This is a genomic window from Collinsella sp. AF20-14LB, from assembly GCF_003459505.1.
GTDB lineage: Bacteria > Actinomycetota > Coriobacteriia > Coriobacteriales > Coriobacteriaceae > Collinsella.
The window spans coordinates 48602-106272 of the sequence record NZ_QRWD01000005.1 but is presented as its reverse complement, the minus strand read 5'-3'; the positions used below and the strand labels follow the sequence as shown (position 1 = coordinate 106272).

The 57671-nt window shown below is 58.6% G+C and carries 56 protein-coding genes (1 of these 56 cut by a window edge); 17 read left to right on the top strand and 39 right to left on the bottom strand.

Features of this window, described 5'->3' with window-relative positions; translation table 11 throughout:
- Both DWX63_RS03925 and DWX63_RS03920 read right to left on the bottom strand, forming a co-directional pair.
- Positions 1-371: the start of a pyridoxal phosphate-dependent aminotransferase gene (locus DWX63_RS03925; protein WP_117745888.1), read on the bottom strand. The gene continues 793 nt to the left of window position 1, outside the view; only the first 371 of its 1164 coding nucleotides appear in the window; it begins with the start codon at positions 369-371; the stop codon falls past the left edge of the window.
- A gap of 118 nt (positions 372-489) precedes the next feature.
- Positions 490-2469 (bottom strand): NAD(+) synthase, encoded by a 1980-nt coding sequence (locus DWX63_RS03920; RefSeq protein ID WP_233514458.1) that lies wholly within the window; start codon positions 2467-2469, stop codon positions 490-492.
- Between the two features lie 203 nt (positions 2470-2672).
- On the opposite strand from DWX63_RS03920, the gene DWX63_RS03915 reads away from it, so the two are divergent.
- Together DWX63_RS03915 and DWX63_RS03910 are read left to right on the top strand one after the other, a co-directional pair.
- Complete coding sequence (locus DWX63_RS03915; RefSeq protein ID WP_117842872.1) at positions 2673-3626, top strand: hypothetical protein; 954 nt, start codon at positions 2673-2675, stop codon at positions 3624-3626.
- Between the two features lie 136 nt (positions 3627-3762).
- Entirely contained in the window at positions 3763-5058 is a 1296-nt protein-coding gene (locus DWX63_RS03910; protein WP_117842871.1) for a hypothetical protein, read from the top strand.
- A gap of 237 nt (positions 5059-5295) precedes the next feature.
- Here the strand turns inward: DWX63_RS03910 and ettA are convergent, their stop codons facing one another.
- From ettA to DWX63_RS03895, 3 genes are all read right to left on the bottom strand, one after another.
- A complete protein-coding gene (ettA, locus tag DWX63_RS03905; protein WP_117842870.1) occupies positions 5296-6975 on the bottom strand; it encodes an energy-dependent translational throttle protein EttA in 1680 nt (559 codons plus the stop codon).
- Positions 6976-7159: 184 nt separating this feature from the next.
- Entirely contained in the window at positions 7160-7864 is a 705-nt protein-coding gene (locus DWX63_RS03900) for an SdpI family protein (protein WP_117842869.1), read from the bottom strand.
- Entirely contained in the window at positions 7857-8135 is a 279-nt protein-coding gene (locus DWX63_RS03895; RefSeq protein ID WP_117842868.1) for an autorepressor SdpR family transcription factor, read from the bottom strand. Before DWX63_RS03895 ends, DWX63_RS03900 begins: the two co-directional genes overlap by 8 nt.
- Positions 8136-8596: 461 nt before the next feature.
- On the opposite strand from DWX63_RS03895, the gene DWX63_RS03890 reads away from it, so the two are divergent.
- Both DWX63_RS03890 and DWX63_RS03885 read left to right on the top strand, forming a co-directional pair.
- The gene (locus tag DWX63_RS03890) at positions 8597-9394 is read left to right on the top strand and encodes a ThiF family adenylyltransferase (RefSeq protein WP_117842867.1); all 798 of its coding nucleotides are present in this window, start codon (positions 8597-8599) and stop codon (positions 9392-9394) included.
- A gap of 13 nt (positions 9395-9407) precedes the next feature.
- Positions 9408-10190, top strand: a complete 783-nt coding sequence (locus DWX63_RS03885; protein WP_117786630.1) for a TatD family hydrolase — start codon at positions 9408-9410, stop codon at positions 10188-10190.
- A 79-nt stretch (positions 10191-10269) separates the two neighbouring features.
- Here DWX63_RS03885 and DWX63_RS03880 read toward each other — a convergent pair whose 3' ends face one another.
- From DWX63_RS03880 to DWX63_RS03810, 15 genes are all read right to left on the bottom strand, one after another.
- Positions 10270-11787, bottom strand: coding sequence for an FGGY-family carbohydrate kinase (locus DWX63_RS03880; RefSeq protein ID WP_117786629.1), 1518 nt, complete (start codon positions 11785-11787; stop codon positions 10270-10272).
- 6 nt (positions 11788-11793) lie between these two features.
- Entirely contained in the window at positions 11794-12603 is an 810-nt protein-coding gene (locus DWX63_RS03875; RefSeq protein WP_117786628.1) for a BtpA/SgcQ family protein, read from the bottom strand.
- Positions 12604-12636: 33 nt separating this feature from the next.
- Positions 12637-13065 (bottom strand): secondary thiamine-phosphate synthase enzyme YjbQ, encoded by a 429-nt coding sequence (locus tag DWX63_RS03870; protein WP_117786627.1) that lies wholly within the window; start codon positions 13063-13065, stop codon positions 12637-12639.
- A 2-nt stretch (positions 13066-13067) separates the two neighbouring features.
- Positions 13068-13928, bottom strand: coding sequence for an amidohydrolase family protein (locus tag DWX63_RS03865; RefSeq protein ID WP_233508867.1), 861 nt, complete (start codon positions 13926-13928; stop codon positions 13068-13070).
- Positions 13929-13955: 27 nt separating this feature from the next.
- Entirely contained in the window at positions 13956-14756 is an 801-nt protein-coding gene (frlD, locus tag DWX63_RS03860) for a fructoselysine 6-kinase (protein WP_117637477.1), read from the bottom strand.
- Between the two features lie 121 nt (positions 14757-14877).
- Positions 14878-15741 (bottom strand): PfkB family carbohydrate kinase, encoded by an 864-nt coding sequence (locus DWX63_RS03855; protein WP_035138847.1) that lies wholly within the window; start codon positions 15739-15741, stop codon positions 14878-14880.
- Positions 15742-15754: 13 nt separating this feature from the next.
- On the bottom strand, positions 15755-16723 hold the full coding sequence (locus DWX63_RS03850) for an SIS domain-containing protein (protein WP_117786626.1): 969 nt from the start codon (positions 16721-16723) through the stop codon (positions 15755-15757).
- Positions 16724-16785: 62 nt separating this feature from the next.
- Positions 16786-17637, bottom strand: a complete 852-nt coding sequence (locus DWX63_RS03845) for a sugar phosphate isomerase/epimerase (protein WP_117786625.1) — start codon at positions 17635-17637, stop codon at positions 16786-16788.
- 1 nt (position 17638) lies between these two features.
- On the bottom strand, positions 17639-19222 hold the full coding sequence (locus DWX63_RS03840) for an amidohydrolase (protein ID WP_117842865.1): 1584 nt from the start codon (positions 19220-19222) through the stop codon (positions 17639-17641).
- Positions 19223-19231: 9 nt separating this feature from the next.
- Entirely contained in the window at positions 19232-20695 is a 1464-nt protein-coding gene (locus DWX63_RS03835; RefSeq protein WP_117786623.1) for a YfcC family protein, read from the bottom strand.
- A 218-nt stretch (positions 20696-20913) separates the two neighbouring features.
- Complete coding sequence (locus DWX63_RS03830; RefSeq protein WP_117786622.1) at positions 20914-21657, bottom strand: GntR family transcriptional regulator; 744 nt, start codon at positions 21655-21657, stop codon at positions 20914-20916.
- A 150-nt stretch (positions 21658-21807) separates the two neighbouring features.
- Complete coding sequence (locus DWX63_RS03825; protein WP_370215648.1) at positions 21808-22467, bottom strand: HAD family hydrolase; 660 nt, start codon at positions 22465-22467, stop codon at positions 21808-21810.
- Between the two features lie 63 nt (positions 22468-22530).
- A complete protein-coding gene (locus tag DWX63_RS03820; RefSeq protein ID WP_199411081.1) occupies positions 22531-23373 on the bottom strand; it encodes a Cof-type HAD-IIB family hydrolase in 843 nt (280 codons plus the stop codon).
- Positions 23374-23608: 235 nt separating this feature from the next.
- Positions 23609-25303, bottom strand: a complete 1695-nt coding sequence (pgi, locus tag DWX63_RS03815; RefSeq protein WP_117773785.1) for a glucose-6-phosphate isomerase — start codon at positions 25301-25303, stop codon at positions 23609-23611.
- A gap of 201 nt (positions 25304-25504) precedes the next feature.
- Positions 25505-26080 (bottom strand): iron-containing alcohol dehydrogenase, encoded by a 576-nt coding sequence (locus DWX63_RS03810; protein ID WP_117842862.1) that lies wholly within the window; start codon positions 26078-26080, stop codon positions 25505-25507.
- Between the two features lie 172 nt (positions 26081-26252).
- On the opposite strand from DWX63_RS03810, the gene DWX63_RS03805 reads away from it, so the two are divergent.
- On the top strand, positions 26253-27770 hold the full coding sequence (locus DWX63_RS03805; protein WP_233514457.1) for a DNA repair protein: 1518 nt from the start codon (positions 26253-26255) through the stop codon (positions 27768-27770).
- The gene (locus DWX63_RS03800; protein WP_233514456.1) at positions 27763-28188 is read left to right on the top strand and encodes a hypothetical protein; all 426 of its coding nucleotides are present in this window, start codon (positions 27763-27765) and stop codon (positions 28186-28188) included. The genes DWX63_RS03805 and DWX63_RS03800 overlap by 8 nt, the downstream gene beginning before the upstream one ends.
- Here the strand turns inward: DWX63_RS03800 and DWX63_RS03795 are convergent.
- Complete coding sequence (locus tag DWX63_RS03795; RefSeq protein ID WP_117842859.1) at positions 28185-30551, bottom strand: hypothetical protein; 2367 nt, start codon at positions 30549-30551, stop codon at positions 28185-28187. The genes DWX63_RS03800 and DWX63_RS03795 overlap by 4 nt on opposite strands.
- A 440-nt stretch (positions 30552-30991) precedes the next feature.
- Entirely contained in the window at positions 30992-31375 is a 384-nt protein-coding gene (locus DWX63_RS03790; RefSeq protein WP_117842858.1) for a heavy-metal-associated domain-containing protein, read from the bottom strand.
- A 174-nt stretch (positions 31376-31549) separates the two neighbouring features.
- Here DWX63_RS03790 and DWX63_RS03785 point away from each other — a divergent pair, with 174 nt between their 5' ends.
- Both DWX63_RS03785 and DWX63_RS03780 read left to right on the top strand, forming a co-directional pair.
- Complete coding sequence (locus DWX63_RS03785) at positions 31550-32254, top strand: DUF3793 family protein (RefSeq protein ID WP_117842857.1); 705 nt, start codon at positions 31550-31552, stop codon at positions 32252-32254.
- Positions 32255-32299: 45 nt separating this feature from the next.
- The gene (locus tag DWX63_RS03780) at positions 32300-32719 is read left to right on the top strand and encodes a flavodoxin (RefSeq protein WP_117564429.1); all 420 of its coding nucleotides are present in this window, start codon (positions 32300-32302) and stop codon (positions 32717-32719) included.
- 116 nt (positions 32720-32835) lie between these two features.
- Here the strand turns inward: DWX63_RS03780 and DWX63_RS03775 are convergent, their stop codons facing one another.
- The 6 genes from DWX63_RS03775 to DWX63_RS03750 all read right to left on the bottom strand — a co-directional run bounded on the left by DWX63_RS03775 (position 32836) and on the right by DWX63_RS03750 (position 39399).
- Entirely contained in the window at positions 32836-33588 is a 753-nt protein-coding gene (locus tag DWX63_RS03775) for an amino acid ABC transporter ATP-binding protein (RefSeq protein WP_117842856.1), read from the bottom strand.
- 12 nt (positions 33589-33600) lie between these two features.
- A complete protein-coding gene (locus DWX63_RS03770; protein ID WP_233514455.1) occupies positions 33601-34962 on the bottom strand; it encodes an ABC transporter permease subunit in 1362 nt (453 codons plus the stop codon).
- 117 nt (positions 34963-35079) lie between these two features.
- Positions 35080-35940: an ABC transporter substrate-binding protein gene (locus DWX63_RS03765; RefSeq protein WP_117842855.1), complete on the bottom strand. Its 861-nt coding sequence runs from the start codon at positions 35938-35940 to the stop codon at positions 35080-35082.
- 147 nt (positions 35941-36087) lie between these two features.
- Complete coding sequence (locus tag DWX63_RS03760; protein WP_117842854.1) at positions 36088-36954, bottom strand: deoxyribonuclease IV; 867 nt, start codon at positions 36952-36954, stop codon at positions 36088-36090.
- Between the two features lie 144 nt (positions 36955-37098).
- Positions 37099-38118: a Gfo/Idh/MocA family protein gene (locus DWX63_RS03755; RefSeq protein WP_233514454.1), complete on the bottom strand. Its 1020-nt coding sequence runs from the start codon at positions 38116-38118 to the stop codon at positions 37099-37101.
- Between the two features lie 90 nt (positions 38119-38208).
- Positions 38209-39399 (bottom strand): aldo/keto reductase, encoded by a 1191-nt coding sequence (locus DWX63_RS03750; RefSeq protein ID WP_117564433.1) that lies wholly within the window; start codon positions 39397-39399, stop codon positions 38209-38211.
- A 163-nt stretch (positions 39400-39562) separates the two neighbouring features.
- On the opposite strand from DWX63_RS03750, the gene DWX63_RS03745 reads away from it, so the two are divergent.
- The gene (locus DWX63_RS03745; protein WP_089572994.1) at positions 39563-40333 is read left to right on the top strand and encodes a cyclase family protein; all 771 of its coding nucleotides are present in this window, start codon (positions 39563-39565) and stop codon (positions 40331-40333) included.
- A gap of 117 nt (positions 40334-40450) precedes the next feature.
- Positions 40451-41365, top strand: a complete 915-nt coding sequence (locus DWX63_RS03740) for a ketopantoate reductase family protein (protein ID WP_233514453.1) — start codon at positions 40451-40453, stop codon at positions 41363-41365.
- A gap of 108 nt (positions 41366-41473) precedes the next feature.
- Here the strand turns inward: DWX63_RS03740 and DWX63_RS03735 are convergent, their stop codons facing one another.
- From DWX63_RS03735 to DWX63_RS03725, 3 genes are all read right to left on the bottom strand, one after another.
- Positions 41474-41680 carry a hypothetical protein gene (locus DWX63_RS03735; RefSeq protein WP_117564436.1) on the bottom strand — a complete coding sequence of 69 codons (207 nt, stop codon included), beginning with the start codon at positions 41678-41680 and terminating at the stop codon, positions 41474-41476.
- Positions 41681-41869: 189 nt separating this feature from the next.
- Positions 41870-42646, bottom strand: coding sequence for a hypothetical protein (locus DWX63_RS03730; RefSeq protein WP_117842851.1), 777 nt, complete (start codon positions 42644-42646; stop codon positions 41870-41872).
- A 312-nt stretch (positions 42647-42958) separates the two neighbouring features.
- A complete protein-coding gene (locus DWX63_RS03725; protein WP_117564438.1) occupies positions 42959-44269 on the bottom strand; it encodes an O-acetylhomoserine aminocarboxypropyltransferase/cysteine synthase family protein in 1311 nt (436 codons plus the stop codon).
- 272 nt (positions 44270-44541) lie between these two features.
- Here DWX63_RS03725 and DWX63_RS03720 point away from each other — a divergent pair, with 272 nt between their 5' ends.
- From DWX63_RS03720 to DWX63_RS03700, 5 genes are all read left to right on the top strand, one after another.
- Positions 44542-45444 (top strand): LysR family transcriptional regulator, encoded by a 903-nt coding sequence (locus tag DWX63_RS03720; RefSeq protein ID WP_117842850.1) that lies wholly within the window; start codon positions 44542-44544, stop codon positions 45442-45444.
- Between the two features lie 48 nt (positions 45445-45492).
- Positions 45493-46029 (top strand): ribonuclease HI, encoded by a 537-nt coding sequence (gene rnhA, locus DWX63_RS03715; RefSeq protein WP_117842849.1) that lies wholly within the window; start codon positions 45493-45495, stop codon positions 46027-46029.
- Between the two features lie 73 nt (positions 46030-46102).
- On the top strand, positions 46103-47209 hold the full coding sequence (locus DWX63_RS03710; protein ID WP_117842848.1) for a Gfo/Idh/MocA family protein: 1107 nt from the start codon (positions 46103-46105) through the stop codon (positions 47207-47209).
- 2 nt (positions 47210-47211) lie between these two features.
- Positions 47212-47622, top strand: a complete 411-nt coding sequence (locus tag DWX63_RS03705) for an acylphosphatase (RefSeq protein ID WP_117637457.1) — start codon at positions 47212-47214, stop codon at positions 47620-47622.
- A gap of 61 nt (positions 47623-47683) precedes the next feature.
- Positions 47684-48064, top strand: coding sequence for a Fur family transcriptional regulator (locus DWX63_RS03700; RefSeq protein WP_172677978.1), 381 nt, complete (start codon positions 47684-47686; stop codon positions 48062-48064).
- A 77-nt stretch (positions 48065-48141) separates the two neighbouring features.
- Here the strand turns inward: DWX63_RS03700 and DWX63_RS03695 are convergent, their stop codons facing one another.
- The 3 genes from DWX63_RS03695 to DWX63_RS03685 form a co-directional block, all read right to left on the bottom strand.
- A complete protein-coding gene (locus DWX63_RS03695; protein ID WP_158559606.1) occupies positions 48142-48939 on the bottom strand; it encodes an HAD-IIB family hydrolase in 798 nt (265 codons plus the stop codon).
- Positions 48940-49022: 83 nt separating this feature from the next.
- Entirely contained in the window at positions 49023-49601 is a 579-nt protein-coding gene (locus DWX63_RS03690; RefSeq protein WP_117842846.1) for an urease accessory protein UreE, read from the bottom strand.
- 3 nt (positions 49602-49604) lie between these two features.
- On the bottom strand, positions 49605-50033 hold the full coding sequence (locus DWX63_RS03685) for a peptidylprolyl isomerase (protein WP_035138874.1): 429 nt from the start codon (positions 50031-50033) through the stop codon (positions 49605-49607).
- 120 nt (positions 50034-50153) lie between these two features.
- Here DWX63_RS03685 and DWX63_RS03680 point away from each other — a divergent pair, with 120 nt between their 5' ends.
- Both DWX63_RS03680 and DWX63_RS03675 read left to right on the top strand, forming a co-directional pair.
- The gene (locus DWX63_RS03680; RefSeq protein ID WP_089572972.1) at positions 50154-51167 is read left to right on the top strand and encodes a dipeptidase; all 1014 of its coding nucleotides are present in this window, start codon (positions 50154-50156) and stop codon (positions 51165-51167) included.
- 74 nt (positions 51168-51241) lie between these two features.
- Complete coding sequence (locus DWX63_RS03675) at positions 51242-52018, top strand: M48 family metallopeptidase (RefSeq protein WP_158559605.1); 777 nt, start codon at positions 51242-51244, stop codon at positions 52016-52018.
- Between the two features lie 6 nt (positions 52019-52024).
- Here the strand turns inward: DWX63_RS03675 and folB are convergent, their stop codons facing one another.
- From folB to nrdD, 5 genes are all read right to left on the bottom strand, one after another.
- The gene (folB, locus tag DWX63_RS03670; RefSeq protein WP_199411080.1) at positions 52025-52510 is read right to left on the bottom strand and encodes a dihydroneopterin aldolase; all 486 of its coding nucleotides are present in this window, start codon (positions 52508-52510) and stop codon (positions 52025-52027) included.
- Positions 52511-52553: 43 nt separating this feature from the next.
- A complete protein-coding gene (locus tag DWX63_RS03665) occupies positions 52554-53135 on the bottom strand; it encodes an HD domain-containing protein (RefSeq protein WP_199411079.1) in 582 nt (193 codons plus the stop codon).
- A 2-nt stretch (positions 53136-53137) separates the two neighbouring features.
- Positions 53138-53695: a GTP cyclohydrolase I FolE gene (gene folE, locus DWX63_RS03660; RefSeq protein ID WP_055309734.1), complete on the bottom strand. Its 558-nt coding sequence runs from the start codon at positions 53693-53695 to the stop codon at positions 53138-53140.
- A 66-nt stretch (positions 53696-53761) separates the two neighbouring features.
- The gene (gene nrdG, locus DWX63_RS03655) at positions 53762-54343 is read right to left on the bottom strand and encodes an anaerobic ribonucleoside-triphosphate reductase activating protein (protein WP_117842844.1); all 582 of its coding nucleotides are present in this window, start codon (positions 54341-54343) and stop codon (positions 53762-53764) included.
- A 427-nt stretch (positions 54344-54770) separates the two neighbouring features.
- Entirely contained in the window at positions 54771-56993 is a 2223-nt protein-coding gene (gene nrdD, locus DWX63_RS03650; protein ID WP_117842843.1) for an anaerobic ribonucleoside-triphosphate reductase, read from the bottom strand.
- Positions 56994-57671 lie beyond the last annotated feature (678 nt).

Below are 57671 nucleotides of genomic sequence, written 5' to 3'. Positions count from 1 at the left end.
CACGGATCGGGAACCAGAATGGTGTCACCCGGATCGAGCAGGGCCAAGCCCAAATGGCCCACGCCCTCCTGCGTGCCGTTGCACGACTGCACCATGGACGGCGTAATGCCCGAAACGCCAAAGCGACGCTCGTAGTAATCGCATACGGCTTGCTTGAGCTCGGGCAGGTCGCGCAGGGCATACTTCCACATCTCGGGATCTTGGGCTGCTTGCGTAAGTGCCTCGACCACGTGGTCGTACGGCTTAAAGTCGGGCGTTCCCACGCTCATGTTGTAAATGGTCTTACCCTGAGCCTTCAGCGCGAGCAGCTTGTTGTTGAGCGAGGCGAAGACCTCCGCGCCAAAGCGGTCGAGACGCTGCGATGCCTGCATGGTGCCACCTTTCGATATAAAAAACGCGGCGCTCCGACAAGAGCGCCGCGCGATACGGGCCATCAGATTGCAAAAGTGTAACGCTTGCAAACCCCGTATTGGTTCAATTTAGCCAACCTTAGTCAATTGGATTGAGCGCGTCGATCTGCGCAAGCCACAGATGCGAGCTGGCGTCACTCGGCATACGCCAATCGCCGCGCGGGCTGAGCGTCACCGAGCCCACCTTGGGACCATCGGGCAGGCAGCTGCGCTTAAACTGCTGGGCAAAGAAGCGACGATAGAACGTACGCAGCCACGTGTGGACGGTCTTGGCGTCGTAGGCGCCCTCGAAGCTCTTGAGCGCCATGCGGTAGATCTTGCCGGGCTCAAAGCCAAAACGCAGCAAGTAGTAGAGGAAGTAGTCGTGCAACTCGTACGGGCCCACCAAATCCTCAGTCTTCTGCGCAATCTCGCCGTCGCCCGTGGGCGGCAGAAGCTCGGGGGACACCGGCGTGTCGAGGATATCGAGCAAAACCTCGGCAATACGCCCGCCAAAGACATCAGCCGCATAACGCACCAAGTGACGCACGAGTGTCTTGGGCACGCTCGCGTTGACGGCGTACATGCTCATGTGGTCGCCGTTATAGGTAGCCCAGCCGAGTGCCAACTCCGACAGGTCGCCCGTGCCGATGACAAAACCGCCAGCCTGGTTGGCCAGATCCATCAGAATCTGCGTACGCTCGCGGGCCTGGCTGTTCTCGTAGGTCACGTCCTGCACGGTCGGATCGTGCTCAATGTCCTTGAAGTGCTGCTCCACAGCCGCGTGGATCGAAACCTCGCGGAAGCTCACGCCCAGGTCGCGAGCGAGCGACTCGGCATTCGACTTAGTGCGATGCGTCGTGCCAAAGCCAGGCATGGAAACCGCCGTGATACCCGTGCGCGGCAGCCCCAGCGCATCGAAGGCACGCACGGTCACAAGCAGCGCCAGCGTGGAGTCCAGACCGCCTGAAAGACCGATGACAGCCGCCTTGGTACCCGTATGGGCAAGACGGGTCTTGAGGCCCGCGGTCTGCAGGTCGAGGATGGTCTCGCAACGCTCGGCCAGGTCACCATGGTCGGCCGGAACAAAGGGTGCGCGGGGGAAGACACGGTCGATGCCGAGTGCATCGCGCAGGACAGGCTCTTCGGCCAACACGCCCTCAAACGAAAACTCAACGGTCGTGGCCTCCGGCGCATCGTCCGCGCGCGTCCACGTCGTCGAGCGACGGCGCTCGGCAACCAGACGGTCAAGGTCAACGTCGACGATGGCCATATCGCAGGTAAGCAGTTTGGTCGCGGCGAGCTTCGAGCCGTTTTCGTAGACGAGGTTCTCGCCCGCAAAGACCATGTCGGTCGTGGACTCGCCCTCACTCGCATCCGCGTAGGCATAGGCACAGTACAGGCGCGCGCTTTGGTTAGAGATAAGGCTGCGGCGGTAATCTGCCTTACCGATGATTTCGTCAGAAGCCGACGGGTTGAGAATCACCGTCGCACCGGCAAGCGCCATCTCGGTCGAAGGGGGCGCCGGCACCCACAGGTCCTCACAGACCTCAACGCCCAGCACCAGGTCCTCGGCGCCCTCATCACAGCAGCGGTAGACAAGCCCCGAGCCAAGCGGCACCGGACCCTGACCGGCAAATTCAACCCACACGGGATCGGCAGGCGCCGGGGCAAACCAGCGGCGCTCGTAGAACTCGCCATAGTTGGGCAGATACTTCTTGACCGTGAGGCCCAAAAGCTCGCCCGCGCAGCACACGGCGGCGCAGTTGTAGATATTCTCGGCAACTGCAACGGGAAGACCGATGGTAAAGACAATCGGCAGCTCGCGAGTTTCATCGAGAATATGTGCCAGTGCGGTCTCGCAGGCATGCAGTAATGTGCGGTTATGGAACAGATCAGCCGCGGTATAGCCGCACAGATTAAGCTCGGGCAACACCAACGCGCGAACGCCGCGCTCGGCAGCCTCCCGAACAGCCCCCAGCGCAACCTCGGCATTGCCCTCGACATCGGCCACGCGAATCCGCGGCGACGCCGCCGCGACCCGCAGAAAGCCGTCAGACTGAGAAAGGTGAAGATTCATAAGAATGCTCCCGTGCGTAGACGCCATTCACAACAATTAGCAAGCCCTATTGTAGTTCAACCGCCGGGTGTAACCGCATCCCACCAACTTGGTGAGCTATTGATGAGTTGATGGTATCTGTTAAATGTCACGTACGATTCACATCTGGTGGGTACCCTGATGGCTACACGAAACGAAGTAGATTTACACCGGGAGGACCCCGTATGACAACCAAGTACACCGACGCGCCGCGCACGCGCGTCATGACGCCGGCATCGCTCAACAACGGCGTGCACGAGAACCATTCCATCGGACAGACCATGGCCATCGCGCCCAAAAAGGGCCTGTTCGACGACATTTCCATTCCCCAGATCGTCGCCGGCGCCGCTGCTGCCGCAACGAGCGTCGCGCTTGCTTCAAAGATCGGCATTGCCGGCTCGGTGATTGGTGCCGCTGTGAGCTCAGTCATCACTGTTGTGTCCTCGCAGGTCTATCGCCACTTTATCTCCGCCAGCGCCGAAGCAATCAAGGGCACGCATGCCGCTGTCGACTACCCTACCGGCGCCTACGAGCCCGTTGAGCCCAATGTCGAGGAGCACCTAGGTGGCGCCGCAACCACGCAGGAGATGCGCCAGGTTGCGGGACGCGCGACCACGGCGCGCGTCGCTCCCAACAGCCTGCGCGCCAAGGCGGCGGCTGAGCGCAGCCAGACGCAAAAGAAGGTCATCGTCTTCTCGATCGCTATCGCCATCGTCGCGGTCATCGCCTGCGCCGGCGCCATCCTTATCACCACTGCCGGTGAGGGTCTGGGCGAGCGTCCCGAGCCAATCCTGTCGTCGCGCACGACCGAGAGCGATGCAAATGGCAACACCCAGTCGCAGGATCAGCAGGCACAGACGGACGATACGCAAGACAGTTCTACCTCTGCCAATTCGTCCTCGAACACCCAAAACCAATCGCAGGGCGTCGATTCCTCTGCGAACAACAGCGGCACGCAATCCGGCACGACTGACTCAAGCCAAACGACTGACGGCTCTCAACCGAGCACGGGCGACCAGGCGAATGGCAATACACCGAGTACGGGATCTACCGACAACAGCAACACCAACAGCTCGAGCGGAACCGCGTCCGGCACGGCATCTGACAGTTCAAGCCAAGGCACGACATCGGGCAACTAGGCACTGCATCCCCAGATAGGCAACCTGTACAACGGGCGCGGACCGACAGCGGTTCGCGCCCGTTTGCCTTGGGCGCCGCCATGGCGAGTGCCATGCGATGGTAAGATGCTTTACATGTGTAAAGAGGAGATTTGCCATGAGCAAGACAATAGTTAGGCCCACGCTATCGCTGGGCAACCACATCTATCTGTATCGCCTGCTGCGCGATGCGATTGGGTGTGGCAAGCAAACGTTTATGACACAGGTCGAGGAGGCGCTCACCGCTGGCGACATGACCGCTTATGACCTGGGCTTCGAATCCACGCGCGAGCTGCTCGAAGAGCTTGACGACTGCATTAAGCTGACCGTCTTTAAGGGCGGTCGCCTGTATGCCACCGTCATCGCCAACGAGGCCTGGGATGCCGCACTTGCCAAGGGCGAGGACAAGCCCAAGGCTGCCAAGGGTGCCAAGCAGTCCTACAAAAAGAAAAAGCGCGGCGAGAAAGACCTCAAGGCTGTACGCCCCAAGCACGTTAAGCGTCCCGAGCCCGTGGCCGAAGTCGCTCCGGAGCCCGAGCCCGAGACAGAGATCGAAGTCGCTATTGAGGTAGCAGCAGAAGCCGAAACCGAAATCGCCGCCATGACCGATCCCGAAGTCATGTCAGAGCAGGAAGCCGCTGTGGAGCTCAACGAGGCCCCCAAGTCGACAACCGAAGAAGCCGCTAACCAACCCGAGACGTCTGCGTTCCAAAACAGCGATGTCTTTGGCAACGAGGCCGAAGACGATCAGTCCGACGAGCCCGCCGATCAAGGCGCTACCGAGTCGGCGCCGGAGCCCGAGACGCCGCAGCCCGCCATCTCGCTCACGGTTGTCTATGACCCCGAGAACGCCAACGCCGGCATCACCACCATGGCATCCACGCCGGTCGAAGCAAAGCTGCCTGTCGAGGCAGAGGACGCCCCGCAAGCCGATGCCAAAACCGAGACTGAAGACACATCCGTCTCCGTGGAACCGACAGATTCCGCAGTTAAGCCGGAACCGGCGCCTGAGTCTGCACCCGTCATCGAGTCCGCATCCGAACCTGTCTATGACCAGATTCCCGCACCGGCTCCGGTCCCCGCTGCAGCACCGGCCCCCGCACCCGCAGCGCCCGCCATCCCCGAGGACTTCCCCGTCGATTTCACAACCGAGGTCTTCTGCCCCGGCCCGCTTTTGCACCAGCTGTCGACCTATCTCCCCTACGGCGCCGACACGCTCGGCATCGTCGGCGAGTACTACTGGATCGCCCGCGAGCGCGGTACCATCGAGGCCGCGCGAAACCGCGCAAGCTTCCCCCTGCACTACACGCAGGCCGGCGAGCGCCGCGAGGTTGCCGTGCGCATCCGCCGCAACACCGCCGGCGGTCTCGGAGCCGCCTGGACCATCGATAAAGTCGAAGAACCCGAGCAGTAACGACAAACGGCTCAAATCCAAATCAGGATTTGAGCCGTTTTTGCTCATTCGTTTAAATTGCTCATTTGTCGATGCATCGTAACCAACAGCGAGCGAGCCGCAAGTGCCCCAGGTTGCCGTGAAAGAGGAGCGACGCGTACTTTGGTACGCGAGCGACGGTTTGAACGACAAGATGGGGTGCTTGCGGCTCGCGCAGCATCATCTCGTTACGCGGTTTGGTAAAACCGCGTAACAAACCTAGTCACGCGTCAGCTTGCGGTGAATACGATGCGGCTGGGCTGCGTCCTCGCCCAGGCGCTCGATGCGGTTGGCCTGATAGGCCTCGAAGTTGCCCTCGAACCAATACCAGTTGCCCGGATTCTCGTCGGTGCCCTCCCACGCCAGAATGTGCGTGGCGACGCGGTCCAGGAACATACGGTCGTGGCTAATAACCACCGAGCAGCCCGGGAACTCGAGCAGCGCCGCCTCGAGTGAGGACAGCGTCTCGACGTCGAGATCGTTCGTGGGCTCGTCGAGGAGCAGCAGGTTGCCGCCCTGCTTGAGCGTGAGCGCCAGGTTCAGACGGTTGCGCTCGCCACCGGAGAGTACGCCAGCGCGCTTCTGCTGGTCCTGGCCCTTAAAGCCAAAGCTCGCCACATAAGCACGGCTCGGAACCTCGGTCTCGCCGACCATCATGTGGTCCAGGCCGTCCGAGACGACCTCCCACAGGTTCTTATCGGGGTCGATGCCAGAACGGTTCTGATCGACATAGGAGATCTTGACGGTCTCGCCCACCTCGAGCTCGCCCGAAGTCAGCGGCTCCAGGCCCACGATGGTCTTGAACAGCGTGGTCTTACCGACACCGTTGGGGCCGATGACGCCCACGATGCCGTTGCGCGGCAGGGTGAACGAAAGGTCGTCGATGAGCACGCGACCGTCGAATTCCTTGTGCAGGTGATGGGCCTCGAGCACCTTGTTACCCAAACGCGGTCCAACGGGAATGCGGATATCGGTCCAGTCGAGCTTCTGGCTTGCGCGGGCCTCGGCCTCCATCTCCTCGTAGCGAGCCAGACGAGCCTTGTTCTTGGCCTGGCGAGCCTTGGGCGAGCTGCGTACCCACTCGAGCTCGGCCTCCATGCGCTTGGCGAGCTTGGCGTCGCGGTTGCCCTGCGCCTCGATACGGGCGGCCTTGGTCTCCAGATACGTGGAGTAGTTGCCCTTGTAGGGATAAAGGTGACCGCGGTCGACCTCGCAGATCCACTCGGCAACGTTATCCAGGAAGTAGCGATCGTGCGTGACGGCAAGCACCGCGCCCTGGTAGTTGTGCAGGAAGTGCTCGAGCCACAGGATCGACTCGGCGTCCAGGTGGTTGGTGGGCTCGTCGAGCAGCAGCAGGTCGGGAGCCTCGAGCAGCAGCTTGCACAGGGCCACGCGACGGCGCTCGCCACCGGAAAGCACATTGACCGGCATGTCGGAATCGGGTAGCTGCAGGGCGTCCATGGCCTGGCCGAGCTTGGAATCGATATCCCAGCCATCGGCGGCGTCGATCTCGTCCTGGAGCTTGCCCATCTCGGCCATGAGGGCGTCCATGTCGCAATCCGGGTCGCACATCTCCTCGCCAATCTTGTTGAAGCGATCGACTTTGGCGATCATGTCGCCAAATGCCATGCGCACGTTCTCGATGACGGTCTTGTTGTCGTCGAGCGGCGGCTCCTGCTGCAGGATACCCACGGTGTAGCCGGGGGTAAGTCTGGCATCGCCGTTGGAGACTTCCTCGATGCCGGCCATAATCTTGAGCAGGGTCGACTTGCCCATACCGTTGGGGCCCACGACGCCGATCTTGGCACCGGGGTAGAAGCTCAGGGTCACGTCGTCAAGGATTACCTTGTCGCCATGGGCCTTGCGAGCCTGATACATCTGGTAGATAAACTCCGCCATTTGCCTGTTTTATCCTTTCTACCTTCTGTTTCCCTATTCTTGATTCGCTTTAGTGGAAACGAAATGAGGAAACCAGCTCTGAAACTAAACGAAAAAGGGGCATGGTTGCCCACACCCCCTAATACTACCTGGGAAAAATCCCCCGGAACATACTATGAACTGCGTACGCTAGTTTTCCGCAACCTTAACGAGCGGCTCGCTGCGATTTGCGCCACAGCAGATACGAATAGACGTAGGCAGCTCCAGCTGAACCAAACGCCAGAACCGCAATCACCGCGGCGACGACTTCACTCGAAAGCACGCTACCCGCCACGCCCATCACAATCAGGCCAACGCCCAGCACCATAAAGCAGGCACCGCCAAAACGCTGCGTACGGCGCCAGTTCTCGGGATCGGCAAGCGCCCAGGGCGTCTTGATACCGAGCGTGTAGTTCTGCTTTACGCGCGGTAAGTAGTTGCCCATACCAATAAAGAGCAAGCCGATAGCGCCTGATACCAGCAAATTGACCGTTCCTACCACCGGCACGATGCCCCACACCGTTAGCTCCCCCAGCCAGCTTATGGCACACATGAGCAGCGTGAAGGCGATTACGAAGCCCTGATAGAACTTACCCGAGGTCCGATACGCCTCGCCCTTGGGGTCAATGCGTGGCACGACGTAGAACATCGCGAGAAGTGCCAGAGGCAACACGCCGAGCGCGGAGGCCATCCAGCTAGGGCCCCAACCGTCGACGGCGCCATTCGCGCCCCAGTGCGTGGGAATCTGCGCCGGCGGGCTCGGCATCACTATCAGATGCGCTGCGACATTGGCAACGCACAGAGCGACCAGTGCAATCCACACGCGCGACGATACCCCCGTGGCGTGAATGCCCTTGTTTTCGTTATTCATCCTCATCACCTTCAGTGTCTGTAAGGCCCATAAACCAGCCAATCAAGTCCTGCATGACGGTGGTGTTTAAGCTGTAAACGATGTTTTGGCCATGGCGCTCGTCGGTCACCAACCCGGCGTTTTTGAGCGTCGCCAAATGATGGCTGAGCGACGGCTTGCTAATGTCAAAATGCTCGGCAAGCTCCCCGGCCGTGCAATTGCCCTCGCGCAGCAGTTCTAAAATGCGCCGCCGCGTTGGATCCGCCAGCGCCTTAAAACCTTCTCCCGGCATAGAACCTCCTCTCGCTATCTCTCGCGACGTGCACACTATACTCGATATTTAGATGTTTGTCTAATTATCTAATAGCAATGTTATGTATAGAACATTCGTTCGTTTTTAGATACAATGGGTCCAGAAGCAGATGGGCCAGCTCCCTCTTCCCAAGAAGGAGATGGACTATGAGTATTAACGATGTCCTGACGTTGTTGTTGCTTGTAATCGCGGCTGTGGAGCTCGGCATCCACATTGGAGGTCGAATGAAATAGCCGCCCCCGCGTAATGCGAAGACGGCCACTTCTCACGCTACAAACGTGTTTGGGAGTTGGCCAACCCGCTGCAACGGGTGCCATCTGCTTCATCTTATGCGAATCACTGCCTCATTTCAACAAGCCCCTAGGGCTCAAATGGAATCGCGATAATACCTATAATGGCGATAGCTAAAACACGATTCGCTTCCCCATCGGAGGATGTCTATGACCGAAACCACAGCCGCAACTCCCAACGAGACGCGCGATGCCAAGCTCGAGATCATCATGGGCCGCGAGGCACTCGACAAGCTCGCCGATGCCACGGTGCTGGTGCTCGGCTGCGGCGGCGTGGGCTCCAACTGCTGCGAGGCACTCGCCCGCGGCGGCATCGGCCATTTCGTGATCCTGGACAAGGACATCATCGCGCCCAGCAACATCAATCGCCAGGCCATCGCCTTTCACAGCACCGTCGGCAAGCGCAAGGTTGACGTGATGGAAGCCATGATCCACGACATCAATCCCGCCGCCACCGTCATCAAGCGAACTGAATACTTGCTGAGCGACAACATCGATGATTTCTTCGCGAGCGTTTTGGAGCAGACGGACGGCAAGCTCGACTACGTCGTCGACGCCATCGACACCATTTCGGCCAAGCTCACCATTACCAAATATGCTCAGGACCACGGCATTCGTTTGGTTAGTTCCATGGGCGGGGCCAACAAGCTCCATCCCGAGTGCCTCCGCTTTGCCGACATCTTCGATACGGTACGTGACCCCATGAGCCGCATTATGCGCAAAGAATGCAAAAAGCGTGGCATCAAGAGCCTGCACGTACTGTTTAGCTGCGAGGAGTCGGTTAAGACTCAACCCCGCGACCCTTCCAACATCCACGAGCGTACCGAGCTGGGAACCGCGAGCTTCATGCCGCCCATCATGGGCCAGATGATTGCCGGCGAGGTTATCCGCCAGATCAGCGGGCGCGGCACCGAGCGCGTGCGCGCCGACGGCCAGCGCTTGGACTAGCAGGGATGCCGCGATGGCGCCGCAGCTGTTTGATGCACACTGTCATCTTGATTTGATGGCCTACCCGGATACCGTTGCCGATGAGACGACGGCACTGGGCCTGGGTCTATTTGACTGCGGCGTCGACCCACGCGACTTCGCGGCAGCAAAAACACGCGCCAGTCACTACCCGTACATCATCGCGGGCGTAGGGCTCCATCCCTGGTGGCTCGCCGACGGTCGATGCAGCGCTACCGAAATAGACCTGCTTTGCGAAGTCGCTGCACAAGAGCGTTTTATCGGCGAGATCGGGCTCGACTTTTCCGCACGCTTTGCTGGAAGCGAGCCGTTACAAATACAGGCACTTGACCGGCTCTGCGATGCACTTGTGCAGCATCCTCTTGCCGGGCGCGTGATATCAATTCACGCCGTTCGTTCGGCAGGAACCGTACTGGACGTCCTCGAATCGCATGGACTACTCATCCCAAACTCCGACTCCCCCGTTATCATCTTCCACTGGTTTAGCGGCACCTCGGACGAACTCGTCCGCGCGCGCGATGCAGGCTGCTATTTTTCCGTCAGCGAGCGCATGCTCGTCACCAAACGTGGGCGCGAATACGCCCGACAGATTCCACTCGACCGTCTACTACTCGAGACTGATGCGCCGGCCGAGCCAAACACGGAAACAAGCGCGCAGTCGCTCATCAAATCGCTCACAAGAGCCTCGATGCGCATCGCCTCACTCAAAAACTGTGACATAAAGCGCATCGAGTCAACAGTTTTAGCAAATGCGCACTCTGTTTTTGACCTTCGCTAACCCCTGTGGGCAAAAATGCCAAGGGACATGCGAATCGCACAACGCAGTCCCTATTGGAAGGCGGTACAGTTCGGCGGCATTACACCAATTCGTGCATGAGATCACGGTTGCGTGCATACAATTCGTCAAAGATATGACGACGCGACGCATATAACTCGTGGGCAGCCATATCGGGCACGATTGTTTGCGCAACGCCAAGGACTCGGGCGAGTTCATCCCATGATGCATAGGCGCCACCTGCGAGAGCTGCCATGATGGCATCACCGAAGCATGCGCCCACCGTAACCTTGGCAACCGAGACCTCGCGCCCGCATACGTCGGCGATAGCTTGCATCCAAACTGGATTCTTGGTTCCACCTCCGACAAGCATAATGCGCCCAATTAGCAGTCCATGCTCCCGCTCGATAATGTCGGCATGGGATGCAACGGTATACGCGACGCCTTCCAAGGCGGCGCGAACCATATGGGCTCGCGTATGCCTTCCGGTCAAGCCAAAGAAGACGCCACGCGCCTCGGGATCGTTGAGCGGAGTACGCTCCCCCGCAAAGTACGGCAGACACAGGAGCCCATCGGCACCCGGCGCCACGTCGGCGGCATCATGCGCCATAACCGAATATGCATCGGGGCCACCGTGGCCCTCGGCCTCTACGGCGTCGCGATACAGCTCTTGGCGCAGCCACGATGTGAGCGCACCCGCCGTATTGGTCCCCGCGCAGATCCCGTAAGTTCCGGGAATGATAAACGTCCCTGGCCACAGACGGGCATCATCGATCATATGATCAGCTAGGTAGATGAAATACGCCGTACTCCCCAACTGAACCATCATATCGCCGGGACGGAATACACCCGTCGAAATGGCCTCGGCACCAGAGTCGCCCGTTCCCACTAAGACAGGTGTCCCTGCCGCGAGCCCCGTCGCCTCAGCCGCACGCTGCGTAATCACCCCGGCAATATCGGTAGCCGACATTACCTCCGTCATCTGGTCAGGCCGGCAGAAACGAGCACATTCCCGAGCATCAACCTTCCAAGTGTAGCGGTCATATAGGGGAAGAAAATCCTCCGCCAAATAACGGTCCACCGTAAAACGCCCCGTCAACTTTGCGCACAGAAACGATGACGCCGTCAGGAACTTCGCGGCACGTTCGTGCACCTCGGGCATATTCTCCTTAAACCACAAGATCTTAGGAGCAATATCTGACGAACAGGGATCGTGCCCGAAAAGCTCGCGCGCGCGATCTGACCCATATTCGGAAAGAAGCTCGTCAATCTGCGGCTTCGAACGTGCATCGACTCCATACAAAATCGCGGGCGCCAGCGCGTTGCACTCGGTATCGACCGGCACACAGTCGCAACCCAATGCGGAAAGGCCCACGCATCCAATCTGTGCCGCGTTAACCCCCGATCGCGCCACCAGCTCGCGCGACAGGCGGCAAAAATCGCCCCACCAAACTGCCTCCGCATCATGCTGGTACCATCCGTCACACGGGTTGTCCGTCTCGTGTCCACAAGAGGCTTGGCAAACGATGTTGCATCGATCATCGATTAAAACGCCTTTAGAGGCGCTTGTCCCAATATCAATACCCAGATAGAGCGCCATAGGTGCCTACTCCCCTCGCGCCGTACGAGCGGCAGCCATAAAACGAGCTACCCGCTCAACATCAACCGGGGCATCCAGCTTTCCGTCGCGCTTTAAGCACGTGCCGACAAACGCGCCATCGTAGTGAGCAAATACGTCAGCCACGGTATTTTCGCGACAACCGGTGCCACATACCACGGGCACTTCGCCAACACGCTCGCGGACCTCATCGGCAAGCTCGCCCGAAGCGCCACGACCGGCAGCCGAACCGCCGATGACCATCGCATCCGGTAGGCAATTAAAGAGAAGTGAATCGGCAATGTCCGCAGTCGTGCGGTCGTTGAGATAAACCTCCCCCTCGCTCGTGATGAAGTGAAAAAGCTTGAGGTCGTCCAGGCGCAGCGCCGCCTTGCGACGCATGGTGTGAGCGAAATCTCGGTTAATCAGCCCGAGATCACCGGCCCAGGCACCGCAAAAATTGCAGCGCGTGAACTGCGCGTCGACGGCAGCGCACAGCTCGATTGTGGCATCACCATCGTAAATAGCTTCAGCTCCCCAAGGAGTCGACAGATCATGGGATAGAGCCCCGATTACATAGCCCATCGATGCAAGGGTTGAGGGAGAAACGTGCTGCTCATAGGGCATCGAGAGCTCATTGGTAATCAAAATGCCATCGACACCGCCCTGCTGCAACGCTTCGAGATCGCGCTTGGCGGCTTCCACGACCTGCGACACGCTTCCGCCCGGGTAATACAGTGGATCGCCCGGCAGAGGACGCAGGTGCAGCATTCCGATAACCGGCTTTTCGGTCTTGAACATCGAGGTTAGAAACGACATTACGTGCTCCTTCATAGGGTCATTGCAGGGACGTTACTCCCCCAGCACCTCGACGTACACCTTTCGCTTCTGCGGACCGTCAAACTCCGCAAGATAGATGTTCTGGGCACCTCCGCACACGATGTGGCCATCTTGGACGGGAAAGAAGCAACTGTTTCCACTAATCATGCTCTTGATATGCCCACAGGAGTTGTTACCGGTGGCTCCATAGCTCGGCAGGAAGTGTGCATGCGCATAGGGGGCATCGAGTGGAGCGATGCGATCAAGCGTCTCCATAAGATCCGTCTCCACGCAGGGCAGCCCCTCGTTTACCACGATTCCGCAGGTCGTATGCGACAAAATAATCGCCGCCAAGCCATTGGTCACCGAGCTGCGCTCGATGGCAGCGTGCACGTCCTCGGTAATATCGATGAACTGGTCCGGAGCAGTCGATAGATAGCTCAATGTCTCGAGCGTCACCATGTTCACTCATCCCCTTCAAGAAAACGCAGGGCATTACCCCAGTAGAGCCTTTCTCGCGCATCATCGCGCATGGGCACGGTATCGAGCGCCCGCTTGAGTTTGAATGCACGGAAGCGCGGCGTATTGCTGGCGAACATCACTTGGTGCGATAGCGCGCGCTCATACCACAGCGGCCCCATATCGACCGTGAAAAGACGCTGCATCATCTCCTCGGGCGAATCGATGTAAGTGATAGAGGTGTCCGCGTAGCAGTTGGGATACTTGAGCAGCATCGCCACGGTCTCGCGCACCCAGGGCCAGCCAAAATGGGTCAAACTAAAACGCACATTTGGATGCGTTGCGATTGTGTGCTCAAATGCAAGCGGGTTACTGCGCGAGAGCTCTGCGCCCGGCTCCCAAGACATACCGGCATGGAAAACCACCGGCTTGTTATAGCGCTCGCACAGTTCGTAAAGCGGCTCGGCCACAGCATCATCGGGGGCAAAACCCTGCTTTGCAGGATGCAGGCAAAGCCCCTTTGCCCCCAACTCGGTAAAGGCGCGCTCCAATTCGTCTGCGGCACCGCTCACCTGCGGGTCTACGCTCGCAAATCCCCACAGACGATCGGGATGTGCGGCAACCAGCATGGCAATCTGGTCATTGGTGCCAAAGTGCCCTCCGCATGCCGTGGTTACATCGAGCGGCATGAGCACGCTCTTCTGCACATCACAGACGTCCATCTCGACTTGAAGCTCATCCCAATCCATGGGGCCCATATGCCCCATACCAAATTCTCGTGACCAAAAACCGAATCCATCAGGCTCATCACCCGGCGTACAGATCTCACCGTAGAGCATAGGATGGACCAACATGTCGATAACCATTTCGTACTCCTTTCCAGGCATTTGACCCTAGTACGGCTCAAAAGAACCAATCACTCGGGACGACAGCTCAGCGCCCGCCTTCATACACGCCGGAATATCAAGGCCATCGATCACGCCCTTGGTAAACCCGGCGATATACGAGTCGCCGGCACCCACGGTATTAACGACCTTCTCCGCCGGCACGATCCCGCACTCATAGAAGCGCTCACCGTCATAGGCAATGCTTCCCTTCTCGCCAAGCGTGGCAACCGCAACGCGCGGCCCCAATTCCTGCGCGTGACGTACCCAGTCTCGTAGCTCCGGAGTGTCATCTTCAAACGACATAAATGCGTAGTCAACGTAGGGAAAATGATTCTCGCAGGCATATTCGGGATCCTGGCTGAACACCGAGAAGTCCATAACCACCGTCTTGCCCGCATCATGCCACTCGGGCAGGAGGTCCAAACAATTGCCAAACAGGTCGGTATGGATGATGTCATGCTCTAGGATAAACGCCCGGTCGTCTTCATTCGGTCGATATGTCTCCATTACGCCATCGATTGCCTCGAGATGCACACGATCGACGCCGTCTTTCAATGCCATGAGCATCACCGAAGTGTCGCCATCCTCCACCCGCAGGTGTGAGATATCGAACCCCTCAGCGGCCAGCGCCTCCCTCATCTTGTCTCCGTACTCGTCCTTGCCGACAACCGACACGGCGGATACCGAAACGCCCATTCGTGCAAGATGGATACCCCAGTCAATGCCGTTGCCAGTCGGATAGAACACGCCGATGTTTTGATAGACGTCCGCGCAGCAAAAACCAGCCGCACACGCTTTAATACCCATACTCTTCTCCAATGTTCAAAAGGGGACCCACCACATAACGAGCCCCCTTTTCGCGTTTCGCTTATTGTTTTGCATCGGCTATCCAAGGCCTCATAGCCAGACCGCCGTACGCTTTCTTAAGCTATTCGACGATTGGTGCTCCGTGACCCCAAGAACCTTCCATGCCGCACACGGTCGAGGCAAACCCGGCAGCAAAATCGAGCGCGCGCTCGATGGCCTCGGCGCCATCCTCACCACGCTTGGCGGAATCGAGATAGCACATCAAAAACGAGGTGAGGAACGAGTCGCCCGCCCCCATGGTGTCCTTCATGTCCGTTACCGGTTTAGCCAGCTGGCGGTAATAACGCTCGCCGTCGTAAGCAATGCAGCCCTCGGCGCCCGCCGTAGCCGACACAAAACGCGGACCCAGGCCCTTCACCCATGCCAGACGCTCGCGAATCTCGTCCTCACTCGCGGCATCCGCCGCACTAAAGAAAGCAAAATCGACGTAGGGCGCAATCTGCTCGTAGTACTCGTCGGTGGAGTCGTCCGAAAAGTCAAAAGAGACCGTGACGCCCGCAGCCTTCAACTTGGGCAGCTCGCGCTCGGTAAAACAATAGTTGCCCGAATGAACCACATCGAACTGCTTCATGTACGAAAGGTCAAAGCGATCGAGGACATAGCGCGCATCGCCACGGATACCGCCCTCGTTGGAGCCGAGGAAGACACGGTCACCGTCAACGACGGTCACGCGAGCCGCTCCGTTCTCGCCAATCATCTGCTCGCACTTGTCAAGTTCGATACCCTCATCCTCGAGGCTTGCAATGACATGCTCGGCAGCGGCGTCATTGCCAAAAATGCCCATGTATGCGGAGCGTGCGGCACCGCATTTCTTGGCATAAACGGCGAAGTTCACCGCGTTGCCGCCAGGATACATGGTGTGGATATGCTCGTAGCGGTCGACGACGTTGTCGCCAAATCCGAGCGCGTTAACGTTAAATGCCATGGTATTTACCCTTCTAGTACTCGACGACGCCCATGTAGCGACGGAAATCGGGATCATGGTCAAACACCTTGCCGCGTGCGGCACGCAGCTCGCAGTTCATGGCGTAGAACAGCACCGAGTCCAGATAGGCACGGACGCTCGCCGGCACGGCTTCCATACCGTACTCCTTGGCATCGAGCACCATCAGCGTATCGGTATGCGTCTTAAGGAACGCCAGGGCGCGCTCGTCCATAGCACGGCACTCGCTGGAGCCCATCTGCAGGAAGTAAAAAACGCCATCCTGAGTAGCCTCGAAGGGGCCATGGAAGTACTCGGCAGAGTGGATGTAGCTGCAGTGCTGCCACTGCATCTCCATAAGAGAGCAGATAGCGAAACCGTAGGTCTGGCTAAAGTTGGGACCGCTGCCCAGAATATAGAAGAACTCATGCTCCTGGCAAAGCTTGGCAAAACGATCGCCCAGCTCGGCATTTACCTTCTCGCGTGCCGGGGGAAGAATCTTATCCATCTCGGCGATACCGGCATACATATCGGCAAGATCGACGTAGCCCTCCTGCTGATCGAGCAGCTCTGCCGCAAGCGACAGCGAAATGCCAGCGGGGACCTCGGCCTGCGGCACACCCTCGCCCCACGGGTAGACCCACGTGGTCCACTTGCCAGAGTCAATCTTGGATCCAGCGTTGTCGGTCTGGGCGATCACCGTAGCGCCGGCGGCAAGGGCGATCTCACAGCCCTCGACGACCTCGGGGGTGTTGCCACTGTGGCTGCAGGCAATGACCAGGGATTTCTCACCCAAGCGGCGCGGACGCATGATATCAAACTCGCGAGCCGTATAGATATACGAAGTGAAGGTGGTTGCCTCGCGCTGCAGAAGCTCATGAGCCGGGATCAAATCGATCATGGAGCCACCGCAAGCAATCCAGTAGACGCTGTCGAACTTGCCCTTCTCGGCAATTGCCTCTTTGATCAGATCGTGTGCGTTCATATCCAGTTCCTTTCTTGTTTAGTCCGCAATCAATGACGTTGGCTGCGTGGCCGATAGTTGTTTTAGTCAATCAGATATTTCTCGAATGCGGCCATGTTCTTGGCATCTGCCGCCGCCGGGTCATCGTAGTAACGGCCGTCCGTGATTTCCTGGCCCAGCATGCCGTCGAAACCATGGGCGTTGAGTGTGGCGACGAAGGCGTCCATATCGTGCTTGCCATCGCCCCACACCAGATGGCCATACGGGTCGCCGTCGATAAAGTGCATCTCGTGAATTGCCCCATCACCAAAGGCGGCAAACCAGTCCTCGAGCGTCTCGCCCGCAACGCCCATCGCGGTTGTATCAACCATGGGCTGTAAGTACGGGCTCGCGACCTCGTCAATCATGCGCTTCGCATCGGAAACCGTCGTCACAAGGTTGCTCTCCTCGGGACGCAGGCTTTCCATCGTAAGCACCAGACCGTGCTCGCCGGCATACTCCGCCAGAATGGACAAGTGCTCGCGGCTGCGCTTCCAGGCGTCCTCGCGGTCCTCGTCCCAGTCGCCCCAGCCCGAGTTGACGGACATACGGTCGCACCCAAGTACCTCGGCAAGCTCAATGCCGTGCTTAAAGTACGCCAGGCTGCGCTGTTCATGCAGCGGTTTGCGTGCGCAGTACTGCCAAGGATAGACAACATTCTCGGGGCACAGAGTACGATACCTAAGCCCACGGTCTGCAGCCTTTTTCGCCAGGACCTCAGCCTCAAAGTAGCCCGTATGGTCGAGTGTCACATGCGGCTCTGCACACCACAGCTCAATGGACTCAAAGCCCAAACGCTGCTGCACATCAAGGAAGTAATCGAGCGACCACATGATGTAGTGGATATTCATGCCCGCAATCTGTTCGCGGCGCAGCGTCGGTTTGGATTCAGACATCTTATGCCTCCTTATTTCGATCGAACACGATTTGTCCGTCCGACATCGTCATATCAACCGAAAGATCGCGTGCGTCGCGATAATCGAGGTCGAACACATCCCGATCGAGCACGCAGATATCGGCAAGCTTGCCGACCTCGAGCGTACCCAGTTCGTCTTCGCGCATCAGATCGTACGCGCCCCCGGCAGTCCAAGCGCGCAAGAGCTCGACAAGTGTCAGCGCGTTGGCCTCATTCACGGGCAGTCCATCGTCGAAGTATCCGCCGCACGCGCTGTAGATTGACTCGCCCAGGCTCGGAATCAGCAGCGGCAAATCCGTACCACAGCACACCGTGCATCCGGAATCTTCCATGCCGCGGCGATTCCAGCTGTGCAAAAGTCGCGTCTCGCCAATTTGTCGACGCATCATCGACAGGCAATCCTCGCGCCGGTCCAGCGTCAAAATCTGCGGATAGACCTCGCAAATTCCACCTAACTTGCCAAACTCGACAAGATCGGTCGGATCAGAGTTCTCGAGATCGGTAATCGCATGGCGGCGAAGCAACCGTCCATGCTCGTCTCGAGGCAGCGAGGCATAGAGCGCCACGGTGCGACGAACGGCGCCATCGCCCTGGCAATGCAAGGAATATCGGAAGCCGTCAGCATCAATTGCGCGCAGCTCGTTCTCAATCAGATCCCACTCGGGCTCCTCGACAACCGTCTTGCCGGCAGCGCCCGCATCGGCCGTGTCCTCATAGGGGTCAATCATCTCGGCAAGCCCCGCCCATACGCCGCGATCGGTCATACGGTTGAAGCCAGAAAAACGAACGAACGGACCCCGGAAGCGCTCTCGTGCCTCGCGAGCATATGACAGATTTGCACCGGCACCCACCGGCTGCGACATCATAGAGACGCGAACCGTCAGCTCACCAGATTCCTCACGGCGAGCCATTTCGTCGGCAAAACCGTAGTAGTCATCAAACGCCATCTCCTTGATGGCGGTAACGCCGCGCTCGTTAAGCATGCCCATGTAGTCCGAATACCCCGCACGTACCTCGGGCAGCGCGAGGAAATCGCTCATCATGCGCCAGATCTTCTCGGCATAGCACGCCTGGGGTGTGAAGCCGTATCGCGCACTGGCGGCAGCATTGAGAACGCAGGTCTCCGCACCCGGTGTAAAGCAGACGACAGGGATATCGCCAAAACAATCGTCAAACACAGCTGCCGTATTTGCGTTCTCGGCATCCGATGCCAACGTTTCGGGCAGGTTGTGGCCAAAAGCCGCCGCGCAATCCGGATGATCTTCTTTCCATGCACGCAAGAGCGACACGGCCTCTTTGGCATCGGCGATGCCGGACAGACCAGACCCCAACGTCCGCAGCGCCCAACCTGTATAGAAGGTATGCACATCGATCAGGCCAGGCATGACGGTGCGGTCGCCCAGGTCAACCACCTCGTCCGCCTGGGTCAAATACGAAGCTACCTCACACTTGGTGCCAACCGCCTCAATTCGATTGTCACGGACCGCTACGAAACCTTCAAACGGCAGGTCCCCCGTACCGGTAAAGACACTCTTAGACGTCAGGACCGTCAAACGATCGGACATTATAATCACCTACGCCGGAAGCATGCCAGAAATGGCAGTAATGACCAAGCCAAACACGACCATGAAGATGAAGAACTTCCAAATGGTCTTCCACCATTGGCCAAACGAAATTTTAGCCACGCCAAGGCCGGCAACCGTCATGCCTGCCACGGGACTGATGGTGTTGATGGTCTGGTTGGCAAACTGGAGCGCGGTAACGGCCGCCTCGGGATTGAGGCCCATGAGCTCGGTCAGGGGGCCCATAACGGGCATGGTGAGTGCCGCCAGGCCAGAACTCGAGGGAACCAGCAAAGAGAGCAGGCCAAGGACGATATACATAAACGTGGTGTAGACGGCGGCGGGTGCACCGGCGAGCGCAGTAGCGAGCGCCTGGAGGATGGTGTCGATGATCATGCCGCCCTCGGCGATGACCAGAATACCGCGAGCAATACCGATAACGATGGCGGCGTACGCAAAGTCGGCGAGACCTTTAACGAACTCCTCAGCAATCGTCTGCTGGTCAAGACCGCCCAGGATACCGGCAAGCAAGCCCATGCCAAGGAACACGGCGGAAATCTCATTCATGTACCAACCCTGGGTAACAAGACCCCAGACGATAATGCCCATACCGCAAGCAAAATCGATAAGCACGAGCTTCTGACGGGTAGTGAACTCTTCCTCGATGGAGACATCGGTCACGGAAAACTCGATACGCTTGAGCTTATCGTCCTCGTACGTAATGGACGACTCGGGGTTTTTCTTGACGCGCATGGCGTAGCGCATAGCCCATGCGATACCGGCGGCAGTGAAGATGACCCAAGAAACGGCGCGCAGCCACAGTTGCGGATTGCCCTCGATGCCAATGATGCCCTGGGCGATCAAAACATTAAACGGGTCGATGGTCGAAGCACAATATCCCAGGTTAGGACCAAGGAAGCAGATGATGAATGCCGTCATCGAGTCATAACCGATACCCATCATGATGGGAATGAAGATGGCATAGAACGGCAGGGCTTCCTCAGACATACCAAACGTGGTGCCGCAAATGGACAGCAACGTCATCGTGATGGGAATGATGAGGATGTCCTTGTTCTTGAGCTTTTTAATCACACGGCTCATGCCGGCATTCAAAGCGTTGGTCTTGGTGATGATTGCGAACGACCCGCCAATCAATAAGACGAACGCAACGACGTCGGCAGCCTCCTGGATGCCCTTAGTGGGCGCTTGCAGGACCGCGAAGATATCCTGACCCAGATTGATGGTCTCGCCGGTCTCGGAATCGGTGTAGTTCTTATCGACCTGTTCATAGGTTCCAGCAACGGCGACTTCACGCTCGCCCGCCGCTGTCGAAATCATCTTGCGCTGATACTGACCAGAGGGAACGATCCAAGTCAAGACCGCAAAGACAACGATCAGCAAGAACATGATCGTATAGACATGCGGTAATTTGAACTTAAAACGTCTGTTTGTCTTCTTCGCCTTCGTATCTGACATAGATACCTCCAAAGAACTCGAGACTGCATCGCATCTCGCCTCAACGTTTGCACAAGGCAAACGTTCTATGACGTTCTATAGATTACCAGCAGCTTTTCTCGTCATCAAGATAATTTCAAACTGATTGCCGCAACGCGGTTGAACGGTTGCGTTTGCGCCGTGAACGGTATGAAAACGCCCGGTGAGATGATTCACCGGGCGTTTCCATACGCAATGTCCTAGATGTCAAAAACGTAGCGAGACCCAACGATCCGCTGACGACCGATGATAAACGGCCGCCGCTGCTCATCGAAAAAGAAGGCTTCCATATAAAACAAGGGTTCGCCAACGGGAACTGCCAACAACCGAGCGACCTCGGGCGACGCGCACGCGATCTCAAGCGTGCATGGGTCGGTAAACGCGGGCGTGCGGCCCGTCCGGTTGCGCACGAACTCAAAAATGGATTGGTTAGATAGAGGTGCCGTTGATAGATAGGCGTTGTCCTCGTAAACATATATGTTGTTCTCGAGCATGACAGGGACGCCATCGGCAGTACGCACGCGCTCAACGCAGATCAAGTCAGTTCCAACGGGAACACCAAAGAACTGTGCTTCGGTGGAATCCGCCGGCAGTATCTTTCTCGAAATGACACGCGCCCCCGGTTCCATTCCGTTTACGCGGCATGCGTCCGAAAAACTCTGGACGTCATCCTTCTGGCGAATCTTGCGTTTGAGCTTGGGGGCATTGACAAACGTGCCTTTCCCTTGTCGCTTCGTTAGATAGCCCTGTTGGACGAGCTCCTCAATAGCGCGTCGCACGGTAACGCGGCCAACTTTATAGCTCTCAGCCAATTCGAATTCGTTGGGTATCCGCGCGCCTGCCTTGTAGGCACCGGAGTTGATTTCGTTTTTGATGATATCGATAACCTGTTGGTACAGCGGTATCGCTGCTTTACCGTCAGTTAGCCCTTCAGTCGGTGGCATATACCCTCTCCAAGCACAATTAAGTCTAAAACGGGCTTAGGGGCATTCAACAAGTCCTTAAGCCCGCATTAGCTTAAAGTATGCTAGGTGTCGCACCAAAATGTCGGCTATTTACTCATCAGACCCGAAAAACGCGCAACTACCGCGCTCCTAAGAAAGCGTGAGCAGCTCCGGCAGCTGGTCGATAATCTTGTCCGCGGCATCCTGGCTAAAGCCAAAGCGCTCCTCGCGCTTGGCAATGACCGTCAGGCCGGCTCGCTTACCCGCGGTAATGCCCGGAACGGAATCCTCAACGCAGCAGCAGCGATTCGCGGGCAGCCCCAGCAGGTCCAGCGCATGCAGGTAGATATCGGGCTCGGGCTTGCTCTCCTTAAACTGTTCGCCGCTCACCACGTACTCAAAGGCATCCGACAGACCACATGCATCGAGTACTTCCTCGATGCTGTCCATGGGAGACGAACTCGCCAACGCCACGCGAACGCCGCGGCGCGGCAACTCTCGAATCGTATCCACAGCGCCCGGGTTAATCAAAGCCTGATAGTCGCGCGGACGCTTATGCGCCCACTCGTCCCAACGGGCCAACGCTTCCTCGCCAGTGAAGCGCCCTTTACCGGCGCGCTCAAGCCAATCGACCAGCATATGCAGGAAGAACTGATGCGAGGTACCGACCTGTCCATTCAACTCCTCTTGAGTCAGATTCAACCCAAGCTCCTTGGCAAACGCGGCAGTCTCCCCCAGGTAGTAATACTCGGTATCGACGATGACGCCGTCCATGTCAAAGATAACGGCGTCGAACGGAAATGCGGACACGGCACCCTCCCTAACAAAAGGGCGCCTGTAAGCAGGCGCCCGAACCATGCATTATCGGCGATTCTAACCCAGCAGCTTATCCAGCGCCACCGCAATACCGTCTTCATTGTTATTGGCGGTCACCATCTGGGCCACGGCCTTAACCTCGTCAACCGCGTTGCCCATGGCAACACCGGTGCCGGCCCACTCAATCATGGACTTGTCGTTCTGGCCGTCGCCAAACGATACGACCTCACTGGCATCGATGCCGAGCTTAGACAGGGCACCCTCGAGTGCGCGGGCCTTGTCGATACCGGGCGCCGTGTACTCAAAGTACCAGTCGGCCGTAAACATGCCCGACAGCGTCTGGGTAAAGGGCGCATACATTTCCTCGTAATGCGCCTGCAGGTAGGTCGGATCGCCCGCCGTCAGCAGCTTGTCCACGGGATAAGTATCCACGACCTCATGCAAGCTCTCGACCTCGCGGATCTTAAGATCGCAGGCATCGCGCTCGTATTTGACGATATTCTTCTGCGAGCCGTCCGGCAGCGTAATCATGCAGCGGTACGAATCCTCAACATGCAGGTCGCGTCCGAGCGAAATCATAGGAATCACGTCAAAATTGCGCAGATGATCAATCAGACGGTGCAGTTCGTCAGCCGGCATGGCCTGATCAAATAGGACCTCATCGGTCTGAGCGTCGACCACGTGCGCGCCATTAAAGGCAACTAGCAGACCATCATGGTTTTGAAGGTCGAGCTCCTGCGCCAAGGCGTGCAGCCCCCATGCAGGACGACCCGAAGCCAAGATGAGCTTAATGCCCGACTCCTGCGCAGCGAGCAGCTTCTCGCACGTACGCGGGCTGATGACCTTTTGGTCGTTGGTGAGTGTACCGTCGATATCCATTGCGATGGCTTTGATTGCCATATATGCCTCCCTATCATTGAACAACCTTGTCTGAGCCATCATACAGAACACCCACGGCGGCTCTGTCTGCAACGGGTAAAAAGTCATATTGTCCCGAACATGAACGGCGCGCCTTCGACGATTGCGATGCCCGTCGAGGCGCCTCCCGATACATTCCATCCTATCCAAATAGCAAGGGCCCGTATCCCAACGGATACGGGCCCCTTTCAGCCATAAGCCAACTCGGCCGTAAAAACTACTTACGGTGCGCGCGATAGAACTCGATGAGCGCCTGGGTCGAAGCGTCCTGCTCGGCCTTGGCGGCGTCGTCGTGGAAGGCAGGGGTGATCTGCTTGGCAAGCTGCTTGCCCAGCTCAACGCCCCACTGGTCGTAGGAGTCGATGCCCCAGACCGTACCCTCGACAAACGTGATGTGCTCGTACAGGGCGATGAGCTCGCCGAGCGCGAACGGGGTCAGCGTGTCGCCAAAGATCGAGGTCGTCGGACGGTTGCCCTCAAAGCAGCGAGCCGGGACGATCTGCTCGGGCGTGCCCTCGGCACGAACCTCATCGGCCGTCTTACCAAAGGCGAGCGCCTTGGTCTGGGCCAAGAAGTTGCCCAGGAACAGCTCGTGCACGTCCTGACCGCTGTCGGTTGCGGGGTTGGCGGTGTTGGCGAAAGCGATAAAGTCGGCCGGAACCACCACGGTGCCCTGGTGCAGCAGCTGGTAGAAGGCGTGCTGACCGTTGGTACCGGGCTCGCCCCAGAAGATCTCACCGGTATCGGAGGTCACAGCGCTGCCGTCCCAGCGGACGTGCTTGCCGTTGGACTCCATGGTGAGCTGTTGCAGGTAGGCCGGGAAGCGGTGCAGATACTGGCAGTACGGCAGCACGGCGTGGCTCTTGGAACCGAAGAAGTTGACGTACCAGACGTTGAGCAGGCCCATCAGCGCGACGGCGTTGTTCTCGAGCGGGGTGTTGCAGAAGTACTCGTCGATGGCGTGGAAGCCCTCAAGGAACTGCTGGAAGCGCTCGGGGCCGAGCACGACGATCAGCGACAGACCCACGGCGGAGTCGACGGAATAGCGGCCGCCGACCCAGTTCCAAAAACCGAAGGCGTTGGCGGGGTCGATACCGAAGGCCTCGACCTTTTCGAGCGCGGTGGAAACGGCAACGAAGTGCTTTGCCACGGCCTCGGCGTTCTGCTCATCGGAGCCATCGATGGCGCCCTGAGCCTTGAGCTGCTCGAGCATCCAGGTCTTGACCTCGCGGGCGTTGGTGAGGGTCTCGAGCGTGGTGAAGGTCTTGGAGACGATGATCACGAGCGTGGTCTCGGGATCCAGACCCTTGAGCTTCTCGGCCTGGTCGTTGGGATCGATGTTGGAGATATAGCGGCAATCGATACCGGCGTCGGCATAGGGACGCAGGGCCTCGTAAGCCATGACCGGGCCCAGATCGGAGCCGCCGATGCCGATGGACACCAGGTGCTCGATCTTTTTGCCGGTAACACCCTTCCACTCACCGGAGCGCACGCGCTCGGCGAAGGCGTACATGCGGTCGAGGACCTCGTGCACGTCGGCGACAACGTCCTGGCCGTCGACGACGAGCTGCCCCTTCTCGCTAGCCGGGCGGCGCAGCGCGGTGTGCAGGACGGCACGGTCCTCGGTGGTGTTGATGTGCTCGCCGGAGAACATGGCGTCACGGCGCTCCTCGAGCTTCACCTCGCGGGCAAGATCGCACAGCAGCTTGACGGTCTCGTCGGTCACCAGGTTCTTGGACAGGTCGAAGTGCAGGTCACCGGCGTCAAAGCTCAGCTTGTTCACACGCTCGGGATCGGCGGCGAACCAGGCCTTGAGGTCGATACCCTCGGCCTCGAGCTTCTCCTGATGAGCCTCGAGCGCCTTCCAAGCGTCAGTCGACGTGGCGTCGATAGGTGCGGCAACAGTTGCCATAAAGTCCTCCTCAGCATACGGGCGCACACCTCCATGCACGCCCGGATATTCAGATATCTCTATTCTAGCGCAGGTCAAGACTGCAATCAGCGAGCGTTGCCAATCGGCCCCCAAACGGCGACCGACCAAAAAGGGACAGGTTTATTTTGGCAGGTCAAACGCTTTACCAATCAAAAATAACCCATCCCTTTATGGCAATTATTAGGCCGCAGCGCACACACTGCCGAGCAACTCACGCAGAGGAGACCCGATGCCCTCCAGCAGCTCGGGCGCGATGATGGCAAAAACGGGAGCCTCGCCGGCTCCCACCGTAGCGGGCACCTTGCCCTCCGAGACAATGCATCCATAGGGGACAAAACCGTCCTCACCGGCATCGAGCGCCGCCATGCGGTGGGCGAGCTCGCGCGCAAAGCCGGCTGTATCGGCATCACCGATCGCCAGGACAAAGTCCACACCCTCGTCGGTCGCCAGGGCCACGGCCTCGTTGACCAGCTCGCCTCCCCCATCGCCTCCAACCGAGCCACAGCGAAAGAGCACGCGTTCGAGCAGGGCGCGATCGAGCGAGCCCAGCGCCGCCGAAACGAGCTCATCACGCGTGTGCTTGTCACCACCCAGCACAACCAGCGCCTTGGTGCCACCGTAGTGAGCGACCAATCGTCCGCACCAGCGAGCCACGTCCCCATCCGCAACAAGGCGCGTCGGCATACCAAACCCACAATTGACCATCTTTCCCACAACCCTTCCGTGCGTATAGGCGGTATCAATCGTTAGACCCATGCTACGAAGCGAGGTTTTCCGAGCTGTTTCACACTCTTTAGGGCTGCGTTAAAACCCGATGCAGCCGCACGACCATACCTACCAAAACAAACCAGTCCCTTTTTGGTTGGTTTTGACGATGTCCGGACGAGCGGGTATTATCGAACAAGTATTCGATAAGAACATGTGTTTGATGGGAGGACGCGTGGGACACGAGCGTCACACCTATATCTGCATCGACCTCAAGACGTTCTACGCCAGCGTCGAGTGCGTCGACCGCGGTCTCGACCCGCTCACCACCAACCTGGTCGTTGCCGACGAATCGCGCGGGCGCACGACCATCTGCCTTGCCATCACACAGGCCATGAAAGACCTCGGAATCCATAACCGCTGTCGCCTGTTCGAGATTCCCGACGGTATCGACTACATCAAGGCCGTACCGCGCATGCAGCACTACATGGAGGTGTCGGCGCAAATCTACGGTATCTATCTGGAATTCGTCAGCCCACAGGACGTGCACGTCTACTCCATCGACGAATGCTTTATCGACGTGACGCCCTATCTGGACCTCTATCACACCGACGCTGAAGGCTTCGCCTGCATGTTGCGCGACGAGGTCCTGGCGCGCACCGGCATCACGGCAACGGTTGGCATCGGCCCCAACCTATTCCAGGCCAAGGTGGCACTCGACATTACCGCCAAGCACGTACCCAGCCGCATCGGCATACTCGATGACGAGACCTTTCGCAAGGAGATCTGGCCCCATCGCCCCATCACCGACATCTGGGGCATTGGGCCCGGCGTGGCAGCACGACTCGAAAAATACGGCGTCTACGATCTGATGGGCGTCGCGGCGCTCGACGAAAACCTGCTCTACGACGAGCTCGGCGTCAATGCCGAGTATCTTATCGACCACGCCTTTGGGCGCGAGCCGACAACTATCGCCGATATTCAGGCCTATCGCCCGCAGGCAACCTCAACTACCACAGGACAGGTGCTCTCGAAAGGCTATGCCTATGAACAGGCCTACACCGTCTTGCGCGAGATGGTCGACAACGCTGTGCTGGACTTAGTCGATAAGCACGTGGTGTGCAACAGTATCTCGCTCTTTGTAGGCTACGCGAGCGAGCGCGCCGACATACGCCGCCTCGACGCCAGCGGCACAGCACAATATGTAGACGGATGCGGGCATTTGCGTTCGAGCACGTCGAGCATCGAACCCGCCGCAACCGACGGCCCCGGGCTCACGCCCCGCGCGCCCAAGCCCGTCCAACGCGACGACGAACGCCGACGTTTGGTGCGAGAGGCACAGGCGATTGACGGCATCTTTGTGGGCGAACACGGCGGCAAGCCGCGTGGTGGCTATGCCGCGCTCTTTGCGCACTCCAACGCCTCGCGCAAGCTGCCCGAGCGCACCAATTCGTTTAAGAAGATCATGGGCTATTTCGATGAGCTCTGGGCGCAGACTGTCGATCCCAAACGACCGGTCAAGCGCATCAACCTGGGATTTGGCAACCTCATGCCCGAGGAATTTACCACTATCGACCTGTTCAGCGATGTTAAGGCCGATGAGCGCGAGCGCGACCTGGCGCGCGCTGTCCTGGCCGTGAAGGGCAAGTACGGCAAGAACGCGCTCGTCAAGGGATTAAGCTTCACCGCCGGCGCCACCGCACGCGAACGCAACGATCAGGTAGGAGGACATCGTGCCTAAGTCCCAACAACAGCCGATGCGGCCACCGACGCCTTTTGAACGTCTAGCGGACCCCGAGGGAAGACGTCGCTCCTCCGACCCCAAGCTCACCGCCAACGGCGCCGTCCGCGCCGGCCGTGCCGCGCAGTTTATGCCCTTTGCCGCCCTCACGGGATACTACGAGCTCGTGCGCAAACAAGAAATCACTGTTGAGCCCAAATGCGAACTCACGGAAGAAAAAGCCCTCGAGCTTTCGAAAAAGCTCGAGGGCCTCAAACGCGGCGACTTGGTGCGCGTCACCTATTACGATATGTACGGCTATCGTAGCCGCACGGGCATCCTCGACGAAGTGTTACCCGCATTCAAGCTGCTCAAACTCAGGGATATCGCCATTAACTTCGACGACATTCAAGACATCGAGCTACGCGGCCGAGCCTAGCGGCCAGAGCGCTTGCGCAGGCCAAACGCAACGGCGAGCACGGCGACAGCGGCAATCAAAAGACCTGCGACCAGCGTTGCGGTCGAGTCACCTGTGCCAGGCAGGGACGACTTCTCGGCCTTCTTCGTGCTCTTCGAAACCGTGGTCGTGCTGCTGGTAGACCCGTTGGGCTTATCCGTGGAACCCGGATTCGACGGGTTGCCCGGGTTGGGTTTGCTCGGCTCGGTCGGATCCGGATCGGGATTGCCGGGATCCGGCGTATCGGGATCGACCGGGTTTTCGGAGTTCTCCTTGCGCTGAATCCAAACCTGGCAACCATTGAATGGGTTGGCCGTGCCAAGGCACAGGCCCTGATTGGTCACGGCAAAGGTGCGCAGACCATGGTTGTACGGATCGTTAAAACCGTTGGTCGTCAACGTCGTGAAGTTCACGCCATCGGCCGTAACATACATATCAAAGCCGCGCTCGGCGTCGCGCAAGTAATACATGCACTTGATCACGCTTTGCAGCTTCTTAAGATTCTCTTGGCTCAGCAGCTTATCGAACGCATCCTGAATATCTCCGGGAAGCTCATCGCCGTAGGCGTCCTTATACTGCTGCTTAAGCTCGTCATACGCATTCAGCATGTCCTGATACTGATCCGCGAACGACTCAAAGTAGGCGATCTCGCCATCGATCTTTTGAGCATAGGCGTCGTCGCTCTCGTCGTCCACGGACATCGTTGCCGCTTGATCGGCAAGGCCATCCGTGGCATCGTCCAACGCGTCGCCCAGATTCTCCAGGCCCTCGGCAGCCGCAGCCTTGTCGGCGTCAACGTCATCGGCATCATCGATGCCAGCGGCGTCCCCGTCCTCTTCATCCGCCAGAGTGCTCGCGCCCTCGATCGGATTATTGGGTAGGTTTTTCTCGAGCAAGATCTTAAGCAGGTTCTTGATGTACTTAACCTGAGAGTCCCACTCCTCCGGCGTCATATCGATAATGTCGCCGTTGGAGAACTGGCCGATCGGCTCCAGCAGGCTCGCCGTGTCGAACGTGCCGACATACAGCTTGCCGTCAAACTTTTGCATACGCCAGATGTACTGGTTCTCGTTACGCCCAAAGCCTGAGGTCAGGCCAGAGATGCCGCCCTCGGGGAACATCTCGGTGCGGTCGCCGACGACAAGCTCCATATTCTCGTCTTTGTCCATGCGGTACAGATTGACCGACTGCTCAAGGTTGGCATTCACAAACGAGCAGTCGACGCCGCCCATACCGCTCTTGCCATCCTCTCCACTCTTGGATTTGTTAAATAGGATACGCTCCAGAGCGATTTCCTCATCGTTATACTCGCCGATGTAGAGATAATCGTTATAGACGATCAGATTCGCCGCGCCCGAACGAGTGCGGGCAGGATCGATACCAAAGCAATACTTCGCCTTGTCATTGGCCTGATCGCCGACGATCGGCACCCAGGTATACGTTCCATCGGCATTCTTATCGCCTCGAACCATCGCAAACGACTGCATGGAGTTGTCATCCGGAGCGTTATCGGGCGTACCGGTGCAGATCGTGGCATACAGATGTCCGTTAAACGAGACCATATCCCAAATGCTGCCGCCGTAGATGCTGTCCTTGTAGCTAATGGCGGGATAGCCAAACAGCGTATCGGAGTTTGCGATCTCGGTGAAACTCTCTTGGCCCTTCGAGGGGTCGGAAGAGGTCAGGATCGTCGCAACAAACTTACCGCTCGCGTCCTTGCCCACGTTGCTGATAACCAGCTGCCCATCGTGCACGCACATGCCGCGGATGCCGGTGGAAATACCCTGCTTGTACGCCGCGCCATAATCCTGCAAGCTCGAAAGACCCTGGTACACAACCTTGTACTCATCGGTCTTGGGGTCGATCTCGTAAACGGAGGGCAGGCCCGAGGCGCTATTGGCCTTCCTCACGCTGCCGCAAAAATACAGCTTGCCCTTGTAACGCACAGCGTTGCGGAAAAGCGGCTCGATATTATTCGACGACTTGGAGAGGATGAGCTTAGTCTCACCGGTCTTGGTGTTGACCTTGAGCAAGATGCCGCCGCTGTCCTTATCGGGCGTGCCGTCCTCTTTTTGCTGGCCATAAAAGAAGGTTCCGTTGAACATGGCTTCCAGCGTTGCACGCATGGTGTCGGCATCAAACGAGTCGCCCAGCGTACCCTGCATCAGCGTAAGCGTATTGCCCATCGCCGCATAGCAGGTTCCCACATAGAGCCAATCGCCATAACTGACCGCTGACCATGTGTAGCTCTGTCCGCGGTCACCCTCATTATTGGCAGTGTTCCCCTCGGCGCCGGGAACGGCAACCTTACCGTCGCCCTGGTAGTCCACAATGCCGTCCGGCAAAGAGGTATCTACCGTGGGGTGTGAGAGCTTCTCAAAAGTGTAACCGTTTCCCGCATCATAGGAGACCGACCCCCCCCCCCTGCTTCTTCAGCACACGCTGGAATCGGCGATGCCAACGTAGCGGCAAGCGCAAAAACCAGACCAAGTGTTTCCACTCGTCTCATAACGCAAATGCTCCCCTCGTCTCATTGCCCAGCTATACGCACGCCAAAAAACTCTGTCCACCTTGAGCAGCAATACTGGGCACAGTATTAACAAACATCGTTAAGTATACAAAAAGCACATTGTATGAATGCGCAATGATCGCCAATTGGTTGCATTCGGGCTTGAAAGGCACCGAGTTTCCATTTACTACACAACTGAGGAACTATATTTAAGCAATTTATGGGGAACGCTTTCAGCCCGAACGCCGGCGAAGGGCGCCGCCGAGGCACGAGCCCCTACAGCTTTATGATGTAATAGCCCGCGTCTTTCACGGCCGTCTCGAGGACACCACGATCAACCGGCTGCTTAGAGCGCACGCGTGCCGTGTGGTCCGCATACGTCACCGTTGCCCACACGCCATCCAGCGCATTGAGGGCATTGGCTACGTTCTGAGCGCAGCCGTCACAGCTCATGCCGCCGATGAGCAGCTCATCGCTATAGGGATAGTGTGACGCATCGGTATCCACCACAACAACCTTTTTGGCCTTCTTGCCGCTCGTACCATCGCTGCAGCAACTCTTCCCGTGTGTCGAAGCGGCAATGCGACGCAGTCCAAAAAACATGCCGACGGCAATGACGGCCAGCACGATGAGATTCGCAGGGTTGAGCAAGTCACTCATGCGCTCCCCTTTCAAGTAGCACTATCTAGATACCCCCATGGGGTGCCCCCATCTTAACCCAAAATCATGTCTGTTCAGTCAATTAGTTTCCCTCTTCAAACTTTTTTGTTGACCATGGCTTACTTTCGTGTATAAGTTTTCCTAGGCTAACAGTTTAGATCCGTAAGGAACGCCGTGACTCGAACCATAGACATCCCAACGTTTCAGGCGGCAGTCGTGCGCAACTGCTCTCCCACGCTCGCGGGCATCAAGCCGGCATCGCTCTTTACCTATCCAGGCACCTACGCCCACGGGGACGGCTCGACCACAACCGAAACCATTGCAGAACGCCGAGCACGCCTGCTCAACGTTATCGCCCAGTGCAATCGCGAGCTTGACCCGCTCGGCATCCACCTGAGGGTTTTGGTCTGGCGGCCCTGCGGAGCGCTCGTGTACGCGTACCGAGCCAAAAGCCTCACCACCTATTTCGCAGACCCTCGCGTCCAAACGGCGCTCACCTCGGAAGGCTACGACACGAGAGACCTTTCGGCATGCCTTGTGCATTTGGCATCACGCATCACGCTCGCGAGCAATAACGTCGCGGAATGCGCCTGCAGCCAGACTCGATGCGCACTACCCCAGCAAGCTAGCTGCAGCAAAGACTGCACCTGCGAGTTTCCGCACGAAATAGGCTACTTCCTTGGATATCCCTACGACGACGTGCACGAGTTTATCGTCCAGCGCGGCGAGAACTACAAGGTCTTTGGGGCCTGGAAGGTCTACGCAAATGTCGAGCAGGCGCTTGCGACGTTTGATGCCTACCGTGCCTGCACCCAATACTTCACTTTTATCTATCAGCAGGGCTGCAGCCTGGCGCAACTTGCCCAGGCAACCCGATAGAACGTACAAGCCGCGGCAAGCGCCGCACGACCGAAAGGACAAAACATGAGCAAGATCGCCGTCGTCTACTGGAGCGGCACGGGCAATACCGAGGCCATGGCAAACCTCGTCGCCGAAAGCGCCACGTCCGCGGGGGCCGAGACTGAGGTCATCCCCTGCGCCGACTTCTCTGCCGACAAGGCCGCCGAATATGATGCCTTCGCCTTCGGCTGCCCCGCCATGGGCTCCGAGGAGCTTGAGTATGACGAGTTTCAGCCTATGTGGGACGAGGTCAAGGAGACCCTCGGCGACAAGAAGGTCGTCCTCTTTGGCTCCTATTCGTGGGCCGAGGGCGAGTGGATGGACAACTGGAAGGCCGACGCCGACGAGGCCGGCGTCAACGTCGTGGACTCCGTCATTTGCTACGATGCGCCCGACGATGAGGGCGAGGCGGCCTGCAAGGCCCTCGGAGCCGAGCTCGCGTAACGAAACCAGGCCTCCAAAAGAGCCTGTATCACAGCGCATCCCCATCCCTACAAAAGAGCGGGGGCTGGATTCAAGTCCAGCCCCCGCTCTTTTGTAACGGCAGTTACATCAACCGGCTACGAGATATTTCCCAAGAACGCCTTGGTGCGCTCGCTCTTGGGGTGGTCGAAGACCTCGCTCGGCGTACCCTCTTCCACAATGACGCCGCCGTCCATAAAGACGACGCGGTCGGCGACATCGCGGGCAAAGCCCATCTCGTGCGTCACGACGATCATGGTCATGCCGTCGCGTGCCAGGTCGCGCATGACACCCAGGACGTCGCGCACGAGCTCGGGGTCGAGCGCCGAGGTGGCCTCGTCAAAGAGCATGACGTGCGGGTTCATCGACAGGGCGCGGGCGATGGCAACGCGCTGCCGCTGACCGCCCGAGAGCTGGCTCGGCATAAAGTCGATACGCTCGGCAAGACCGACCTTGGTCAGCTCCTCGACGGCAATTTTCTCGGCCTCTTCCTTGCTGCGCTTGAGCACCTTCTGCTGCGCGAGCATGACGTTCTTTTTGACTGAGAGGTGCGGGAACAAATTGAACTGCTGGAACACCATACCCAGATGCGTGCGCACCTTGTTAAGATCGACGCCCTTGGCGCACACGTCCACACCCTCAACGACAATCGAGCCACTCGTGGGATGCTCAAGACGGTTGATGCAGCGAAGCATCGTCGACTTACCCGAGCCCGAGGGACCCAGAACTACGACAACCTCGCCCTTGTGCACATCCAGATCGATATCGCGCAGGACCACGTTATCGCCAAAGGCCTTCTGGAGGTTCTTGATGCTGACGACGACCTCGTTCGAGTTATTGGTTTCGCTCATGATAGGACCTCCTTACAGACCGGCGATGTGATCGGCGGGCGTCGCGACGACCTGTCCGGCGCTCTTGGCGGGACGCTTCTTCTTAGTTTCGGCCGTGCCCAAAAGCCTCGCCTCAAGGCCGCTCACCAAGCGAGCGAGCGGCAGGGTGATGACCAGATAGAACAGGGCGGCAACCACGTACGGTGTAATAGAGCCCGTCGTGGCCACGATGGTGCGGGCGTTCATGACGATCTCGACCACGCCCACGGCCGCGAGCAGCGACGTATCCTTGTAAAGCAGGATGAACTCACTGGTCAACGTTGGCAGGACATTGCGGAACGTCTGCGGAATCATAACGTAGAGCAGTGTCTGGAAGGCGTTCATGCCCAGCGAGCGCGCAGCCTCGTTCTGGCCCTTGGGGATCGACTGAATACCGGCACGGAAGATCTCGCACAGGTAGGCGGACGAGTTCATGGCCATGACGATGACGCCCAGCACATAGTCGTCAACCTTGACGCCGGCCAGCGGCAGGCCAAAGAACGCGATGTAGATCTGCAGGAACGCCGGCGTACCGCGAATGATATTCACATAGACACCGGCAAGGCAACGCAGGATGCGCGACTTGGAGATGCGCATGAGCGACAGGGCGAAACCGAAGGGAATTGCCAGCGGAAACGCCACGAGCACGATCGAGAGCGACATGAGGAAGCCTTTGAAGACGATCGGCAGGCTCTGGACCAAAATGACCGGGTTCAGGAACAGGCGAAGGAACATGTTGGAATTCCATGCCTCGACCCACGGCTGCTCCTTAAGGTCGGCCAGGAAGTTATCGAATGCCGTCACGCCCTTGATCTCCACCGACGGAATCTTGGAGATCTTCTTGGTCGAACCATCGGCCAAAGTGTAGGTGCCGCTAAAGGCCTCGTCGCCGCCCTCGACGGGGAAGGTCACGCCGTAAACCTCGACACGGAAAAAGCCGCCGGCAGGCGCCGCCTCGCCAAAGTCAATCTTGAGCGTCTGGCCGTCAGCCTTGCACGTGGGTTTCATGGGCGTACGATCCATGAGGTCCTCGCCCGAGAGCATCGTCAATCGCGTGTCATCGGTACCAAACGTCGTGCCGTCGACAAACGTCAAAGAAAGACCGCTCAGCTCCTCGTCGGCATCGGCCTGAACTTCCCAGGTAATGCGCGTCTCGGTGCCGCCGACCACATCGCTGCCCGAACCGGTGTTGGGTCGGGCGGTAATCTTTGCGGTCTCAAGCGCCTGGGCGGTCGTGGGCGCATATGCCCCCGCGCACACCAGCGCGAGCGCCACGGCCATGACGCAGGCTAGCTTTTGGAGCAAGACGGGCAGTGGAAAACGCTGCTCAGCGGCCCCTTTGTTCAGTCGAGACAAGGTGGCTCCTATCGTAGAAGTTGCCGGCAAAACGAGACGGAAACGCTCTCCGTCAAGAGAAGCGCAAAGGCCCTCTCCGCAAAACGGAAAGGGCCCGCGCGCAATCAAGTAGTTATTTTACTTGATGTTGTACTTAGCCATGAGGGCGTCGACGGTACCGTCGTCGGTCAGGTCCTTGATGGCCTGGTTGATGTCATCCTTGAGCTTGGTGTTGCCCTGGTTGATGGCAATGGCGTACTCCTCGCCGGTGCTGATCTGCTTGATGGTCTGGCAGGTGTTGAACTGCTCGGCGGTCAGCTGGCTGGCAACGGAGCGGTTGGTGACTACGGCGTCGCCCTTATCGGACTGCAGGGCGCTGAAGCACTCGGTAGCGTCCTTGTAGGGGACGATCTTGGCCTTCGGGAAGTTCTCCTGGGCAAAGGCCTCGGCGGTCGAGCCAGACTGGACGATGATGGTAGCGTCGGCGTTGTTGAGCTTCTCGCTGAAGTTATCGGCCGTAATGTCGGTGTTATCGACCTTGGTCACGATAGCCTGATCGTCCATGTAGTAAGAGTCGGAGAACGCGACTTCCTTCTCACGCTCGGGCGTGTCAGTGATAGCCGCGATGGCGGCATCGTACTTGGCGCCCGAAGCAACGCCAGGGACGAGCGTGTCGAAGTCGTTGTTGACGTACTCGACATCCAGACCCAGCTTGTCACCGATAGCCTTGATGAGCTCAAGGTCAAAGCCCTGGTAATCGCCGTTGTCATCCTTGTACTCAAACGGCGCGTACTCGGCAGAGGTGCCGACGGTGAGTGTACCGTCCTTGACGAGTGCATACTCCTTGGAGCCGTCGACCTTCTCGACCTTCACGTCATCAGAGCTGCTGGAACCGGCATCGGAACCAGAGGTGGCGTTGGACGAGCCGCAGCCCGTCAGTGCGAGGGCGAGCGCCATGGCGCCCGTGGCGGCAAATGCGCCAAGCTTCTTGAGCTTCATAATCAGTCTCCTTCCGGTGACCCCGTTTGATTCAGAGGTCTGCAAAAACTGTTGGCTATTATGCACCCGGAATTACGAATCTGCAATGAGAAAACTGATTGAAACAATCCCATAACGTGAATGGAACACTCCACTTTGTGACAGTTGTTACTGCTGTAACGACCTTAATAGCGTAATTTCCGCTGCATAACCTGTAAGTTCGTTCGGCGTCTCCAAAATAAATGGCAATGCGCGCAAGCGGCTATTCGATACAATATTCTGCATAACCTGCATACCGCCGCCAAACTCCTCACTACCCAGGTAGCCCTTACCGATGCACTCGTGGCGATCCTTATGGGCACCGCAGGGGTTCTTCGAATCGTTGATGTGTACGGCACGCAAGCGGTCGATACCCACCACGCGGTCGAACTCGTCGAGTACGCCGTCCAGATCATGGATGATGTCGTAGCCGGCATCGCTCACATGGCAGGTGTCCAGACACACGCCCAGCTTGTCCGATAGCTCTGGACGCCTGGCGGCAGCACCCTCGATAATGCGCGCCAGCTCTTCAAAGCTACGGCCCACCTCGGTACCCTTTCCCGCCATGGTCTCGAGCAGCACCGTCGTCTGCTGGCCCTCAAACATCACCTGGCACAGGGCGTCGACGATCATCTGAATGCCAGCATCAGTCCCCTGCCCCACATGCGCGCCGGGGTGGAAGTTGTAGTAGTTGCCGGGCAGCGCTTCCAGGCGCTGCAAGTCCTCGGCCATTGCCTCCAAGGCAAACTCGCGCGCCCGCTCTTTGGCAGAGCAGGGGTTATAGGTATAGGGGGCATGTGCCACGAGCGGACCAAAATCGTTTTGCTCCATAAGCTCGCGCAGGGCCGCCACGTCATCCATGTCAAGGTCTTTCGCCTTGCCGCCGCGCGGGTTGCGCGTAAAGAACGCAAAGGTATTGGCGCCAATGGACAGCGCCGTCTCCCCCATTGCTCGATAGCCCTTCGTCGTCGAAAGATGACACCCAATCGTTAGCATCTCCAACTCCCCCTCATCAGTTGCGGTGAAATACGGTCTATTGGTGCCTTATTTTGGCGCAAACAGACCGTATTCCACCGCAAGATATAAAAGGGGCATCAGGGGCAAGGTCCGCCGAGCCCCCTTGAGCACCAGCACCGCAGCCTAGAGCGTCAAGCGAATCGCATCGATTATCTGCGCGCAGCGCTGCGTGGCGGCAAGAGGCATAACGGGGCTTTCAAGCTCTCCCGTCTGGACGAGCTGCGTCGCATGCTGAATTTCGCCGTAGAAATCATCGACATCAAACGGGGCATTAATTTCGAGCATTCGTCCGTCGGAGTACTTCACATGGGCGAGCTCGGGGCGATGGAGGCGCTCGATTTCCACCGAACCCCGTTCGCAAGCAATCATTAAGCGGCTTTCATATGCTGCTTTGCCGTCGCACACCATATGAATGGGTATACCGCCGACACTCATATGGATCTCATCGGCCCAATCCACGCGGCCGCCTAATACGTCACGCCAGCGAACTTCACGAGACGAAACATCGCACGCACCCGCAAGCAGATCCTCAAACCACCCGACCGCATAGCAGCCCATGTCATATAGACAGCCACCCTGCAACGGATCGAGCAGATAACTCGAAGGGGACTCACCATAATCGAGTTTTTGCACGCTTTCGATCGAGACGATACAGCCGAGCTCGCCCGACGCAAGCAAACCCTTCACGCGAGTATGCATCGGACAAAACCGATTTTTCATCGCCTCCATAAACGGCACACCGCACTCACGGGAAACAGAGGCGATCGCATGGGCCTCTTCCTCACTCAAAACGGCCGGCTTTTCGCACAGCACGGCCTTTCCGGCGCGCAGCGCGCGACAGGCCCAACGCGTATGCATGCCATGCGGAAGAGCCAAGTAGATTGCGTCGACATCGGGGTCGGCAATCAGCGCGTCATAAGCCGCATCGCCGCTATCGTCAGCCGTGGCATAACTGTGCGCGGCATCAATCGAAAACGCTCGACAAAATTCCTCGACATGTGCAGGAGTGCGGCCGGCCGCAGCCACCAGCCGTGCCTCGTCGACCTTCTTGAGCGACGATGCAAATCGATGCGAAATGTGCCCAGCGCCCAAAACGCCCCAACGAACCTCACGCAAATCATCACATGAATCCCGATGGCCCACGACAGCCCCCTTCAGTTGCGACGAAATAGTTCCTGCTATCGCCCTATTCTGCCGCAAACAGGAACTATTCCATCACAAGATATAAAAGGGTCATGAGGAGCGAGTTTTGCTGAAGACTTTAAGCGCGGCCGTTACGGGGCCAGGCTGGAAACGTCGGCGCGCGTCGTCGAGACGCTCGGGGACATCGATGTGTTGCGGGCAGTGACGCGCACATTTGCCGCACTTGACGCAATTGCTCACGAGCTTGGGCTCGCTCGTGCGCACCGCGCTCGCCGTAAAGTATTGCGACAGCCCCGTAAACCAGCTGTGCGCATAGCTCGCGTTGTAAGCGGCAAAGCAGCCGGGAATGTTAATACCCTTGGGACATGGCATGCAGTAGCCGCATCCCGTGCAGGGCACGCGATTCGATTTTTCAAACTCCGCCAGCACGCGTGCGATGGTATCGAGCCGAGCGGCTGTCATCGAATCCGGCAGGGCCCGATCGGCCAGCACCGCGTTCTCGTCCACCTGCGCGGTATCGGTCATGCCCGAAAGCAGCATCGTGACTTGAGGATGGTTCCACACCCACGAAAGGCCCCAAGCAGCCGGCGTCTTCAGGTACGGATCGCGTACGTCATCGAGCACGGCGCGGGCCCGCGGAGGCAGCTTGCCCGCCAGGCGTCCGCCCAAAAGCGGTTCCATCACAAACACCGCGAGCCCGCGCTCGGCGGCTGCTATAAGTCCCGCCGTTCCCGCTTGGTAGCGCTCTCCAGCGTAGTTGTACTGAATCTGGCAAAAATCCCAGTCATACGCGTCGAGCATCGTCAGGAAGTCCGCCGCACTGCCGTGATACGAAAAACCTATCTGGCGAATACGCCCCGCAGCCTTTTGGTGCGCAATCCAGTCTTCGATGCCCAACGCCACCACGCGCTCCCACTGGGCGGGCGAAGTGATGTTGTGCATAAGGTAATAGTCGATATGGTCGGTCCGCAGGCGGTGCAGTTGCTCGTCGAAGAACCGGTCGAAATCCTCCGCGCACTTGCACGAAGCGTGCGGCAACTTAGTCGCGAGCAACACGCGGTCGCGCAGACCCAGGCGCTCAAGTGAGGCGCCCACGCACACCTCGTTACCGGGATAGAGATACGCGGTATCCAGATAATTAATCCCCTGCTCCACCGCACGGGAAATGATGGCATCGGCTGTCTTCGCATCGGGGTGTCCCGGCGCACCGGGAAATCTCATGCAGCCCAGACCCAGAGCGGATATTCGGTTACCACTTTTGGGGTCAACGCGATATTGCACGGCCCCTCCTTTCGCCATCAGCGCCCCGGCAAGGCGAAACACAATGGTCACGCGGCCGAAACATCGTGGAATCGCAATCGAGAACGTATCGTAACGCAGCAGAAATCGAGCTGTCACGGCACCGCTTTAACATCAGCAAAAAGCCCGATGAAAGGAGCCGCCCATGCCCGCGCTCGACCTTTGGAACCTCGCCTCCCAGCTCAAAAGCAACGATTATCGCTGGGTCGACCTCACCCACACGCTCTCATGCGACACCCCGCACTGGTTTGGCTTTAAGCCGTTTGAGTCCACCAAGCTCTTCGACTACCTGCCCGGCACGCCCGAGGACATGCTCGCCCCCATGCGTTGCTTCCAGTATTCGGTTGCTTCGCAGTACGGCACGCATGTCGACGCACCGCGCCACTTCCATGTTGACGGCCGTTCCCTTGGAGAGATTGAACCCATCGAGTTTATGCATCCGCTCTGCGTGATCGACAAGCACGAGGAGTGCGCCGCGAATCCCGACTTTATCCTGACCATCGAGGACCTCAAAGCTTGGGAGGATGAGCACGGTCGCATTCCCGAGGACGCTTTCGTCGCCTTCCGCTCCGACTGGTCCAAGCTCGCCGACCTCGAGAACAAGGACGAGGACGGCCAGCCCCACTACCCCGGCTGGGACCTCGACGCCATCAAGTGGCTCGTTGAAGAGCGCGACATCGGCGCCATCGGCCACGAGCCGGCTGACACCGACCCGGCGAGCGTGACCACGCGTGAGGACGCCTACCCCTACCCCGGCGAACAGTACATCCTCTCGGTCGATCGCTATCAGATCGAGGTCATGGACCATCTAGACGAGCTTCCCGCCACGGGCGCCGTCATCTTCTGCACCTTCCCCAAGGTGCGTGATGGCGTCGGATATCCCGCACGTGTCTTTGCGGTCTGCCCCGCGTCATAAGTTCCCATGCGTTTGTTCTTCTAAATACGGCCATCCGGTGCACGCGACATGGCCCGGCGGCATACAATCCATCAGGCGCTCCATACGCGGGCGCCTTTTTATGGGGAGATGATTCACATGCAGATCAACAAGGTCGCCTTCATCGGCAAGGGCGGCGTGGGCCTGCTCTACGGCAGCATGATCGCCCAAGCGCTCGGCAACGACGCCGTCGAATACGTTATGGACGACGCGCGCTTTGAGCGCCACGCGGGTGATGCGCTCACCGTCAACGGCAAGCCCTGCGCGCTCAAGTCCGTCCGCGCGAGCGAGGCGACGCCCGTCGACCTGGTCATCCTCACGGTCAAGACAACCGGGCTCGATGTGGCGCTCAAAACCCTGGAAAGCGTCGTGGGACCCGACACGCTGATCGCGTCGCTGTGCAACGGCATCACGAGCGAGCAGAAGATTGCCGAGCGCTTTGGCTGGGAGCACACCGTCCTCGGAATATGCCAAGGCATGGACGCCGTGTTTCTCAACGGCGCGCTCACCTTTACCAATGCGGGCGAGATCCGCTTTGGTGCGGCCGCCGGCACCGACCCCGCAACCGTTATCGCCATCGACGAGCTCTACACGCGTTGCGGCATCGCCCATACCGTCGAGCACGACATCGCACATCGCATGTGGGCCAAACTCATGCTCAACGACGGCATCAACCAGACCTGTATGGCCTACGGCGGCACCTACGGAAGCGCTACGGAGCAGGGCTCCGAGCAGCTCCGCAGTTTTGTCTCCGCCATGCGCGAGACGCTTGCAGTCGCCAATGCCGAGGGCATCGAGCTCACCGAGGCAGACCTAACGCAGATGGTGCGTCTCATAAAAGGGCTCGATCCCGCCGGCATGCCCTCGATGGCGCAAGACCGCATCGCTCAACGCAGAACCGAGGTCGAGGAATTTGCGGGTACCATCTGCCGCCTCGCGGCCAAGCACGGTATCCAGGTGCCGCAAAACGAATGGCTCTATTCGCGCATCCGCGAAATCGAGGCCAGCTGGTAACGCCGCCGCACCGCATCCAACAGTCTCAATAGCAAAAACCGCCGCAAAGGGCACTCCCCTTGCGGCGGCTTCCTTCTTCATCTATGGGCAAAACCAGCTTCACAACGGCTAGCGCCGCACCTGCGGCGTCTCGTCCTCGTCATCGCGGCAAAGGGTCACGCCCGCACTTCCCAGCAGCGCTGCTGCGATGAGCGCGCCGACCACAATAGGAGCAGCTCCGCACGAGCCCTGCATGCCTGCGACAAACGCAGCTGTAGGGCCAAGACAGCCAAGTACCAATGCGACGGCGGCGATAGCGATATCTCGAGCGTTCATGAGACCACTTCCTCCACGAGAAAGACCTTATTTCTCATGAACTAGTGTGCCCCGCATCCATACGCCCAGCGTACCGCCACGGTAAGGGCTCTGTTAACTCAAGCGCACATAAAGAAAGGGCGGCTTTACGTTGTCTAAAAGCTCAGTAAAGACGCCCGCCCATCATGTGCGTATTTTGCTTATGGCAGATTACCAACCGGTGTAGTAGTCGGTGGTTCCGGCAGCGCAGCCGGAGTCATAGACCTTGCAATCACCCTTGGAGCCCGTAAAGGTCGAGCCCTGGGCCATATCGCCCGCGGCAACAACGTAATAGCCGTCGGAATCGCGCCAGAAGCCCTCAGAATCCTGCGTCCATTCGCCCGTGCGGTGGTGATACAACACGTTGCTGCTGTAATAAGTCTCGCGGCGGCCGTTATAGTTATTGACGCCGCTCGAGCGCGTCAGACCCGAGCCGTTCGCGTAATACGCAGCAGACGTGTAAGACGAGCCGGAGCCGGCGTTGTAATACGAAGCCTGGGCGGCCTCGGCAGCCTCCGCCTCGGCGGCAGCGGCCTCGAGCGCTTCGCGCTTGGCATTCTCAAGCGCAGTGCGCAGCTCATCGAGCTCGGTCGACTTCGCGTCGACCTCCCCCATCGTCAAAAGGCTGCCCGCACCATCGATACAACCCTGCAGCACAGCGCGCTCGTCATCGGTGGCATAGTCACCATACATGTTTAGGATAATCTGAGCGCGCATCTCAAGGGAATCGCGCTTGGCCTCCATCGAGGCGTTCCACTCCTGCATGGAACCATAACCATCGCCGCGATAATCAACGGGCTGTACCAGCGTCGTCTCGGACGGCGTAGATCCAACCGTATCGGACAGTGTTGCCGCGTGGGCATCAGTTGCGCCGGCGCCCGCCAAAAGCGCCACGGTCAGAGCGGCGGAAAGGGCGGCGGCTTTCGGTTTTCGTGAATCGATCCTCATGTAGCTGGAAACCTCCGTAGTGCGTTTTTGCTGCGTTTGAGCTGCGTGTGATTCGATCGCGCTGCATAGTACCTCGAGCAAATCGCGACCTGCGGTTTTACTCAAAAGGCGCACGTCAATTGCGTAAAACTCACATCCTCTCAACAGGAGTTTTCCACAACTCGAATGCATAAAGCATGCCAAAAACCCTGTAATAGCGCCCTTCCTATGCAAAAAAGGCGCCTGCGCAACCATTGCTTGCGCAGGCGCCTTGAGCAGGCATTTTATGCAGTTATACCTATCGAGTGGCAAGGGGTCCTTGCACAAGTCGCCTTACTCGTCCAGCGCGGCGAAGGCCTGCTTCAGATCCCAAATGATGTCCTCGGCGTTCTCGGTACCGATGGAAAGACGGATCGTGGAGGGCGTGATGTTCTGCTCGGCGAGCTCCTCGGCAGAGAGCTGGGAGTGCGTGGTGGTAGCCGGGTGCACGACGAGCGACTTGACGTCGGCCACGTTGGCGAGCAGCGAGAACACCTGCAGATGATCGATGAACTTCCAAGCTGCCTCCTGGCCACCCTTAATCTCAAAGGTGAAGATCGACGCGCCACCGTTGGGGAAGTACTTCTGATAGAGCTCGTGATCGGGGTGCTCAGACAGGCTCGGGTGGTTCACCTTGGCAACATGGCTGTCACCAGCCAGGAACTCAACGACCTTCTTGGTGTTCTCGACATGACGGTCGACGCGCAGCGACAGAGTCTCGGTGCCCTGGAGCAGGACCCAGGCGTTGAACGGGCTGATGCAGGCGCCCTCGTCGCGCAGCAAGATGGCGCGGACATAGGTCGCGAAGGCGGCGGGACCGGCAGCCTCGGCAAACGAAACGCCGTGGTAGGAGGGGTTGGGCTCGGCGATCTGGGCGTACTTTCCGCTCGCCTTCCAATCGAAGTTACCGCCGTCGACGATCACACCGCCCAGCGAGGTGCCGTGGCCGCCGATGAACTTGGTTGCGGAGTGGACGACGATGTTGGCACCATGCTCCAGCGGACGGAACAGATACGGGGTGCCGAAGGTGTTGTCGACGACAACCGGCAGACCGTGCTTCTTGGCGATCTCGGAGATGGCGTCGATGTTGGGGATGTCGGAGTTGGGGTTGCCGAGCGTCTCGAGGTAGATGACCGTGGTGTTGTCCTTGATGGCCCCCTCGACCTCTTCCAGGTTATGGGCATCGACGAAGGTGGTCTCGACGCCAAACTGGGAGAGCGTATGCTCCAGCAGGTTGTAGGAGCCACCGTAGATGGTCTTCTGAGCCACCACGTGGTCACCGGCCTGGGCAAGAGCCTGCAGGGTATAGGTGATGGCAGCAGCACCGGAGGCGACGGCGAGACCCGCCACGCCACCCTCGAGTGCGGCGATACGGTCCTCGAAGACGCCCTGGGTGGAGTTGGTCAGACGACCGTAGATGTTACCAGCATCGGCAAGACCAAAGCGGTCGGCGGCGTGCTGGGAGTTGCGGAACACATAGCTCGTGGTCTGGTAGATAGGCACGGCGCGGGAGTCGGATGCGGGATCGGCGCTCTCCTGGCCAACGTGAAGCTGCAGGGTATCGAAACCAAAGGTGTGCTCGGGGTTGTTGATGAACTGGCTCATGATGATCTCCTTGATCGAACAAAAGTAAATAAAAAGAGAGAAGTAAGTCGCTGCCTCCTGATCACGCCGACGGGCGCAAACAGGAGCCCGGCATTCGTCTTGGTAAGCAATTCATATGCGGGCCTCCTTTCGCATCCCGGTTCCGTGGTTGGCTTAATTACCTACCGCCTTTGTGTGTTTTGAATAGTACGGGCATTGTTTCCCTCGGTCAATCACTTAAAAGCGCTAACATGTTATCGTTTTTATAGATAACAATCGGAAGGATTGCGTCGATGACCCTCCAGCAGCTTCGTTTTCTGATCGCCGTGGCAGAGTCCGGCTCAATCAACGCCGCAGCTCAGCGCCTCTATACCGCTCAGTCCAACATCTCAAACGCCGTCAAAAGCCTGGAACAGGAGCTCCATCTGGAGATCTTTACGCGCTCCAGCCGCGGCGTCACGCTCACCAACGACGGCACCGAGCTTTTGGGCTATGCGCGTCAAGTCGTAGAGCAGGCCGATATGCTCGAGGCCCGCTACGAGGACGGCGGCACGCCCCAGGCGCGCCTTGCCATCTCGGCCCAGCATTACGCTTTTTCGGTCGAGGCCTTCGTCAACGTCGTCGAGCGCTGCCGGGACAGCAAGTTCGAATTCATCATGCGCGAGACCACCACGTCGCAGATCATCGATGACGTCCGCGCGTTTCGCAGCGACATCGGCATCCTCTATCTGGACGACTTTAACGCCCGCGTTCTGCAGAAGGCCTTCGCCGATGCCCGTGCAAGCTTCCATCCCCTCTTCGACGCGACGGTCCACGTCTTCGTTAGCGAGCGCCACCCGCTCGCACGCCGCCCGCAGCTGTCCCTTGCCGACCTTACACCCTATACGCGCTACAGCTTTGAGCAAGGCACCTCGAGCTCCTTCTATTACGCCGAGGAACCTTTTAGCTATATCCCTTGCGACCGCAACATACGAATCTCGGACCGCGGAACACTTACTAACTTACTTATCACGTCGAACGGTTACACCCTGTCGACCGGTGTCCTCTCCAATGAAATGCAATGGGGTATGGCATCGATCCCGTTAGCAGACGCCCCAACGATGCACGTAGGCTATATCATGCACGACGAGCGCAAGCCCTCTCCCCTCTTGCAGCAATACCTCGACGAGCTCAACCGCATCATCCGTGCCAACTAACTGTCGGAAGACGGGGTAGAAATCGTAGATTGCTAGCCCCCGGCGGGCATGGCGCTACAATGGTCACTCACACGAAACGTACCCAACGAAAGGAGGCCCGTGAAGGTCATCATCTATACCGACGGCTCGGCCCGATCAAATCCGGGACGCGGCGGCTACGGCGCCGTGCTCAAATACACCAACCCCGCCGGCAAGACCTTCACCTCCGAGCTTTCGCGCGGCTACGCCAAGACCACCAACAACCGCATGGAACTCATGGCGGTCATCGTGGCGCTCGAGGCGCTCAACCGCCCTTGCGAGGTCGAAGTCCATTCCGATTCGCAGTATGTCGTCAACGCCTTTAACAAGCACTGGATCGACGGCTGGAAAAAGCGCGGATGGAAAACCGCCAACAAGCAACCCGTCAAGAACCGCGACCTGTGGGAGCGCCTACTCACCGCCAAAAGCAAGCACAAGGTTGAGTTCATCTGGGTTAAGGGTCACGCCGGTCACGAGCTCAACGAGCGCTGTGATGAGCTCGCCACCACGGCGGCCGACGGCAGCAACCTCGATATCGACACCGGCTTTAACGAGAGCGACCTGTAATAGCGTTTTCGCGCAGCTTTATATCCCCACGCGCTACACTCATCCTGTAGACCAAACAACGCAAGGGAGACGTATGCTGCGCATCGCGACCATCGGTACATCCATGATCACCGACGACTTTATCCAAGTCGTCAACGCCAACGACCAAGCCGCGTTTGTGGGCACGCTTTCACGCGACGCCAATCGCGGTACTGCCTTTACCGCCGAGCGCGGTGGCGAGCGAAACTTTACGTCGCTCGATGAGCTCGCGGCAGCTGCCGACGTCGACGCCGTCTATATCGGCAGCCCTAACGCACTTCACTACGAGCAGGCCCTTGTCTGCATCGCCGGTGGCAAGCACGTCATCGTCGAGAAGCCCTTCTGCGCCACCGAAGCGCAGGCGCTGGAAGTCTTCCGCGCTGCCGAGGCAGCAGGTGTCGTGGCCCTCGAGGCCATGCGTCCCCTCCACGACCCCGCCTTCCACGCCATCGAGGACGCCCTGGGCGAGATCGCCCCCATCCGCCGCGCCTCATTGCGCTTTGGCAAATATTCCTCGCGCTACAACGAGATTCTCGCGGGACGCGCCACCAATATCTTCGACTGCAATATGGCATCGGGTTCCCTCATGGACATTGGCGTCTACACCGTCGAGCCCATGGTCGAGATTTTCGGCATGCCCTCCGGCCTTACGAGCATGGCTACCCTGCTCGACCCCACCACGCGACAGCTCACGCACGGCCCCATCGACGGCTGCGGTTCCATCCTCGCCAGCTATGGCGGAGGCAGCATCTCCGTCGAGCTCGCGCACTCCAAAATTACGAATGACCTGCTGCCCTCGCAGATCGAAGGCGAGCGTGGCACTATCCAGATCGACCATCTGTCCACGCCCCGCAACGTCCGCATCGACTATCGCGGCGACGTCGTACGCGGCTCGGCGACCGAGGCACCGCGCGAACAGGGAGACAACGGCCGCGTGCTCGACCTGCCCAAATCGAGCAACACTATGGAATACGAACTCACAGACTTTATCACCGCCATCGGCGGCATCGATAACGTTAAGGAAGAGATTTGGGAGACCCCGGCGGGACGCCACGAGCTCGGACACTACCGCGATGTCACGCTCGTCTCACTGCGCATCATGGATGCCGTGCGCCAGCAGGCCGGCATAACCTTCCCGGCTGACGCAGGCAAGCAGGCATAGCGATGGGCTTCTTCGATACGTTCTTCTCCAGCGTCACCGGAGGCAGTCGAGAGCCTCAAAAACCATCAAACGTCGAGCTCGAGCTGCGCCGCAGGCTTACCGTGCTCGCAAGCGACGAGGCCACTCAAGACACTCCCCTGCGCTATTTTCTGCGCTGGGCGGGGCAAGTCCAAGGCGTTGGTTTTCGCTTTACCAACACCAACCTCGCGCAGGCACGCTCCCTCACCGGCTGGGTGCGTAATATGGAAGACGGCTCAGTTGAGATGGAGATACAGGGAGCTCCGGCAAACGTCCTATCTCATCTTGAGGCGCTTCATGCCTCCTACGAGCGCATGGGAACGCGTTTTCGCCTCGTAGACGCCCAGGCCCGAGCCCCACTTGCCAATGAAGACGGTTTCAGTCCTCATTATTAGTATTGTGTGCTAAATACGGTATCATTTACCTACGACCGTTAATAGAAAAGAGGCGAGGCGCATGGCGGTGCAAAGAAGGAATACCAGGCAGCGAAAGCTGGTTCTTGACGCCGTGCGCCAAAGCTATAACCATCCCACCGCCGACGAAATCTACAACGTCGTGCGCGCGCAGGATGACAAAATCAGCCGCGGTACGGTCTACCGCAATCTCAATCTCTTGGCCGACGCCGGCGAAATCCTCTCCATCAAGACGCCGGGCGGCAGCCGCTTCGATCGCACGATCGAGCCGCATGCGCATATCATCTGCACCTCATGCAGCCGCGTCATCGACGTACCGCTCCCCTTCGATGCCCAGCTCGACGCCAAGGCGTCCGAGCAAATCGGCTGGCACGTCACGTCGCACTACACCATCTTCGAGGGTCTCTGCCCCGACTGCCGGTAGATGTTCAGGACATGCCTTAAAATCCACCTTTCCGCGCTTTGCAGCAAAAAATAGATTTCTAGGCATGTCCCAAATATCTACTCAGCAAGCAGGCGATGCAATTCCTCTTCGACCGTGCGCGCGTAACGGACGCGGTCGTTGATGCCACGCATAGAGGGATTGCAGCTCTCCATTAGATAAGGATGGCCCACGACGTTGAGCATGTCGCGGTCGTTTTCGTTATCGCCAAACGCCATCATCTCATCGGGCGAAATACCCAGGGCACGACCGTAATCGGCAAGCGCGGAGCCCTTGCCCGAACCGAAACCGATAAAGTCCGTCCATTCGGTTCCCGACGTCATCACGTCGACACAGTCGCTAAAGAGGCACTCGAAATACTCCAGGGCCGCCGGCTGATCCACCTCGGGCGTCTGGAAGGCAATCTTAATGACGTCCTCGTCGATGTCCTCGGGGCGGTCGACCACCGCCACATCGCAGTGGACCTCATAGCGCAAATGGTCGACGAACGCATCGTTGCCGCTCATGGTGTAGAGGTGTCCCTCACACGAAAGGGTCACGTCGGCATGGGGATACGCAACCACGGCATTCGCGATATCCATAGCAAGGCTACGCTCCATGGAACGCTTGACAACGGCACGTCCCTCGCTCATCACCAGGGCTCCGTTTTCGCATACATAGGCGAGCTCATCGGCCACCGGGGCAAACAGATAGCGCAAACTCGCATATTGACGGCCGCTCGCCGGCATAAACACGATACCGTGACGATGCAGCTCATCGATGAGCTCAAAGGCCTCGGAACGCGGCTCGCGCTCCCCCGGATGCAGCAACGTGCCGTCCAAATCGCATGCAATCAGCTTGATTCCTTCAAGACCCATATGCTTTCCCCCACAGCATCTCATCAACAGAAAGACGGACTTTGAATAGTTGCCTCTCAAAGTCCGTCTTACTTATACGCACGTTAACCGCGCGCCTTCTTTACGATCGTAAAGTCTGGAGCCATACTCACAACGGCATCCGCCGCACACGACGCAAAGCGCCGGTCCGCATCGAGTTCACGGGTAACCGTCGAGATTCGAGCTCCCTCGACGCCGCGAAGCATACGGCCCAAAACCGGCTGCACCGGCGTATACATGCGCACGGTATGCTCGTCCGAGTCGCCCCGGAAGAGCGGCGCATGCATGTTGCCGATCTCCCAGCACGCATGCGCGAGCGCAATCGGATCCATGCGGTCGACTTCGACCAAATAGACCTCGGCGCTGCGCAGGCGCACGACAACCACCACGGGCACCCTGCCCGAACGGTCAATGGTGAGCACGTCGCCATCGGCAAGACGACCGCCGTCGGCAGTATCCAGCCGAACATCGATCGTGCGCCCCAGCTCCGTCACGCCCACAAACGTGCGCGCATCAGCCTGGTCCCAATCGAGCAGGAGCTCGTCAACTTCAAAGACACCGCCCAGCTCCCGGCGAAGTAGGAGTTCATAGGACGGATCGTTGAGATTTCCCAAGCATGTCGTCGAAACCAAGCGCTCAGGCATACTCTAACCCTCGACCTCGACGAGCTCGATATCAAAGTTGAGGTCCTTGCCGGCCAGCTCGTGGTTGGCGTCGAGCGTCACGGCCTCGGGCGTTACGTCGATGACCACGGCGGGGACGGGCATACCGCTCGGCGTGGACAGGAAGAGCTTCATGCCCTTCTCGATCTGCTCGATGTTGGGAACCTGTTCGGCCGGGAAGGTCAGGACCATCTCGGGGTTGTGCTCGCCGTAGGCATCGGCGGCCGGGATGTGCACGGTCTTCTTCTCGCCCACCTGCATGTCGACAACAGCGGCATCGAAGCCCTTGATCATCTGACCGGCGCCGCAGGTGAACTCCAGCGGCTCGCCGCGATCGTAGGAGCTATCGAACTGCGTGCCGTCATCGAGCGTGCCGCGATAATGGGTCTTGACCTTCTTGCCCTGGTTGGACATGACAACCTCCGTGATAAGGGCGGCGCACAACGCGGGCCGCCGTGAACATATGGCGCTAACTATACCCTAGTCATACAATTCAATGACAGTTTGCAAAGAAACGCTGCAACCGGAGGAACCATGGCATATCCCGTATTTGACCTACACTGCGACACTGCCGACCGAATCGGCTGGGCCACGCTCGATCTCGACCTGCGCTTTACCGCCGGCACCGACGGTTATTTCCCCGGCGACGAAACGCATCCGCAAGATTTCGACCTCATCGAGGGTAACGCCTGTGCCATCTCGCTCGCAAAGATCGGCAACACGCCGTGGGCACAGTGCTTCGCCACGTTTGTCCCCGACGAGATTCCCACCGCCCACGCCGCGCGCTTCCAGGCGCAGATCATGGCGCATATGAGCGGCCAGGCAATGCTCAACCACGACCGTATGGTCAACGTGCGCAGCGCCGCAGACATTCGCCCCGCGCTCAAGGACGGCAAGGTCGCTTGCATCCACACCATCGAAAACGCCACGTTCTTTGCCGAGGACCCCGCGCTGATCGAGGTGCTCAAGAGCCTGGGCGTGCTTATGTCGTCACTCAGCTGGAACGCGCAGGGACCGCTCGCGAGCGGCCACGACACCCACGCCGGCCTCACCGCCGCCGGCATCGAGGCGCTTACGCAGATGGAGCACGCCGGCATGGTGCTCGACGTCTCCCACCTCAACGATGAGTGCTTTGACGAGGTCGCCGCCCGCGCCACGCGCCCCTTCGTCGCCAGCCACTCCAACTCCCGTGCGGTTTGCGGCGCCAAACGCAACCTTACCGACGACCAGTTCCGCACCATTCGCGACATGGGTGGCATCGTCGGCCTCAACTACTGCAGCGAGTTCCTTTCCAACGACGCAACCGACAAGACCGCCGCAGACGTCACCTTCGACCAGCTGGCGGCGCATATCGAGCACTGGCTCGACCTGGGCGGCGAGGACGTCATCGCGCTCGGCGGCGACTGGGACGGCGCCACGGTGCCCGCTTTCCTCTCCGATGCCAGCAAGATGCCCGAATTCCAGAACATGCTTTCCAAGCATTTTGGCAAGACCGTGATGCAAAAGCTCTGCAGCGACAACGCGCTTGCCTTCTTCGAGCGTTATTAATTTCACATCCCTTGAGCGGGCCGGCATGCCGAACGGTCGACATGCCGGCCCGTCCCCGATCTGAAGGACCGCTTTTGACGCAGCAGTTTACGATTTCCGCATCCCGACCGGATGGGACGACCATCCCCGTCGTCGTTACCAAAAAGCGCGTCAAAAACTTCAACCTACGCGTCACATCGAGCGGCGAGGTCCACGCCAGCGCACCGATCGGCGCCAGCCGCGAGCGTATCGAAGCGTTTGTGAAGCGCAACAGCGCCTGGATTATCAGCCGACTTGCCCAGCGCGAGCAACGTCAGGCGACGGCACGAGAGCCGCTCAGCCCCTCGTCCATCATTGCACTTTGGGGCAAGCCCATCACGGTACAGGATGCACTCGATCACAACTTTGCATCACCCGCACCGCGACCCAAACAGGCCACCTTCGCAAGTTTTATGGGTACCGATGAATCGGACGAAGGCCCGCAGGCCAAGCGGCACGCAATCCTCGACGGCCTAACGTCCGACGAGCTCCAAGCCCACATCGACCAGCTCTACGCGTCCGAGGTCACCGCAGCGCTACGCGACATCGTGCACGCGTACGAAATCGCAATGAGCGTCACCGTGGCCCGCGTCTCCGTGCGCAGCATGAAAACGCGTTGGGGCTCCTGCACACCCAAAACCGGCGCCATTCGCATCGCGCGCGAGCTCGCCGCCTACCCTGTCGAATGCCTCGACATGGTTGTCGCCCACGAGCTCGTCCATCTGCTCGAGCCGAGCCACAATCAGCGCTTTCACGCCCTGCTCGACACGTACTGTCCCAACAATAGAGCACTGTCTCAGCGGCTCAAGCAGCCACCCCTCAACAAGCTCTAGCGTCGACTAGCGCACGCGCTCGATCTCGACGCCGCAGCTTGCCAGGGGCAGGCCAACAGGAGCCCACGGCTTATCGAGCTTTATGCGCACACCAAGCAGCGAGGGATAACGGCGCAGCAGCATCTGGGCTGTCCCCTCGGCTGCCGCCTCGATGAGCTTAAACGTATGCTCGCGCAGATAGCCATCGACATCGTGGCACACCGAGCCGTAGTCAATCGAAGCGTCCAGGTTATCGTGCTCCCCCGCCGTGCGCAGGTCGGCATAGAGCACCAGAGAAACGATGAACTTCTGACCCAGCGCGTTCTCCTCGGGATACACGCCATGGTTGGCAAAAACCTCAAGGCCGTCAATGACAATACGATCGGCATGGCGCAGATCGTCATAGCTCACGTGAGGCACCGCCGTTGCGGTGGATAATTCGCCCCTTCCACGGCGGGCGAGCTCAGCACCTTCAGTCTTGGTTGCATTCTCGGGCAGTTTCTTGTTACTCAACGCGATCGTCTCCTTCGTTTAGAACCCCGACCGCACAAACTAACTACACGCGAATCGACAGGTTCTTTTTATCATCGCTCCAGTTGCAAGCGTTGCGCGCGGGGCATGCAAAGCAGGCACGCGACGCTTTGTCGGCTGCATAGAGCAGACGCTCAAGCGGTTGGCTGTTCACGCGCAGCTTTCGATGGCCCAGAATGGCCGTCTTAATGGCTGCGGCATCGGCCGGCTCAAACGCCACGTCATCGGGCATGCCGCCGAGAATCGCATCAGCGACGCGTTCGCTTGCAACATCATGGGATATACCCGATTCATACTGTTCATCTTTGCCGATATCGTGAAGAAGTGCCGTGGCGTAGATGACCTCGCGGTCAAATTCGAGCTGTTCCTCGAGATTCTTGATCCACATAATGCGAGCGACATCGAGCAGATGGTCAATACCGTGGCGGCAGAAGATGCGCCCCGATTCCAACTGTACGATGTTGCCCAGGTGCCGCCGGAACAGCCCGTTGGCACAAATGTAATCAATGCGAGGCATGGCACCAAAGGGGGCCAAGCCCGAAGCCATAAAGCCGCGACGCGACGTCCGCTCATCGGTCTTCGATGTAAAGTCGTTGACGACTCTCATGGTTAGCGGCCCAGCATCCTAAAGAAACGCTCCTCGAGCGCGGGATCGGCCTCAAAGACGCCGCGGCGAGCAAGCGTCACGGTCTTGGTGCCGGGCTTTTGCACGCCACGCATCGTCATGCACATATGCTCGGCCTCCATCAACACAATCGCTCCCTGGGGAGCGAGATAATCCATGAGGGCATCGGCAACCTGTGCGCACAGTTGCTCCTGCAGCTGAAGACGGCGGGCATAAACCTCAACCGTGCGGGCGAGCTTGGAAAGCCCAGCCACCCGACCGTTAGGGATATAACCAATGGCGGCCTTACCATAAAACGGCAGCAGATGATGTTCGCACAGCGAGTAGAACGTGATGTCGCGCTCGATAACCAAATCGTTCGAAGCGACGGCAAAGGTTTTGGACAGGTGTTCCTCGGCACTCTGGTCCATACCGCCGGCGATCTCACCATACATACGGGCAACGCGCGCCGGGGTCTCCAGCAGGCCCTCACGAGTTGGGTCCTCGCCTATGCCCTCAAGCAACAGCTTAATGGCGGCCTCGACTTTTTCCTGATCGACCATCTGGGCCTCACTTTTCCGATTTCACGTTCGCACTATGGTACCACGCCCTTCGGCATCGACCACAAGCTACATAGTATGGGTCGAATAGACCGGATCATCACGCCAAAGTTCAACCGCATCACAAAGCGCAACGCCCTCGCGCTCAGCACGGGCGCGCGTAGCGTTCATATCGATCACGCGCTGGTTGCTCGAGCCCCTAAAGCGCAACGAGATATCGTACAGGTCCTGAACAAACGGGCCGTCCACCAACATGTCAAGGCAGGCAAGGATGCGATCCGTCACCTCGGTATGATGGCGACCGCCCGGCATAAGCTCCTCGAGCACATCGCCGGTAAAGCACCAAATAGTCTTCCCCGACTCCACCGGGTAAGCCGCGCGCACGCGCTCAATGAAATCAACGAGCCCCGCCTGATTCTCGGGCTCCATAGGCTCGCCGCCCAGAATCGTCAGGCCATCGATAAAGGGATGATCGAGGCTCTCGATAATCTTGTCCTCGACGGCACGATCAAAGGGCTCGCCCGCAGCAAAGTCCCACGCAACAGAGTTAAAGCAATTCTTGCACCCACGACGGCACCCGCTCACAAACAGAGAAGTGCGGACGCCTTCCCCATCAGCAATGTCGAAATACTTAATGTTCGCGTAGTTCATAAGTAACCTTCCTGGGGGGTCTGGAGTATATCATTCCGTCCTCAAACATTCTCGGCCTTTGGCCTGCGAAACTGCGGGCGGAACGATATGTCCCGGCCTCATGCAAAAGGCAACTCAATGAACGAAGCGAACATCGAGTATAGGGTTCGAGGTCCAATAAAAACTGGGTTGCGGCTCAACCGCCATCGCAAGTAAATCGCAGCTGCAGCTCGAATTATTTCCGCTAAGAACTTCGAGGAGTGAGCAGACCGCATGCTGCATCTCAGCTACATCAACTTGGCCGCCCCGTAGCGAGGCCCCGGACCTTTGCTCGATATGAGTTCCGCACGAACAGGAGGCGCCAGTGGCGCCTCCATCGTGAGCCAGGACTGTCCGAAATAGCGAGTAAAGGTCCGGGGCCTCGCTACGGGGCGGCCTGGGATGACTATTAGAGATGCAGCACGCGGTCGCGGATCTCCTCGGTTCGACCCTGGTTCCAGAACTGGGTACCGATGTAGCCGCACGTGCGACGGGCGACATTCATCTTCTCCTGGTCGCGGTTGCCGCAGCTGGGGCACTCCCACACCAGCTTGCCGTCATCCTCGACAATCTTGATCTCGCCATCGTAGCCGCACACCTGGCAGTAGTCGCTCTTGGTGTTGAGCTCGGCGTACATGATGTTGTCGTAGATGTACTGCATCACGCGAATGACAGCCTTGAGGTTGTCCTGCATGTTGGGAACCTCAACGTAGGAGATAGCACCGCCCGGCGAAAGCTGCTGGAACATGCCCTCAAACTTAAGCTTGTCGAAAGCATCAATCTCCTCGGACACGTGGACGTGATAGCTGTTGGTAATGTAGCCCTTGTCCGTCACGCCCGGAATAATGCCAAAACGACGCTGCAGGCACTTGGCGAACTTGTAAGTCGTCGACTCCAACGGCGTACCGTACAGCGAGAAATCGATATCGCTTTCGGCCTTCCACTCGGCGCACTTGTCGTTCATGCGCTGCATGACGGCCATGGCAAACGGCGTGCCTTCCTTCTCGGTGTGGCTGTGGCCCGTCATGTACTTGACGCACTCATACAGGCCAGCATAGCCCAGGCTGATGGTAGAGTATCCGCCCACGAGCAGTTTGTCGATCGTCTCGCCCTTCTTCAGACGAGCGAGGGCGCCGTACTGCCACAAAATCGGTGCGGCATCCGAAAGCGTACCCATCAGGCGCTCATGACGGCACAGCAGGGCACGGTGGCACAGCTCAAGGCGCTCGTCGAAGATCTTCCAGAACTTGTCCATGTCCTGATGCGAGCTCAGCGCGACATCGGGCAGGTTGATGGTCACAACACCCTGGTTAAAGCGGCCATAGTACTTAGGTTTGGTCGGGTCATAGTTCAGCGCGTTGGCTACGTTGTTAAATCCGTTACCGGAGCGGTCGGGCGTCAAGAAGCTGCGGCAACCCATGCAGGTGTAGCAATCGCCGTTGCCGGCGGTCTCGCCCTTAGACAGCTTGAGCTCGCGCATCTTCTTCTCGGAGATGTAGTCGGGCACCATGCGCTTGGCGGTGCACTTGGCAGCCAGCTGGGTCAGGTAGAAGTACGGGGAATTCTCGTGAACGTTATCGTCCTCGAGTACATAGATAAGCTTGGGGAATGCCGGGGTAATCCACACGCCGGCTTCGTTCTTAACGCCCTCGTAGCGCTGACGAAGCGTCTCCTCCACGATCATGGCAAGGTCGTGCTTCTCCTGCGCTGAGCGAGCCTCGTTGAGATACATGAAGACCGTCACGAACGGCGCTTGGCCGTTGGTGGTCATAAGGGTCACGACCTGATACTGAATCGTCTGGACGCCGCGACGGATCTCGTCACGCAGGCGGTCCTCAACAACCTCGCGGACCTTTTCGGGAGATGCGGAAACGCCGAGCTCCTCGAGCTCGCGGGCGACCTCGCCGCGAATCTTTTGACGGCTCACCTCGACGAACGGGGCAAGATGGGTCAGCGAAATCGACTGGCCACCGTACTGGGAGGAAGCAACCTGGGCGATGATCTGCGTCGCGATGTTGCAAGCCGTCGAGAAGCTGTGCGGCTTCTCAATCAGCGTACCCGAGATAACAGTACCGTTCTGGAGCATATCCTCCAGGTTCACCAGGTCGCAGTTATGCATGTGCTGGGCAAAGTAGTCCGAATCATGGAAGTGGATCAGACCCTCATTGTGAGCATCCACGATCTCCTGGGGCAGCAGCACACGCTGAGTCAGGTCCTTGGAAATCTCGCCGGCCATGTAGTCACGCTGAACGGAATTGACGGTCGGGTTCTTGTTGGAGTTCTCCTGCTTGACCTCTTCGTTGTTGCACTCGATGAGCGACAGAATCTTGTCGTCGGTCGTGTTCTTCTGGCGCTTCAGGCTCTGGACATAGCGATAGATGATGTAGTGGCGGGCAACCTCGTAGCAGTCGAGACGCATGATCTCGTCCTCGACCAAATCCTGGATCTCCTCGACCGAAACGGTGTGGCCCGCGTTCTCACATGCCTCGGCGACGTTTTGTGCCGCGTAAACCACCTGGCGGTCGGTTAGACGAGAGCTCTCCTCGACCTCCAAGTTGGCGGCGCGGATGGCATTGACGATCTTATCGATGTCAAAGACAACCTCGGTGCCGCTGCGCTTGATGATCTTCATCCTCTTGCCTCTTTCGCATCGTAGCCTCATTGCGCTTCAGAGCCAAACGATGCCCGGCAGGGCTTGCCCCTGTCTTGCGGCGCCGTCGCGCAATCTGTGTTCTCGATAAACCATAAGCCTCCATGCGGACATTCCCAGGAGCCGATCAAGCGGCTCAAGGATACGTTCAAAAGAGGCAGTTAAGGTCTTCGTTCTCTGTCCGCCATCTATCATACGACAAAGAGGCATCTATATCCTGTATTCTTTTTTTAGATCAAACACAACATATAGTGTTTCAGCAGGTCAAAGCAATTAGTCATTTTGCAGACGCATTAAAAATGAGGGGTATTTGACAAGTCGGTAAAACGTTACCAACACGGCTACCTGCATGGCAGTTATAAAACCCCCTTAGTCAAGCCGCTGACAAATCCTACCAAAACCAAGCCGCTCACGCCAAAAGAATCCAAAAGATTATGCTTGACCAACATGTTGCGGTCATGCCTTGCCGAGCCTCATGCAACCGCGGCACGAATCCTTGAAAGATATGTGTATGCAAACGGAGAAGATGAGAGTTTCCTCGGATGACTACTGAGAGGCATCCCGGAAGATCAAAAACTCGAAATTTGGTGACGTATTTGGCGACCCATTTGGCGACCAAAACAAAACAGCCCAGAGGCGATGCCTCTGAGCTGCGAACAT

Coding starts and splice junctions, on each gene's coding strand:
- DWX63_RS03920 (WP_233514458.1), bottom strand. CDS start 2,469: ATGAATCTTCACCTTTCTCAGTCTGACGGCTTTCTGCGGGTCGCGGCG.
- DWX63_RS03915 (WP_117842872.1), top strand. CDS start 2,673: ATGACAACCAAGTACACCGACGCGCCGCGCACGCGCGTCATGACGCCG.
- DWX63_RS03910 (WP_117842871.1), top strand. CDS start 3,763: ATGAGCAAGACAATAGTTAGGCCCACGCTATCGCTGGGCAACCACATC.
- ettA (WP_117842870.1), bottom strand. CDS start 6,975: ATGGCGGAGTTTATCTACCAGATGTATCAGGCTCGCAAGGCCCATGGC.
- DWX63_RS03900 (WP_117842869.1), bottom strand. CDS start 7,864: ATGAATAACGAAAACAAGGGCATTCACGCCACGGGGGTATCGTCGCGC.
- DWX63_RS03895 (WP_117842868.1), bottom strand. CDS start 8,135: ATGCCGGGAGAAGGTTTTAAGGCGCTGGCGGATCCAACGCGGCGGCGC.
- DWX63_RS03890 (WP_117842867.1), top strand. CDS start 8,597: ATGACCGAAACCACAGCCGCAACTCCCAACGAGACGCGCGATGCCAAG.
- DWX63_RS03885 (WP_117786630.1), top strand. CDS start 9,408: ATGGCGCCGCAGCTGTTTGATGCACACTGTCATCTTGATTTGATGGCC.
- DWX63_RS03880 (WP_117786629.1), bottom strand. CDS start 11,787: ATGGCGCTCTATCTGGGTATTGATATTGGGACAAGCGCCTCTAAAGGC.
- DWX63_RS03875 (WP_117786628.1), bottom strand. CDS start 12,603: ATGTCGTTTCTAACCTCGATGTTCAAGACCGAAAAGCCGGTTATCGGA.
- DWX63_RS03870 (WP_117786627.1), bottom strand. CDS start 13,065: ATGGTGACGCTCGAGACATTGAGCTATCTATCGACTGCTCCGGACCAG.
- DWX63_RS03865 (WP_233508867.1), bottom strand. CDS start 13,928: ATGGTTATCGACATGTTGGTCCATCCTATGCTCTACGGTGAGATCTGT.
- frlD (WP_117637477.1), bottom strand. CDS start 14,756: ATGGGTATTAAAGCGTGTGCGGCTGGTTTTTGCTGCGCGGACGTCTAT.
- DWX63_RS03855 (WP_035138847.1), bottom strand. CDS start 15,741: ATGGCATTTAACGTTAACGCGCTCGGATTTGGCGACAACGTCGTCGAC.
- DWX63_RS03850 (WP_117786626.1), bottom strand. CDS start 16,723: ATGAACGCACACGATCTGATCAAAGAGGCAATTGCCGAGAAGGGCAAG.
- DWX63_RS03845 (WP_117786625.1), bottom strand. CDS start 17,637: ATGTCTGAATCCAAACCGACGCTGCGCCGCGAACAGATTGCGGGCATG.
- DWX63_RS03840 (WP_117842865.1), bottom strand. CDS start 19,222: ATGTCCGATCGTTTGACGGTCCTGACGTCTAAGAGTGTCTTTACCGGT.
- DWX63_RS03835 (WP_117786623.1), bottom strand. CDS start 20,695: ATGTCAGATACGAAGGCGAAGAAGACAAACAGACGTTTTAAGTTCAAA.
- DWX63_RS03830 (WP_117786622.1), bottom strand. CDS start 21,657: ATGCCACCGACTGAAGGGCTAACTGACGGTAAAGCAGCGATACCGCTG.
- DWX63_RS03820 (WP_199411081.1), bottom strand. CDS start 23,373: ATGGCAATCAAAGCCATCGCAATGGATATCGACGGTACACTCACCAAC.
- pgi (WP_117773785.1), bottom strand. CDS start 25,303: ATGGCAACTGTTGCCGCACCTATCGACGCCACGTCGACTGACGCTTGG.
- DWX63_RS03810 (WP_117842862.1), bottom strand. CDS start 26,080: ATGGGTCTAACGATTGATACCGCCTATACGCACGGAAGGGTTGTGGGA.
- DWX63_RS03805 (WP_233514457.1), top strand. CDS start 26,253: ATGGGAGGACGCGTGGGACACGAGCGTCACACCTATATCTGCATCGAC.
- DWX63_RS03790 (WP_117842858.1), bottom strand. CDS start 31,375: ATGAGTGACTTGCTCAACCCTGCGAATCTCATCGTGCTGGCCGTCATT.
- DWX63_RS03780 (WP_117564429.1), top strand. CDS start 32,300: ATGAGCAAGATCGCCGTCGTCTACTGGAGCGGCACGGGCAATACCGAG.
- DWX63_RS03775 (WP_117842856.1), bottom strand. CDS start 33,588: ATGAGCGAAACCAATAACTCGAACGAGGTCGTCGTCAGCATCAAGAAC.
- DWX63_RS03765 (WP_117842855.1), bottom strand. CDS start 35,940: ATGAAGCTCAAGAAGCTTGGCGCATTTGCCGCCACGGGCGCCATGGCG.
- DWX63_RS03760 (WP_117842854.1), bottom strand. CDS start 36,954: ATGCTAACGATTGGGTGTCATCTTTCGACGACGAAGGGCTATCGAGCA.
- DWX63_RS03745 (WP_089572994.1), top strand. CDS start 39,563: ATGCCCGCGCTCGACCTTTGGAACCTCGCCTCCCAGCTCAAAAGCAAC.
- DWX63_RS03740 (WP_233514453.1), top strand. CDS start 40,451: ATGCAGATCAACAAGGTCGCCTTCATCGGCAAGGGCGGCGTGGGCCTG.
- DWX63_RS03735 (WP_117564436.1), bottom strand. CDS start 41,680: ATGAACGCTCGAGATATCGCTATCGCCGCCGTCGCATTGGTACTTGGC.
- DWX63_RS03730 (WP_117842851.1), bottom strand. CDS start 42,646: ATGAGGATCGATTCACGAAAACCGAAAGCCGCCGCCCTTTCCGCCGCT.
- DWX63_RS03725 (WP_117564438.1), bottom strand. CDS start 44,269: ATGAGCCAGTTCATCAACAACCCCGAGCACACCTTTGGTTTCGATACC.
- DWX63_RS03720 (WP_117842850.1), top strand. CDS start 44,542: ATGACCCTCCAGCAGCTTCGTTTTCTGATCGCCGTGGCAGAGTCCGGC.
- rnhA (WP_117842849.1), top strand. CDS start 45,493: ATGGCGCTACAATGGTCACTCACACGAAACGTACCCAACGAAAGGAGG.
- DWX63_RS03710 (WP_117842848.1), top strand. CDS start 46,103: ATGCTGCGCATCGCGACCATCGGTACATCCATGATCACCGACGACTTT.
- DWX63_RS03705 (WP_117637457.1), top strand. CDS start 47,212: ATGGGCTTCTTCGATACGTTCTTCTCCAGCGTCACCGGAGGCAGTCGA.
- DWX63_RS03700 (WP_172677978.1), top strand. CDS start 47,684: ATGGCGGTGCAAAGAAGGAATACCAGGCAGCGAAAGCTGGTTCTTGAC.
- DWX63_RS03695 (WP_158559606.1), bottom strand. CDS start 48,939: ATGGGTCTTGAAGGAATCAAGCTGATTGCATGCGATTTGGACGGCACG.
- DWX63_RS03690 (WP_117842846.1), bottom strand. CDS start 49,601: ATGCCTGAGCGCTTGGTTTCGACGACATGCTTGGGAAATCTCAACGAT.
- DWX63_RS03685 (WP_035138874.1), bottom strand. CDS start 50,033: ATGTCCAACCAGGGCAAGAAGGTCAAGACCCATTATCGCGGCACGCTC.
- DWX63_RS03680 (WP_089572972.1), top strand. CDS start 50,154: ATGGCATATCCCGTATTTGACCTACACTGCGACACTGCCGACCGAATC.
- DWX63_RS03665 (WP_199411079.1), bottom strand. CDS start 53,135: ATGAGAGTCGTCAACGACTTTACATCGAAGACCGATGAGCGGACGTCG.
- folE (WP_055309734.1), bottom strand. CDS start 53,695: ATGGTCGATCAGGAAAAAGTCGAGGCCGCCATTAAGCTGTTGCTTGAG.
- nrdG (WP_117842844.1), bottom strand. CDS start 54,343: ATGAACTACGCGAACATTAAGTATTTCGACATTGCTGATGGGGAAGGC.
- nrdD (WP_117842843.1), bottom strand. CDS start 56,993: ATGAAGATCATCAAGCGCAGCGGCACCGAGGTTGTCTTTGACATCGAT.